This window comes from Burkholderia cepacia GG4, assembly GCF_000292915.1.
In the GTDB taxonomy this organism is placed as follows: domain Bacteria; phylum Pseudomonadota; class Gammaproteobacteria; order Burkholderiales; family Burkholderiaceae; genus Burkholderia; species Burkholderia cepacia_D.
The window spans coordinates 1,255,970-1,312,576 of record NC_018513.1 but is presented as its reverse complement, the minus strand read 5'-3'; the positions used below and the strand labels follow the sequence as shown (position 1 = coordinate 1,312,576).

The 56,607-nt window shown below is 63.3% G+C and carries 51 protein-coding genes, 3 tRNA genes and 3 rRNA genes (1 of these 57 running past the window's edge); 14 read left to right on the top strand and 43 right to left on the bottom strand.

Annotated features, from left to right (window positions below; all coding sequences use genetic code 11):
- Together GEM_RS05985 and uvrB are read right to left on the bottom strand one after the other, a co-directional pair.
- Window positions 1-366, bottom strand: the 5' portion of a protein-coding gene (locus GEM_RS05985; RefSeq protein ID WP_014896539.1) for an iron transporter. 186 nt of this gene lie to the left of the window's left edge; 366 of the gene's 552 nt are visible here — the first part of the coding sequence; it begins with the start codon at window positions 364-366; the stop codon falls past the left edge of the window.
- Window positions 367-583: 217 nt separating this feature from the next.
- Window positions 584-2,674 (bottom strand): excinuclease ABC subunit UvrB, encoded by a 2,091-nt coding sequence (gene uvrB / locus GEM_RS05980; RefSeq protein ID WP_014896538.1) that lies wholly within the window; start codon window positions 2,672-2,674, stop codon window positions 584-586.
- Between the two features lie 250 nt (window positions 2,675-2,924).
- Between uvrB and GEM_RS05975 the strand changes: the two genes are divergently transcribed.
- The gene (locus GEM_RS05975; RefSeq protein ID WP_014896537.1) at window positions 2,925-4,124 is read left to right on the top strand and encodes an amino acid aminotransferase; all 1,200 of its coding nucleotides are present in this window, start codon (window positions 2,925-2,927) and stop codon (window positions 4,122-4,124) included.
- A 147-nt stretch (window positions 4,125-4,271) separates the two neighbouring features.
- On the opposite strand, the gene GEM_RS05970 is transcribed toward GEM_RS05975, so the two are convergent.
- Window positions 4,272-5,060: a 3-hydroxybutyrate dehydrogenase gene (locus GEM_RS05970; RefSeq protein WP_014896536.1), complete on the bottom strand. Its 789-nt coding sequence runs from the start codon at window positions 5,058-5,060 to the stop codon at window positions 4,272-4,274.
- A gap of 164 nt (window positions 5,061-5,224) precedes the next feature.
- On the opposite strand from GEM_RS05970, the gene GEM_RS05965 reads away from it, so the two are divergent.
- Together GEM_RS05965 and GEM_RS05960 are read left to right on the top strand one after the other, a co-directional pair.
- A complete protein-coding gene (locus tag GEM_RS05965; protein ID WP_014896535.1) occupies window positions 5,225-6,196 on the top strand; it encodes a potassium channel beta subunit family protein in 972 nt (323 codons plus the stop codon).
- Between the two features lie 110 nt (window positions 6,197-6,306).
- Window positions 6,307-7,152 carry a 23S rRNA (adenine(2030)-N(6))-methyltransferase RlmJ gene (locus GEM_RS05960; protein ID WP_014896534.1) on the top strand — a complete coding sequence of 282 codons (846 nt, stop codon included), beginning with the start codon at window positions 6,307-6,309 and terminating at the stop codon, window positions 7,150-7,152.
- Window positions 7,153-7,167: 15 nt separating this feature from the next.
- On the opposite strand, the gene GEM_RS05955 is transcribed toward GEM_RS05960, so the two are convergent.
- The 8 genes from GEM_RS05955 to GEM_RS05925 all read right to left on the bottom strand — a co-directional run bounded on the left by GEM_RS05955 (window position 7,168) and on the right by GEM_RS05925 (window position 13,950).
- Window positions 7,168-7,536, bottom strand: coding sequence for a hypothetical protein (locus tag GEM_RS05955; protein ID WP_014896533.1), 369 nt, complete (start codon window positions 7,534-7,536; stop codon window positions 7,168-7,170).
- Window positions 7,537-7,649: 113 nt separating this feature from the next.
- Window positions 7,650-7,796 carry a DUF3563 family protein gene (locus tag GEM_RS29575; protein ID WP_014896532.1) on the bottom strand — a complete coding sequence of 49 codons (147 nt, stop codon included), beginning with the start codon at window positions 7,794-7,796 and terminating at the stop codon, window positions 7,650-7,652.
- 216 nt (window positions 7,797-8,012) lie between these two features.
- Window positions 8,013-8,417 (bottom strand): Cu(I)-responsive transcriptional regulator, encoded by a 405-nt coding sequence (cueR, locus tag GEM_RS05950; RefSeq protein ID WP_014896531.1) that lies wholly within the window; start codon window positions 8,415-8,417, stop codon window positions 8,013-8,015.
- 312 nt (window positions 8,418-8,729) lie between these two features.
- Window positions 8,730-8,842 (bottom strand): 5S ribosomal RNA (gene rrf, locus GEM_RS05945).
- A gap of 154 nt (window positions 8,843-8,996) precedes the next feature.
- Window positions 8,997-11,876, bottom strand: a 23S ribosomal RNA gene (locus GEM_RS05940).
- Between the two features lie 283 nt (window positions 11,877-12,159).
- A tRNA-Ala gene (locus GEM_RS05935) sits at window positions 12,160-12,235 on the bottom strand.
- Window positions 12,236-12,277: 42 nt separating this feature from the next.
- Window positions 12,278-12,354: transfer RNA gene (locus GEM_RS05930), tRNA-Ile, on the bottom strand.
- Window positions 12,355-12,417: 63 nt separating this feature from the next.
- Window positions 12,418-13,950, bottom strand: a 16S ribosomal RNA gene (locus GEM_RS05925).
- Together the 16S, 23S and 5S rRNA genes with 2 tRNA genes alongside form the textbook arrangement of a ribosomal RNA operon.
- A 564-nt stretch (window positions 13,951-14,514) precedes the next feature.
- Between GEM_RS05925 and GEM_RS05920 the strand changes: the two genes are divergently transcribed.
- From GEM_RS05920 to GEM_RS05905, 4 genes are all read left to right on the top strand, one after another.
- Window positions 14,515-15,732 (top strand): DUF2863 family protein, encoded by a 1,218-nt coding sequence (locus GEM_RS05920; RefSeq protein WP_041490459.1) that lies wholly within the window; start codon window positions 14,515-14,517, stop codon window positions 15,730-15,732.
- Between the two features lie 209 nt (window positions 15,733-15,941).
- Entirely contained in the window at window positions 15,942-16,778 is an 837-nt protein-coding gene (locus GEM_RS05915; protein ID WP_014896529.1) for a response regulator transcription factor, read from the top strand.
- 75 nt (window positions 16,779-16,853) lie between these two features.
- Entirely contained in the window at window positions 16,854-17,528 is a 675-nt protein-coding gene (locus GEM_RS05910) for an energy-coupling factor ABC transporter permease (RefSeq protein ID WP_014896528.1), read from the top strand.
- Window positions 17,529-17,666: 138 nt separating this feature from the next.
- Window positions 17,667-18,317, top strand: coding sequence for a BspC domain-containing protein (locus GEM_RS05905; RefSeq protein ID WP_014896527.1), 651 nt, complete (start codon window positions 17,667-17,669; stop codon window positions 18,315-18,317).
- 83 nt (window positions 18,318-18,400) lie between these two features.
- On the opposite strand, the gene GEM_RS05900 is transcribed toward GEM_RS05905, so the two are convergent.
- Together GEM_RS05900 and yaaA are read right to left on the bottom strand one after the other, a co-directional pair.
- Window positions 18,401-19,555, bottom strand: a complete 1,155-nt coding sequence (locus GEM_RS05900) for a M14 family metallopeptidase (RefSeq protein WP_014896526.1) — start codon at window positions 19,553-19,555, stop codon at window positions 18,401-18,403.
- Between the two features lie 88 nt (window positions 19,556-19,643).
- Window positions 19,644-20,426 (bottom strand): peroxide stress protein YaaA, encoded by a 783-nt coding sequence (yaaA, locus tag GEM_RS05895; RefSeq protein ID WP_014896525.1) that lies wholly within the window; start codon window positions 20,424-20,426, stop codon window positions 19,644-19,646.
- Between the two features lie 57 nt (window positions 20,427-20,483).
- Here yaaA and GEM_RS05890 point away from each other — a divergent pair, with 57 nt between their 5' ends.
- Complete coding sequence (locus tag GEM_RS05890; RefSeq protein WP_014896524.1) at window positions 20,484-20,981, top strand: putative toxin-antitoxin system toxin component, PIN family; 498 nt, start codon at window positions 20,484-20,486, stop codon at window positions 20,979-20,981.
- Between the two features lie 33 nt (window positions 20,982-21,014).
- Window positions 21,015-22,187, top strand: coding sequence for a pyridoxal phosphate-dependent aminotransferase (locus GEM_RS05885; protein ID WP_041490458.1), 1,173 nt, complete (start codon window positions 21,015-21,017; stop codon window positions 22,185-22,187).
- A 69-nt stretch (window positions 22,188-22,256) separates the two neighbouring features.
- Here the strand turns inward: GEM_RS05885 and GEM_RS05880 are convergent, their stop codons facing one another.
- Entirely contained in the window at window positions 22,257-22,913 is a 657-nt protein-coding gene (locus GEM_RS05880) for a glutathione S-transferase (RefSeq protein WP_014896522.1), read from the bottom strand.
- Between the two features lie 211 nt (window positions 22,914-23,124).
- Here GEM_RS05880 and GEM_RS05875 point away from each other — a divergent pair, with 211 nt between their 5' ends.
- Entirely contained in the window at window positions 23,125-23,916 is a 792-nt protein-coding gene (locus tag GEM_RS05875; protein WP_014896521.1) for an oxepin-CoA hydrolase, alternative type, read from the top strand.
- 174 nt (window positions 23,917-24,090) lie between these two features.
- The gene (locus GEM_RS05870) at window positions 24,091-24,783 is read left to right on the top strand and encodes a glutathione binding-like protein (RefSeq protein ID WP_014896520.1); all 693 of its coding nucleotides are present in this window, start codon (window positions 24,091-24,093) and stop codon (window positions 24,781-24,783) included.
- Window positions 24,784-24,834: 51 nt separating this feature from the next.
- Here the strand turns inward: GEM_RS05870 and GEM_RS05865 are convergent, their stop codons facing one another.
- The 28 genes from GEM_RS05865 to GEM_RS05730 all read right to left on the bottom strand — a co-directional run bounded on the left by GEM_RS05865 (window position 24,835) and on the right by GEM_RS05730 (window position 51,522).
- Window positions 24,835-25,311, bottom strand: a complete 477-nt coding sequence (locus GEM_RS05865) for a MaoC family dehydratase (RefSeq protein ID WP_014896519.1) — start codon at window positions 25,309-25,311, stop codon at window positions 24,835-24,837.
- The gene (locus tag GEM_RS05860) at window positions 25,308-25,769 is read right to left on the bottom strand and encodes a MaoC family dehydratase (RefSeq protein ID WP_041490620.1); all 462 of its coding nucleotides are present in this window, start codon (window positions 25,767-25,769) and stop codon (window positions 25,308-25,310) included. The genes GEM_RS05865 and GEM_RS05860 overlap by 4 nt, the downstream gene beginning before the upstream one ends.
- 32 nt (window positions 25,770-25,801) lie before the next feature.
- On the bottom strand, window positions 25,802-26,935 hold the full coding sequence (locus GEM_RS05855; protein ID WP_014896517.1) for an acyl-CoA dehydrogenase family protein: 1,134 nt from the start codon (window positions 26,933-26,935) through the stop codon (window positions 25,802-25,804).
- Between the two features lie 19 nt (window positions 26,936-26,954).
- Complete coding sequence (locus tag GEM_RS05850; RefSeq protein ID WP_014896516.1) at window positions 26,955-28,151, bottom strand: acyl-CoA dehydrogenase family protein; 1,197 nt, start codon at window positions 28,149-28,151, stop codon at window positions 26,955-26,957.
- A 54-nt stretch (window positions 28,152-28,205) separates the two neighbouring features.
- Window positions 28,206-28,628 (bottom strand): DUF1178 family protein, encoded by a 423-nt coding sequence (locus GEM_RS05845; RefSeq protein ID WP_014896515.1) that lies wholly within the window; start codon window positions 28,626-28,628, stop codon window positions 28,206-28,208.
- A 135-nt stretch (window positions 28,629-28,763) separates the two neighbouring features.
- Window positions 28,764-29,354, bottom strand: a complete 591-nt coding sequence (locus tag GEM_RS05840) for an NUDIX domain-containing protein (RefSeq protein ID WP_014896514.1) — start codon at window positions 29,352-29,354, stop codon at window positions 28,764-28,766.
- 36 nt (window positions 29,355-29,390) lie between these two features.
- Entirely contained in the window at window positions 29,391-29,687 is a 297-nt protein-coding gene (locus tag GEM_RS05835) for a DUF2818 family protein (RefSeq protein WP_014896513.1), read from the bottom strand.
- Window positions 29,687-31,141 (bottom strand): NADH-quinone oxidoreductase subunit NuoN, encoded by a 1,455-nt coding sequence (nuoN, locus tag GEM_RS05830; RefSeq protein ID WP_187293244.1) that lies wholly within the window; start codon window positions 31,139-31,141, stop codon window positions 29,687-29,689. The genes GEM_RS05835 and nuoN overlap by 1 nt, the downstream gene beginning before the upstream one ends.
- Before the next feature lie 36 nt (window positions 31,142-31,177).
- The gene (locus tag GEM_RS05825; protein ID WP_014896511.1) at window positions 31,178-32,668 is read right to left on the bottom strand and encodes an NADH-quinone oxidoreductase subunit M; all 1,491 of its coding nucleotides are present in this window, start codon (window positions 32,666-32,668) and stop codon (window positions 31,178-31,180) included.
- Window positions 32,669-32,684: 16 nt separating this feature from the next.
- Complete coding sequence (gene nuoL / locus GEM_RS05820) at window positions 32,685-34,739, bottom strand: NADH-quinone oxidoreductase subunit L (RefSeq protein WP_014896510.1); 2,055 nt, start codon at window positions 34,737-34,739, stop codon at window positions 32,685-32,687.
- A 17-nt stretch (window positions 34,740-34,756) separates the two neighbouring features.
- Window positions 34,757-35,062 carry an NADH-quinone oxidoreductase subunit NuoK gene (gene nuoK / locus GEM_RS05815; protein WP_004185739.1) on the bottom strand — a complete coding sequence of 102 codons (306 nt, stop codon included), beginning with the start codon at window positions 35,060-35,062 and terminating at the stop codon, window positions 34,757-34,759.
- An 18-nt stretch (window positions 35,063-35,080) separates the two neighbouring features.
- Window positions 35,081-35,731, bottom strand: a complete 651-nt coding sequence (locus GEM_RS05810) for an NADH-quinone oxidoreductase subunit J (RefSeq protein WP_014896509.1) — start codon at window positions 35,729-35,731, stop codon at window positions 35,081-35,083.
- 114 nt (window positions 35,732-35,845) lie between these two features.
- Complete coding sequence (gene nuoI / locus GEM_RS05805; protein WP_014896508.1) at window positions 35,846-36,334, bottom strand: NADH-quinone oxidoreductase subunit NuoI; 489 nt, start codon at window positions 36,332-36,334, stop codon at window positions 35,846-35,848.
- 15 nt (window positions 36,335-36,349) lie between these two features.
- The gene (gene nuoH / locus GEM_RS05800; RefSeq protein WP_014896507.1) at window positions 36,350-37,417 is read right to left on the bottom strand and encodes an NADH-quinone oxidoreductase subunit NuoH; all 1,068 of its coding nucleotides are present in this window, start codon (window positions 37,415-37,417) and stop codon (window positions 36,350-36,352) included.
- The gene (gene nuoG / locus GEM_RS05795; RefSeq protein ID WP_014896506.1) at window positions 37,418-39,748 is read right to left on the bottom strand and encodes an NADH-quinone oxidoreductase subunit NuoG; all 2,331 of its coding nucleotides are present in this window, start codon (window positions 39,746-39,748) and stop codon (window positions 37,418-37,420) included. It lies immediately after the preceding gene.
- 85 nt (window positions 39,749-39,833) lie between these two features.
- Complete coding sequence (gene nuoF, locus GEM_RS05790) at window positions 39,834-41,144, bottom strand: NADH-quinone oxidoreductase subunit NuoF (protein WP_014896505.1); 1,311 nt, start codon at window positions 41,142-41,144, stop codon at window positions 39,834-39,836.
- Window positions 41,141-41,626, bottom strand: coding sequence for an NADH-quinone oxidoreductase subunit NuoE (nuoE, locus tag GEM_RS05785; protein ID WP_006756903.1), 486 nt, complete (start codon window positions 41,624-41,626; stop codon window positions 41,141-41,143). The genes nuoF and nuoE overlap by 4 nt, the downstream gene beginning before the upstream one ends.
- A gap of 168 nt (window positions 41,627-41,794) precedes the next feature.
- Complete coding sequence (locus GEM_RS05780; protein ID WP_014896504.1) at window positions 41,795-43,048, bottom strand: NADH-quinone oxidoreductase subunit D; 1,254 nt, start codon at window positions 43,046-43,048, stop codon at window positions 41,795-41,797.
- Between the two features lie 9 nt (window positions 43,049-43,057).
- Window positions 43,058-43,660, bottom strand: a complete 603-nt coding sequence (locus tag GEM_RS05775) for an NADH-quinone oxidoreductase subunit C (RefSeq protein ID WP_014896503.1) — start codon at window positions 43,658-43,660, stop codon at window positions 43,058-43,060.
- Between the two features lie 21 nt (window positions 43,661-43,681).
- Entirely contained in the window at window positions 43,682-44,161 is a 480-nt protein-coding gene (locus GEM_RS05770; RefSeq protein WP_006398799.1) for a NuoB/complex I 20 kDa subunit family protein, read from the bottom strand.
- Window positions 44,162-44,223: 62 nt separating this feature from the next.
- Window positions 44,224-44,583 (bottom strand): NADH-quinone oxidoreductase subunit A, encoded by a 360-nt coding sequence (locus tag GEM_RS05765; RefSeq protein WP_010091191.1) that lies wholly within the window; start codon window positions 44,581-44,583, stop codon window positions 44,224-44,226.
- 154 nt (window positions 44,584-44,737) lie between these two features.
- Window positions 44,738-44,822, bottom strand: a tRNA-Leu gene (locus tag GEM_RS05760).
- A 111-nt stretch (window positions 44,823-44,933) separates the two neighbouring features.
- Window positions 44,934-45,311: a preprotein translocase subunit SecG gene (gene secG / locus GEM_RS05755; RefSeq protein WP_014896502.1), complete on the bottom strand. Its 378-nt coding sequence runs from the start codon at window positions 45,309-45,311 to the stop codon at window positions 44,934-44,936.
- Window positions 45,312-45,383: 72 nt separating this feature from the next.
- Window positions 45,384-46,139: a triose-phosphate isomerase gene (gene tpiA, locus GEM_RS05750; RefSeq protein ID WP_014896501.1), complete on the bottom strand. Its 756-nt coding sequence runs from the start codon at window positions 46,137-46,139 to the stop codon at window positions 45,384-45,386.
- 129 nt (window positions 46,140-46,268) lie between these two features.
- Window positions 46,269-47,288 (bottom strand): NAD(P)H-quinone oxidoreductase, encoded by a 1,020-nt coding sequence (locus GEM_RS05745; RefSeq protein ID WP_014896500.1) that lies wholly within the window; start codon window positions 47,286-47,288, stop codon window positions 46,269-46,271.
- A 145-nt stretch (window positions 47,289-47,433) separates the two neighbouring features.
- Window positions 47,434-49,581, bottom strand: a complete 2,148-nt coding sequence (gene pnp, locus GEM_RS05740; RefSeq protein WP_014896499.1) for a polyribonucleotide nucleotidyltransferase — start codon at window positions 49,579-49,581, stop codon at window positions 47,434-47,436.
- A gap of 291 nt (window positions 49,582-49,872) precedes the next feature.
- Window positions 49,873-50,142 (bottom strand): 30S ribosomal protein S15, encoded by a 270-nt coding sequence (rpsO, locus tag GEM_RS05735; protein ID WP_014896498.1) that lies wholly within the window; start codon window positions 50,140-50,142, stop codon window positions 49,873-49,875.
- Between the two features lie 120 nt (window positions 50,143-50,262).
- Window positions 50,263-51,522, bottom strand: coding sequence for a branched-chain amino acid ABC transporter substrate-binding protein (locus GEM_RS05730; protein WP_014896497.1), 1,260 nt, complete (start codon window positions 51,520-51,522; stop codon window positions 50,263-50,265).
- Between the two features lie 190 nt (window positions 51,523-51,712).
- Between GEM_RS05730 and GEM_RS05725 the strand changes: the two genes are divergently transcribed.
- The 3 genes from GEM_RS05725 (at window position 51,713) to GEM_RS05715 (ending at window position 54,840) form a co-directional block, all read left to right on the top strand.
- Window positions 51,713-52,225 (top strand): hypothetical protein, encoded by a 513-nt coding sequence (locus GEM_RS05725; protein WP_014896496.1) that lies wholly within the window; start codon window positions 51,713-51,715, stop codon window positions 52,223-52,225.
- Window positions 52,226-52,608: 383 nt separating this feature from the next.
- Window positions 52,609-53,250 (top strand): carbonic anhydrase, encoded by a 642-nt coding sequence (locus GEM_RS05720; protein WP_014896495.1) that lies wholly within the window; start codon window positions 52,609-52,611, stop codon window positions 53,248-53,250.
- Between the two features lie 39 nt (window positions 53,251-53,289).
- Window positions 53,290-54,840, top strand: a complete 1,551-nt coding sequence (locus GEM_RS05715) for a SulP family inorganic anion transporter (RefSeq protein WP_014896494.1) — start codon at window positions 53,290-53,292, stop codon at window positions 54,838-54,840.
- Between the two features lie 71 nt (window positions 54,841-54,911).
- Here the strand turns inward: GEM_RS05715 and GEM_RS05710 are convergent, their stop codons facing one another.
- The gene (locus GEM_RS05710) at window positions 54,912-56,456 is read right to left on the bottom strand and encodes a 2-isopropylmalate synthase (RefSeq protein WP_014896493.1); all 1,545 of its coding nucleotides are present in this window, start codon (window positions 56,454-56,456) and stop codon (window positions 54,912-54,914) included.
- Between the last annotated feature and the right edge of the window lie 151 nt (window positions 56,457-56,607).

The window sequence follows — 56,607 nt, the reverse complement described above, 5'->3', positions numbered from 1 at the left end:
GTCGCCATAGTGCGGGCCGTCGCTCGCGACCATGCCCATCAGGTCGCCTTCAGCCTTCCACTTCGTGTCGCCCTGCTTCGTCAGCTTGTACGTGACCTGCAGGTACGGCATCCAGTCGCCTTCCGCGAAACCTGTCGGGTTGTTCTTGACCGCGTGGATGTCGGCCTCGAGGTGGATGTCGGAATCCGACGCCTTGCGCATCATCCCTTCCGGATCCATCGTGATCGGCTGCAGGTAGACCGCGCCGATTTCCATGCCACCCTGGATCTGCTGCTTGCCGATCGGATATTCGGCAGCCGAGACCGACATCGCGGCAAACGCCGCCGCTACCGCAACCGACGTGCGGATGAACGAAGAACCCAACATGGACACTCCTTGTTATTTATCTGACTAATCGCGCGCCACCCGTCAGGAACGCGCTGAAAACACTAACGCAACGAATAACGCTAATGCGAACAATTCTCAATACTTGCGGAGTTTAGCACCGAACCGGCTCCGGAACAAACGAGACACCGTGTAAACCCCTGATCCGACAAGGCTTACAACGGTGTTACATGATGATTTCAGTGACGTTTGGAAAGATTTACCGGCCGCCGGTGATGTGGTCGCCCACATTCGCACCGAACACGCGCTCGCGCAGCAGTGCAAGCTGGTCGCGAGTGGCCGCGGCCTTCTCGAACTCGAGGTTCTTCGCGTAATCGGCCATCTGCTTTTCGAGGCGCTTGATTTCCTTCGCGATTTGCTTTTCCGACATGTCCTCGAACTTCGCGCGCTGTTGCGCTTCCTTCAGCTCCGCGCGCGCCTCATCGGCGTTGTAGACGCCATCGATGATGTCCTTGATGCGCTTCACGACACCGCGCGGCGTAATGCCCATCTTCTCGTTGTGCGCGATCTGCTTCGCGCGGCGCCGCTCGGTTTCGCCGATCGCGCGCTTCATCGACTCGGTCATGTTGTCGGCATACAGAATCGCCTTGCCGTTCACGTTCCGCGCGGCGCGACCGATCGTCTGGATCAGCGAGCGCTCGGCGCGCAGGAAGCCTTCCTTGTCCGCGTCCAGAATCGCGACCAGCGACACTTCGGGGATGTCGAGACCTTCCCGCAGCAGGTTGATCCCGACCAGCACGTCGAACGTGCCGAGCCGCAGGTCGCGGATGATTTCGACCCGCTCCACCGTGTCGATGTCGCTGTGCAGGTAGCGCACCTTGACGCCATGGTCGGCCAGGAACTCGGTGAGCTGCTCGGCCATCCGTTTCGTCAGCACGGTGATCAGCACGCGTTCGCCGGCGTTCACGCGCGCATTGATCTCGGACAGCACGTCGTCGACCTGCGAGCTTGCCGGACGCACTTCGATTTCCGGATCGACGAGCCCCGTCGGCCGCACCACCTGCTCGGCGACCTGCCCCGTCACGCGCTGCTCGTAGTCGGCCGGCGTCGCCGACACGAACACCACCTGGCGCATCTTGCGCTCGAACTCCGGGAACTTGAGCGGCCGGTTGTCGAGCGCCGACGGCAGCCGGAAGCCATAGTTGACGAGGTTTTCCTTGCGCGCGCGGTCGCCGTTGTACATCCCGTTCAACTGGCCGATCAGCACGTGCGATTCGTCGAGCAGCATCAGCGCGTCGGGCGGCAGGTAGTCGACGAGGGTCGGCGGCGGCTCGCCGGGGGCGGCGCCCGAGAAATGCCGCGAGTAGTTCTCGATGCCCTTGCAGAAGCCGAGCTCCTGGAGCATCTCGAGATCGAAGCGCGTGCGCTGTTCGAGGCGCTGCGCCTCGACGAGCTTGCCGTCGCTGTAGAAGAACTCGAGGCGCTCGCGCAACTCGTCCTTGATCGTCTCGACCGCGCGCATCACGGTGTCGCGCGGCGTCACGTAGTGCGACGACGGATACACGGTGAAGCGCGGGATCTTCTGCCGCACGCGCCCGGTCAGCGGGTCGAACAGCTGCAGCGTCTCGACCTCGTCGTCGAACAGCTCGATGCGCACGGCCAACTCAGCGTGCTCGGCAGGGAAGATGTCGATCGTGTCGCCGCGCACGCGGAACGTGCCGCGCTGGAAGTCCTGTTCGTTGCGCGAGTACTGCATCGCGATCAACCGCGCGATCACGTCGCGCTGGCCAAGCTTGTCGCCGGTGCGCAGCGTCAGGATCATCTGGTGGTATTCGGACGGGTTGCCGATACCGTAGATCGCCGACACGGTCGCGACGATCACCACGTCGCGGCGCTCCATCAGGCTCTTGGTCGCCGACAGCCGCATCTGCTCGATGTGCTCGTTGATCGAGGAGTCCTTCTCGATGAACAGGTCGCGCTGCGGCACGTACGCTTCAGGCTGGTAATAGTCGTAGTACGAGACGAAGTACTCGACCGCGTTGCGCGGGAAGAACTCGCGGAACTCCGCGTAGAGCTGCGCCGCCAGCGTCTTGTTGGGCGCGAACACGATCGCCGGGCGGCCGAGCCGCGCGATCGTGTTGGCCATCGTGAAGGTCTTGCCCGAACCGGTCACGCCGAGCAGCGTCTGGAAGGCGAGGCCGTCGCCGACGCCTTCGACGAGCGTGTCGATCGCGGTCGGCTGGTCGCCTGCGGGCGGATACGGTTGGTACAGCTGGAACGGTGACCCTTCGAAGGTCACGAATTTCGATTCGTCGAGCGCGTCGCCGACTTCGGCGTGATGTTCGGACATGGAGTGCGGCCGGAGCGAGGGCAAAAAAACTATTCTAGCGCTTCACGGCGTTGCGAACCGCTGACGGCTCCTGACGCGCGAGCGCCGCCCGAAATCGCGATTCGCCGCGCAATCACAGCCCCCGCCAGCGTGAATTCGCTACAATATCAGGCTGCTGTGCTTTCCGGCGCCGTGCCTGTTGGCGCGCGGTCCGCTGCGCCCGCCCCGCCGGCTGAAAGCCTGACCCTCTTTTCACTACTGCCGAATCATCATGTCGCTCTTCTCCGCTGTCCAGCTTGCTCCCCGCGACCCGATCCTGGGCCTGAACGAAGCCTTCAACGCCGATGCGCGTCCGACCAAGGTCAACCTCGGCGTCGGCGTGTACACGAACGAAGAAGGCAAGATTCCGCTGCTGCGCGCGGTTCGCGAAGCGGAGAAGGTGCGTGTCGACGCCGGCCTGCCGCGCGGCTACCTGCCGATCGACGGGATCGCCGCCTACGATGCGGCCGTGCAGAAGCTGCTGCTCGGCAACGATTCGCCGCTGATCGCCGCGGGCCGCGTGGTTACGGCGCAAGCGCTGGGCGGCACGGGCGCGCTGAAGATCGGCGCGGATTTCCTGCGCACCGTGAACCCGAACGCGAAGGTCGCGATCAGCGACCCGAGCTGGGAAAACCACCGCGCGCTGTTCGAAGCCGCCGGCTTCGAAGTCGTCGCCTACCCGTACTACGACGCCGCCACCAACGGCGTGAACTTCGAAGGCATGCTGTCGGCGCTGAACAGCTATGCGGCAGGCACGATCGTCGTGCTGCACGCGTGCTGCCACAACCCGACCGGCGTGGACCTGACCGAAGCGCAATGGCAGCAGGTCGTCGACGTCGTCAAGGCGCGCAACCTCGTGCCGTTCCTCGACATCGCCTACCAGGGCTTCGGCGAGAACATCGAGGCCGATGCCGCGGCCGTGCGTCTGTTTGCCGCGGCCGACCTGAATGCATTCGTGTCGTCGTCGTTCTCGAAGTCGTTCTCGCTGTACGGCGAGCGCGTCGGCGCGCTGTCGATCATCACGTCGAGCAAGGACGAAGCAACGCGCGTGCTGTCGCAACTGAAGCGCGTGATCCGTACGAACTACTCGAACCCGCCGACCCATGGCGGCGCCGTCGTCGCGGCCGTGCTCGCGTCGCCGGAACTGCACGCTTCGTGGGTGCAGGAACTCGGCGAAATGCGCGACCGTATCCGCGCGATGCGCAACGGCCTCGTCGAGCGCCTGAAGGCTAGCGGCGTCGATCGCGACTTCAGCTTCATCAACGCGCAGCGCGGGATGTTCTCGTATTCGGGCCTGACCTCGGCGCAAGTCGATCGCCTGCGCGAAGAGTTCGGCATCTATGCAGTCGGCACGGGCCGGATCTGCGTTGCAGCACTGAACACGCGCAACCTCGACGTGGTCGCCAATGCAGTCGCGGCGGTCCTGAAGTAAGTCGGCGTCAGCGGGCGGCAGCCGTCACCGGCCCGCCCTGCCGAAACAAAAACGCGCTCCCCGGAGCGCGTTTTTTTATGCCGTTCTGCTTGCAGGCGACGTCTCCGCACGGACAGCGCGCATCGCGGCCGCCCGTGCCGGAAGCCGTTACTGCATGAACCAGCCGTGGCTGACGACGAACGACTGGCCGGTGAGCGCGGCGCTCGGGAATGCCGACAGGAACAGCACCGTCTGCGCGACGTCCTGCACCGTCGTGAACACGCCGTCGACCGTATTGCCGAGCATCACCTTCTTCACCACTTCCTCTTCGCTGATGCCGAGTTCCTTCGCCTGCTCCGGAATCTGCTTGTCGACCAGCGGCGTGCGCACGAAGCCCGGACACACGACGTGCGAGCGCACGTTGTGCTTCGCGCCTTCCTTCGCCAACACGCGGGCCAGGCCGAGCAGCCCGTGCTTGGCCGTCACGTACGCCGACTTCAGCGGCGACGCTTCGTGCGAGTGCACCGAACCCATGTAGATCACGACGCCGCCGCGATCGTCCTTGTACATGTGCTTGAGCGCGGCCTTGGTCGTCAGGAACGCGCCGTCGACGTGGATCGCCTGCATCTTCTTCCAGTCGGAGAACGCGTAGTTCTCGATCGGGTTGACGATCTGGATGCCCGCGTTCGACACGAGGATGTCGACCGAGCCGAACGCCTCGGCCACCTTGTCGATGCCGCTGTTCACGGCTTCCTCGTTGGTCACGTCCATCGCGACGCCGATCGCCTTGCCGCCTGCCTTGTTGATCTCGTCGGCAACCGCATTCGCGCCGTCCTGGTTCAGGTCGGCGATCGCGACGGCCGCGCCCGCCTTGGCGAGCTCGAGTGCGATTTCCTTGCCGATGCCGCTTGCGGCGCCCGTGACGACTGCGGTCTTGCCGCTCAGATCTGCTGCCATGTCCGTCTCCTTTGTTTATCGGATCGAAAAAGCGCGCCCCGCTGCATCCGCTTTCGTCACGCGGATCGTGCAGGCGGGCCAGCCGCTATTGTGCACGATTGGCCCCGCCGTCCGCGCGCAAAACGTCTAAGCTTAAGGTCGGTTCCGAGTCGCGGGAGGTTTCCATGCAGTATCGACGACTAGGCCGCTCCGGCCTGCAGATCAGCGAGCTCTCGCTCGGCTCGTGGGTCACGTACGGCAATCAGGTCGACCAGCGGGTCGCACGCGAATGCCTCGCCGCGGCCCGCGACGCGGGCGTCAATTTCTTCGACAACGCCGAGGTCTATGCGGGCGGCAAATCCGAGGAAATCATGGGCCAGGCGCTCAAGTCGCTCGGCTGGCCGCGCGTCAGCTACCTCGTGTCCACGAAGTTCTTCTGGGGTCTTGCGGAAGCGCCGAACCAGTACCACACGCTGAACCGGAAATATCTGCTGAACGCGATCGACGGCTCGTTGCGCCGGCTTCAGCTCGACTATGTCGACCTCGTCTACTGCCACCGCCCCGATCCGAACACGCCGATCGAGGAAACCGTCTGGGCAATGAGCGACATGATCGTGCGCGGCAAGGCGCTGTACTGGGGCACGTCCGAATGGAGTGCCGACGAGATCCGCGCCGCATGCGAAACCGCCGAGCGGCATCATCTGCACAAGCCGGTCGTCGAGCAGCCGCAGTACAACCTGTTCCACCGTACCCGGGTCGAACAGGAATATGCGCGGCTCTACGACGACTACGGGCTGGGCCTGACGACCTGGAGCCCGCTGGCGTCGGGCCTGCTCACCGGTAAGTACCGCAACGGCGTACCGCCGGGCAGCCGTGCGCAACTGCAGGGCTACGACTGGCTCCGCGACCGGCTGACGGATCCAGCCAGCAACGATGTCGTCGAGCAGCTCGGCGAGATCGCGGCCGAACTCGGCTGCAGCACGGGACAGCTCGCGATCGCGTGGGTGCTCGCGAATCCGCACGTGAGTTCGGTCATTACCGGTGCGTCGCGGATCGAGCAGATCGGCGACAACATGCGCGCACTCGACGTCGCCGCCAGGCTGACACCGGAAGTCAAGCAACGCATCGAGGAGGCCGTCGGCAACGCATACGAGTAAGGCGACCCGCGGACACTCGCGTACAATACGCGGCCGCATCCGCGCCGGCCCGACAGCCGCGCTTGATCGTCCGTTTTCATCGATTCATCTTTCGTTCCAGGCAGCCAGCCATGCTCAGTTATCGTCACGGTTTTCACGCAGGCAACCACGCGGACGTGCTCAAGCACGCCGTCGTCGTCCAGCTGCTGCGCTACCTGAACAAGAAGGACAAGTCGTACTGGTACATCGATACGCACGCCGGCGCCGGCGTATATTCGCTGCGCGACGGCTATGCCGCCAAGACGTCGGAATTCGACACCGGCATCGGCCCGCTGTGGAACGACAAGAACCTGCCCGAGGCCCTGGGCGATTACATCGACGAAGTCCGCGCACTGAACGACGACGGCGAGCTGCACTACTATCCGGGCTCCCCGTATCTCGCGTGGCGATCGATGCGTGAACAGGACCGCATGCGCCTGTTCGAAATGCACACGACCGAAATCGACGTGCTTCGTCACAACTTCCGCGATGCGGGGCGACGCGCGATGATCTTCGCCGGTGACGGTTTCGAAGGCGTCAAGGCGCTGCTGCCGCCGCCGCCGCGGCGCGCGCTGGTGCTGATCGATCCGTCCTACGAGGACAAGAAGGACTACGCGCGAACCGTGACCTGTGTCACGGAATGTCTGAAGCGTTTCGCGACCGGTTGCTACGCGATCTGGTATCCGCAGGTCGCGCGTGTGGAGTCACAGCGTTTTCCGGAGCAGCTCAAGCGGCTGCAGCCGAACAACTGGCTGCACCTGACGTTGACGGTATCGAATCCGCCTGCAGACGGCCTGGGCCTGTACGGCAGCGGAATGTTCATCCTGAATCCGCCGTACACGCTCGCGCAGAGCATGAATGAAGCGCTGCCCTATCTCGTGGAACGGTTGGGACAGGACAGCGGCGCCCGTTGCCAGATCGAGCAGCGCGGAAACTGAACGGGCGCGCAGCCGTTACGGCTGCGGTCGCGGCGTGGGTTTCGGCTGGTTGGACGGCTGCAGGCCCCAGCCCGGGACATTGATATACGGCGCGACAAACAGCGGGACCGACGAATTCGGCGCCTGCCCGGCCGGCGTTCGCAAGCCTGCCGGTTCGACGATCGGCTCGGACGACAACGGAGCCGTTTGCAGCACCAGGCCACCCTTGCCATCCTGGATTCCACGTTGGGTATCGAGAATCAATGGCTTGGATGAGGTCGCGGCGCCGGCCGCAACGGCGTGGACGAGCACTGCCGCGCCCAGGACGAGACGCGCGCGGGAAACGTGACGCACATCGAGATGCAAGCGCATTGTCGGGTTCTTCCGGTTGAAAAGCAGGTCCATACCATAGCGCCGCACCGACGATTTCGCCAGATCCGACGCACAAAAAACAAAGCCCCGTCAATACGGGGCTTGCTTTTCGCTCGGTGCCACACGGCACCTGACGGGGACTGCGATTACAGCGAGTAGCCGTTCGATTCGAGCGAACGGATGCGGTGCTCGAGCTGGACGACGTCCGACGACGTGGCGAGGTATGCCTCACGGCGCTCACGCTCTGCGGATTCGAACCAGTTGCTCAGCTTTTCGACGATGTAGGCGATCATGATGTTCTCCAAGGAAGGGGGGACCCCTGGCGAATCGAGATTCAGGGATTTCCCGTATAGGGTTATCCCGAATTATAGCGATGCCGCACCAAGATGCTAGTGAAATGCTTGCATGGGAACCATTCCAATTCGGAATGGATTGTGAAGCATTATCGCCAACCCATTGATTTTTATAGAAATTGAATCGAGGCCCATTTCCGGCCTCGAGGGCGCGCACTAATCTGGTTCACTGACCGGGTCAGCGAGACGCGCCAAAATCGGGCATTCTGGCCGCCCGTCACCATGGCAGTGCGCAGCCAGATCGGCCAGCGTGTCGCGCATGTCGCTCAGCTCAGCGATGCGTTTGTCGAGTTCGGCCACGTGTTCGAGGGCGATCGACTTCACTTCGGCACTGGCTCGGGCTCGGTCTTGCCAGAGCATCAGCAGCTTGCGGATATCCTCGACGAGAAATCCGAGCCGCCGCGCCTGGCGGATGAAGCGCAGGATATGGATTTCGTCCGATCCGTAGATCCGGTACCCGGCGTCGCTGCGCTTGCTCGGCGCGAGAAGGCCGACCTGTTCGTAGTACCGGATCATTTTCGCGCTGACTCCGGATTCGCGCGACGCGTCGCCGATATTCATTCCCGCCCTCTCTCGATCAAGCTATGGTTCAAACTCGAACGTCGACACCGATGCCGCCGCCGATGCTTCGATCGTATCAAATCGCGTCGTTTCGTTCCGGGCCGGGCGCTGGCGACAAGATCGACGGTAGTCCGGATGTATGGGGAACTGTGTGCATTCGGGTACAGGTCGCGGCCAGCTCACCGCCCGCCGATGCCAGCGACCAGTTCACCGCATCAGCACCTCAGCACCTCAGCACCTCAGCACCCCACCATTTCCGGCGCACCAATGCAAAAACCCCCGCCTTTCGGGCGGGGGTTTCTGGCTTAGGGAGCCTGACGATTACCTACTTTCACACGGGAATCCGCACTATCATCGGCGTAGAGTCGTTTCACGGTCCTGTTCGGGATGGGAAGGGGTGGGACCGACTCGCTATGGTCATCAGGCAAAGAGGGTTGTCGCGTTGCTTCGCAACGCGACCAATCTGGGAAGAAGCAGTAATTTTGGTTGTGTGTATCACACACGAGAATCCAACTTGTCGCTTCGGATCCTGCAGCCAGTGCTGTCGCACGGCGCCGATCTACAAGGCAGACTTGTTATAGGATCAAGCCTTACGGGCAATTAGTATCAGTTAGCTGAACGCATTACTGCGCTTACACACCTGACCTATCAACGTCCTGGTCTCGAACGACCCTTCAAGGGGATCTAGTCCCCAGGGATATCTCATCTTAAGGCGAGTTTCCCGCTTAGATGCTTTCAGCGGTTATCTCTTCCGAACATAGCTACCCGGCGATGCCACTGGCGTGACAACCGGTACACCAGAGGTTCGTCCACTCCGGTCCTCTCGTACTAGGAGCAGCCCCCTTCAAATATCCAACGCCCACGGCAGATAGGGACCAAACTGTCTCACGACGTTTTAAACCCAGCTCACGTACCTCTTTAAATGGCGAACAGCCATACCCTTGGGACCGGCTACAGCCCCAGGATGAGATGAGCCGACATCGAGGTGCCAAACACCGCCGTCGATATGAACTCTTGGGCGGTATCAGCCTGTTATCCCCAGAGTACCTTTTATCCGTTGAGCGATGGCCCTTCCATACAGAACCACCGGATCACTATGACCTGCTTTCGCACCTGCTCGACTTGTCGGTCTCGCAGTTAAGCACGCTTATGCCATTGCACTATCAGCACGATTTCCGACCGTACCTAGCGTACCTTCGTACTCCTCCGTTACGCTTTGGGAGGAGACCGCCCCAGTCAAACTGCCTACCATGCACTGTCCCCGACCCGGATCACGGGCCAAGGTTAGAACCTCAAACAAACCAGGGTGGTATTTCAAGGACGGCTCCACCGAAACTAGCGTTCCGGTTTCATAGCCTCCCACCTATCCTACACAGATCGGTTCAAAGTCCAATGCAAAGCTACAGTAAAGGTTCATGGGGTCTTTCCGTCTAGCCGCGGGTAGATTGCATCATCACAAACACTTCAACTTCGCTGAGTCTCGGGAGGAGACAGTGTGGCCATCGTTACGCCATTCGTGCAGGTCGGAACTTACCCGACAAGGAATTTCGCTACCTTAGGACCGTTATAGTTACGGCCGCCGTTTACCGGGACTTCAATCAAGAGCTTGCACCCCATCATTTAATCTTCCGGCACCGGGCAGGCGTCACACCCTATACGTCCACTTTCGTGTTTGCAGAGTGCTGTGTTTTTATTAAACAGTCGCAGCCACCAGTTTATTGCAACCCCTTCACCCTTTGCCCGCAGGGGCATCAAGCTACAAGGGCGTACCTTATCCCGAAGTTACGGTACCAATTTGCCGAGTTCCTTCTCCCGAGTTCTCTCAAGCGCCTTAGAATACTCATCTCGCCCACCTGTGTCGGTTTGCGGTACGGTCATCGTTAGACTGAAGCTTAGAGGCTTTTCTTGGAACCACTTCCAATTGCTTCGCTCCCTAAGGAGCTCGCGCCACACCCTTGAATTACGCACCCGGATTTGCCTAAGTGCCTTCTCCAATGCAGCGACCGGGACTTCCAACACCCGGACAACCTTCCGCGATCCGTCCCCCCATCGCATCTAACAATGGTGCAGGAATATTGACCTGCTTCCCATCAGCTACGCATTTCTGCCTCGCCTTAGGGGCCGACTCACCCTACGCCGATGAACGTTGCGTAGGAAACCTTGGGCTTACGGCGAGGGGGCCTTTCACCCCCTTTATCGCTACTCATGTCAGCATTCGCACTTCCGATACCTCCAGCACGCTTTTCAACGCACCTTCGCAGGCTTACGGAACGCTCTCCTACCATGCGTGCAAAGCACGCATCCGCAGCTTCGGTATATAGCTTAGCCCCGTTACATCTTCCGCGCAGGACGACTCGATCAGTGAGCTATTACGCTTTCTTTAAAGGGTGGCTGCTTCTAAGCCACCTCCTGACTGTTTTAGCCTTCCCACTTCGTTTCCCACTTAGCTATATTTGGGGACCTTAGCTGGCGGTCTGGGTTGTTTCCCTCTTGACACCGGACGTTAGCACCCGATGTCTGTCTCCCGTGATTGCACTCTTCGGTATTCGGAGTTTGCTATGGCGGGGTAATCTGCAATAGACCCCCCAACCATGACAGTGCTCTACCCCGAAGGTGAGACACGAGGCACTACCTAAATAGTTTTCGGAGAGAACCAGCTATTTCCAAGTTTGTTTAGCCTTTCACCCCTATCCACAGCTCATCCCCTAACTTTTCAACGTTAGTGGGTTCGGACCTCCAGTACGTGTTACCGCACCTTCATCCTGGCCATGGATAGATCACTTGGTTTCGGGTCTACGCCCAGCAACTGAACGCCCTATTCGGACTCGCTTTCGCTACGCCTGCCCTATACGGTTAAGCTTGCTACTGAACGTAAGTCGCTGACCCATTATACAAAAGGTACGCCGTCACCCCTTACGAGGCTCCGACTGTTTGTATGCATGCGGTTTCAGGATCTATTTCACTCCCCTCCCGGGGTTCTTTTCGCCTTTCCCTCACGGTACTGGTTCACTATCGGTCGATCACGAGTATTTAGCCTTGGAGGATGGTCCCCCCATCTTCAGACAGGATTTCACGTGTCCCGCCCTACTTGTCGCACACCTAGTTCTTTCATACTGTTTTCGCCTACAGGGCTATCACCTGCTATGGCCGCACTTTCCAGAGCGTTCGGCTAACAATACAAATAAAGAGTGCAAGGCTCATCCCATTTCGCTCGCCACTACTTTGGGAATCTCGGTTGATTTCTTTTCCTGCGGTTACTTAGATGTTTCAGTTCACCGCGTTCGCTTCGCATAGCCTATGTATTCAGCTATGGATACTCCAAAAGGAGTGGGTTTCCCCATTCGGACATCTACGGATCAAAGCTTGTTTGCCAGCTCCCCGTAGCTTTTCGCAGGCTACCGCGTCCTTCATCGCCTGTGATCGCCAAGGCATCCACCACATGCACTTGTTCGCTTGACCCTATAACGAGTCTGTCTCATCGACAGTCGCTACAGGTTGAGTTCTCGCGTTGTGCCGTATTCCAATTGAGTCAAACATAGAGTTCGAATCATCTTGAGATACATCGATACAATCACAACCCGGATAGTTTTCACGTCCATCTCAAGACGCTTCCGCTATCCAAATTACTTACTTCTTCCAGATTGTTAAAGAACGACAGCCGATACATACTTCGTATCACTCTGACTGGCTCAATCGCCAATGACAAATGCTCGACCCAAGTCGAACGCTTGTCATTGAAGATTGGTGGAGGCAGACGGGATCGAACCGACGACCCCCTGCTTGCAAAGCAGGTGCTCTCCCAGCTGAGCTATGCCCCCATGTACAGGTATTCCTCAGGTGTGTACCGCCACACAAGACGGTGGTGGGTCTGGTTGGATTCGAACCAACGACCCCCGCCTTATCAAGACGGTGCTCTAACCGACTGAGCTACAGACCCCTGAGTCTGTCTTTAATTTACAGCCGATAAGCGTGAGCGCTCAATTTTTGCGAGAAGCTCTGGAAAGGAGGTGATCCAGCCGCACCTTCCGATACGGCTACCTTGTTACGACTTCACCCCAGTCATGAATCCTACCGTGGTGACCGTCCTCCTTGCGGTTAGACTAGCCACTTCTGGTAAAACCCACTCCCATGGTGTGACGGGCGGTGTGTACAAGACCCGGGAACGTATTCACCGCGGCATGCTGATCCGCGATTACTAGCGATTCCAGCTTCATGCACTCGAGTTGCAGAGTGCAATCCGGACTACGATCGGTTTTCTGGGATTAGCTCCCCCTCGCGGGTTGGCAACCCTCTGTTCCGACCATTGTATGACGTGTGAAGCCCTACCCATAAGGGCCATGAGGACTTGACGTCATCCCCACCTTCCTCCGGTTTGTCACCGGCAGTCTCCTTAGAGTGCTCTTGCGTAGCAACTAAGGACAAGGGTTGCGCTCGTTGCGGGACTTAACCCAACATCTCACGACACGAGCTGACGACAGCCATGCAGCACCTGTGCGCCGGTTCTCTTTCGAGCACTCCCACCTCTCAGCGGGATTCCGACCATGTCAAGGGTAGGTAAGGTTTTTCGCGTTGCATCGAATTAATCCACATCATCCACCGCTTGTGCGGGTCCCCGTCAATTCCTTTGAGTTTTAATCTTGCGACCGTACTCCCCAGGCGGTCAACTTCACGCGTTAGCTACGTTACTAAGGAAATGAATCCCCAACAACTAGTTGACATCGTTTAGGGCGTGGACTACCAGGGTATCTAATCCTGTTTGCTCCCCACGCTTTCGTGCATGAGCGTCAGTATTGGCCCAGGGGGCTGCCTTCGCCATCGGTATTCCTCCACATCTCTACGCATTTCACTGCTACACGTGGAATTCTACCCCCCTCTGCCATACTCTAGCCTGCCAGTCACCAATGCAGTTCCCAGGTTGAGCCCGGGGATTTCACATCGGTCTTAGCAAACCGCCTGCGCACGCTTTACGCCCAGTAATTCCGATTAACGCTTGCACCCTACGTATTACCGCGGCTGCTGGCACGTAGTTAGCCGGTGCTTATTCTTCCGGTACCGTCATCCCCCGACTGTATTAGAGCCAAGGATTTCTTTCCGGACAAAAGTGCTTTACAACCCGAAGGCCTTCTTCACACACGCGGCATTGCTGGATCAGGCTTTCGCCCATTGTCCAAAATTCCCCACTGCTGCCTCCCGTAGGAGTCTGGGCCGTGTCTCAGTCCCAGTGTGGCTGGTCGTCCTCTCAGACCAGCTACTGATCGTCGCCTTGGTAGGCCTTTACCCCACCAACTAGCTAATCAGCCATCGGCCAACCCTATAGCGCGAGGCCCGAAGGTCCCCCGCTTTCATCCGTAGATCGTATGCGGTATTAATCCGGCTTTCGCCGGGCTATCCCCCACTACAGGACATGTTCCGATGTATTACTCACCCGTTCGCCACTCGCCACCAGGTGCAAGCACCCGTGCTGCCGTTCGACTTGCATGTGTAAGGCATGCCGCCAGCGTTCAATCTGAGCCAGGATCAAACTCTTCAGTTTAAACCTGTTACTGTTTTCGGTTCGGTTAAGAACCGGTCGCTCACTCAAAGCTGACAGGAATATGAATTGCTTCATAAACCTGACTTACTTTAGTGTGAGACTCTTGATACTTTCGCTATCTGATCCGAAGATCAGCTCGCTTCCATCAAGCGCCCACACTTATCGGCTGTTAATTTTTAAAGAGCATTTCTGCGAGGAACTTCGTGTTTCTCAGCAGCGCTGCGTTTTCAGCAGCAGAGAAGCGAGATTATGAACCGTCTTTTTCAACTCGTCAACAACTTTTTTAACTACTTCGTTGCGACGGTTGGGGTTCAACTTCGTGTGCGCCTAGGCCTCTACAACAACCCCGACAGCACCGCTTCCCTTCCCTCCCGCGCTGCGTTTCCGTTAGCGCGAAAGAGGCGTGATTCTATGCAGTAGCTGGCGATCGCGCAAGGGGTTTGATGCATTATTTTTCACGCCCCGCGATTCGACCTTCCGGCCATGCCCGAGCACGAGACCGCTTATGGTGCAAAGAACGGACTAGAATGTGAGGTTCTTCGCCTCTTTCTATACGTATTTAATATGCGCCAGCGAATCGCCAAACGCCTCCCCCCCGACGCCGACAAACTGGTCGGCCTGTCGCTTGCGCTCTTCGCGTCGGGCAGCCGCATCGAGGATCGCTTCTGGGAAGCGAAGCTCGATGCGCTGCTCGCCAAGATCGTTCGCAACGGCAACCAGACCACGCTCGACGCCGCACTCGACCATCTCCAGCAGAATCACCCCGATGCGTACGGTGCGCTCGCCGACATGGCCGAGACGCACAGCGAGTCGATGGTGATCGAGCACGACGGCCAGCCGTACGACGCGCTGCTGGTCGCCGTCCCCGTTCTTGCGTGGACGCGCTACATGATTCCGTCGGGACCGTTGAAGGGCGACGTGGCCGATGCGCTGCGCACGCACCTGCAAGCACACGTGCTCGCAACCGGCACGCTCGTCGGGCTCGCCCCGTTCCTGTACAGCATCGACCAGTTGCCGCGGCACCACGTCGAGACCTACCGGCTCGCCCAGCAACTCGCGCATGCGGCAATCGGCCAGCACGCAGCCAAGCTCAGCTTCGGCGACCTGCCCGAAACCTCGCCGATCCTCGCTGACCCGCGCTTCCTGCTCGCCGTCGTGGCAGCCCCTGCCGGCGCACCGTTGTTCCGCTGGCAGGAAGAAGAGCACGGCAACCGGATCGAGCGCGGCCAGTGTCTCGAGCAATGGACGGCCCAGGGCGGCCCGAACCTGTCGGTCGCACTCCCCGGCTGCGAGTTCGAATGCCTGCTTCCGGACGCGTACTATTCGGCTTGCCGGGATGCGGACGAACGCATCCGACCGCACACGGTCCGAACGGCCATCCGTTATCTTTTCGACACACTTGGTGCGGCACCGCAGGAACTGCGCGCCGTGGTCGCCGGCTTCGGCGAACGTCGGATCGACGAGTATCGCGTCGGCTTCACTCGACGCGCCAGCAACGACGTGATCTATGGCGTCGTGTGGCCGCTCTACGGCCGCGAGAACGGCGACGTGGCGAGCGACAACGCGACGCTCGAAGGCGAAGCACCGATCGAAGGACCGCTCGAGGAAATCGTGAGCCTGCTGAAGGAATGCGGTGTAACCGACGTCCGGCGGCACGCAGGCCGCTTCGAACCCGAGTACTGCGACGACTGCGGCGTGCCGCTCTATGCGGATCCGCTCGGCGAAATCGTCCATGCGGAAATGCCGGAAGACGCGTCCCCCGCCCAGCCGCACTTTCACTGATCGGCACCGCAGGCCCGCATGGCCTGCCCACCCGAAGCCGCTCCCGGTTCCAGCCGGAGCGGCTTTTTTTTCGTCCGTATTCCCATCCCTCCAAATTTCAGACTTTTCCTAAGCCTTTCAGCCAAGCAGACATCGTGTAAGGTCTTTGTCATCATCGGACCCAAGGCATGCCGACGGCAGCTCAATGACTCACCTTACGGAGGTTGAATATGCGGTTCCTGGTGCTGAACTCAGACGCCGAACGGCGTGACGGGCTGAAGGCCCTGCTGCGGCAGATCGACCGTCACGCCAGCATCAACGATGCGCCCGATAGTTTCCAGGCGCGCCGGCTGCTGCGCACCCAGCGTTTCGACCTCGTCGCGATCGACTGGCTGGACGTCGGCCGGCTCAGCGAGCTTCAGGCGCTCTGCAGCGCCTGCTCGCCGACACCCGCCGCGGTACTGATCGACGAATCCACGCCGGAAGGCATCCAGCGCTTCTTCAACTATGGCGTCGCCGGCGTGATCCCGCACTCCACGCGGCCGCACCTGATCGTGCGGGCGCTCGAAATGGTTCTGCTGGGCGGGCACTACATCCCGCCGATTGCGCTCAGCCTGCTTCCCTCCGCCGCCGCGGCACGCCACGACACCCATTTCCAGACGCTCGCCGGATCGCTGCCGCGCCGCCCGCCAAGCGGCCTGCTGTCGCCGAGACAGGCGCAGATCATGCGGTTCGTCCATATGGGCAGCACCAACAAGATGATCGCGCGTACGCTCGGCATCAGCGAGGGCACGGTGAAGATCCACCTCGCCAGCATCTTCCAGCAGCTCGGCGCGGCAAACCGCGCCGCCGCCGTCGCGATCTACAACGGCTGGCTGTCGCCCCATCTCGAGGTATTGCTGGCGAATCGCGATCGCGCACGCAAACCGGCCATCGGCGAACGCGGCCCGGTTCCGCTGCGCACGCAACGGAACGAACGGGCGTACCCGTTGCCTGGGACAAATACCGGTACCCAGGACTTGCCGCTCGCGGCCGAACCGCCAGCGCGGTTTCGGCGCGAGCGCTAATCGGACAGTATCGATATTGCGACGGTCGGCATGTGCGGATTCCCACCTTTGATGCTCAACGAGTAATATGGACGCATGGGTTTTCTTTTCACACCGCTTCCGCTCTGGGTTGGCGTCGGTGGCTGGATCGCCGCCTTGGCGCTGCTCGCGCTCGCGCTCTGGAATCGTCCGTTCGTCCGCCTGCAGGACGCAACGCTCCAGCACGTGTGGCTCGCGCTCGTCACCGCGATTACGGTGCTCTGGGCCTCGAACGCATGGCTCGAGGACGGCATCGTCATGCATCTGCTCGGCGCGACGCTGCTCGTCACGCTGTTCGACTGGACGCTTGCACTGATCGCGATGGGCGCCGTCACGGCCGTCGCCGCGATCGTCTTCGATGCGCCGTGGCAGGGCATCGGCCTCACCTATCTGATCTACGGCGCGCTTCCGGTCGCTGTGTCGGCGTTGCTGCAGCGCGCGGCGCTCGCATGGCTGCCGCATAACCTCGCGTCGTTCATTACCGGCCAGGGATTCCTGTCGCCGGCCATCTCGATCGTCGCGGTCGCCGCGGCCGCGGGTGGCGTCCAGCTCGCGCTCGCGGACGGCGTGCCGGTCGTGATTCCTGCCGGCTATCTGCTGAACACTGCGCTGCTGGCGCTTGGGGAAGCGTGGTTCACCGGCATGGCTACCGCGCTCATCGCCGTCTATCGCCCTGCGTGGGTCACGACGTTCGACGTTCGACGCTACCGTCTCGGCGGCCCGCGCGCCTGAAAGTCCTTCCGTCCCGGTGCGATCGGCGCACGCGGCGATCCGTTTCCACAGCGCAGGAGAGCGCGGCACCTACTGCCGCGCAACTTTTTTACGCTAAGATTGAACTCCTGCTCTTCATCGGGCATCTATACGAGCCCGATGCCTCATTTGCTCCTCACCAATAACCAGATGGACAGCTCTCCTGCCTCGCTCCGGATTTTCCGGGCGCTCGGCAAGCTGGCGGCCTGTGTCGCAGGCCTGTCGCTTGCGCTTCCGGCACCGGTATTCGCCGACCTCCTCGACCAGCGCTCCGAACTGATCAACAAATTCGTCAACGAGATGCACGCCGATCCGATCGTCGCCGATTGTGCGGCGCACGGCAGCTTCATCGCCAGCACGTCGTCGGCCTTCGACCGCGTCGACTTCGCGCCGAACGCGTTCGAAAGCGGCAACGCCACGATCACGCCGTGGAACGACTCGTTCGATCAGGGCAAACAGCGCGTGAAAGTCGACAACATCGTCACCGTGGATGGCCTCGGTATCCACAGCAACGGCAGCGACCCGACGCCGCTGAAATTCCGCTGCGGCTATGTCGGCCAGCAAATGCTTGCGTTCAGCTGGAACGATCCGGTTGCGCCGCTGAAGCCGCGCGTCGAGCGCCCCTCGTCGTCGACGAAGAAGTTCTCGGGCAAATCGCACCGCGGCAAGGTCAAGGCCAAGGCCTCGGGCCGCACCGGCAAGAAAGCCGTCGCGACCAAAAAATCAGGCGGCCAGAAGAAAGCCGTGAAGAAGACGGCGAAGAAGTCCTGATACGACGAAGCACCAACGACAGAAACAAAATAGCCGGCGCATCGGATGATGCACCGGCTTTTTTCATATCGTCGACAGTGCGCTTACGCGAATGCCTCGGCGTGCACCAGGATCGCCGCCAGCATCGCCGCGCCGAGCGCCGCGCTACGCTCGCCGTTCCAGCCGACCCGCTCGTCGGGCAGGTTCGCGTTGTCCTTGAACGGCATCTCGAGCGTCAGCGACAGGCAGCCGAACTGATGGCCGATGTATTTCGACGCGAGCTTGAGCGCGTCCTCCTTGTACTTGCTCGCCGCATAGCCGTGCTCGGTCTGGAAATCCGGGCTCGCGACCTTGAACGCTTCGATGAACGCGGTCTGCTCCTTGCCTTGCTGCTCGGTGAAGCTCGGCAGCATCTCCGAACCGGCAACGAACACGTACGGCAGATCCTCGTCGCCGTGAATGTCGAAGAACATGTCGCAGCCGATCGCATGGATCGCATCACGCACGGCCAGCACTTCGGGGCTGCGCTCGGCATCGGGCTCCATCCACTCGCGATTCAGGTTCGCGCCCGCCGCATTGGTACGCAGGTTGCCGTGCACGCTGCCGTCCGGATTCATGTTCGGGACGATGTAGAACGTCGCGTGGTCGTACAGCTTGCGCGCCACCGGATCGCCCGCCCAGTCGCCCCATCCGGCCAGCCGCTTGACGAGCCCTTCGATGAACCACTCGGCCATGGTTTCGCCGGGGTGCTGGCGCGCGATGATCCACACCTTCTTCTTCGGCGCGCCGTCGACCTCCGGCGTACCGAGCGTCAGCAACGACATCGGACGGCCTTCGACCGTGCGGCCGAGTTCGACGACGCTTGCCTGCGGCAATTGCTGGACCGCGCCGAGAAACGCCGCGTGACGCTCTTCGGAATACGGCTCGAAATACGCGTAGTAGATACTGTCGAACTCGGGCGTATGGTCGATGGTCATCGTCTTGCCGTCGAATGTCGTCGGCACGCGGAACCAGTCGACCCGGTCGTAGCTCGCGACCGCGCTGTAGTTGCGCCAGCCCGACGGATACGCGCATTCGGCCGCATTTTCGAACGACATCACGCAGCGCTCGCCGCGCGCGCCCGTCAAGCGGTAGTAGAACCATTGCGCGAATTCCGAGCGGCTGTCGCCGCGTACGCGCAACCGGATCGCGTCCGGGCTTTCGCACGACACGACGTCGATCGCGCCCGCGTCGAAATTGCTGGTGATCGAAAGGGTCATCTGTCTCTCCTCCTGCGACCGGAACGGGCGGTTTGCCGCGTGTCCGGCCTCATGCATGCGCCGGCTGTCTCGTGAACGGCCGGCATGGTCACTCGCCGATTCGCCGGCGATATACGTAAGTCGAATCGTTCGACGCAGAGGCATCGAACGCGTAGTCTTCCACCGCAAAATCCTTTAGCGCCGCCGGTTCGGCGATGCGATTCTCGACGATATAGCGCGCCATCAGGCCACGTGCGCGCTTCGCGTGGAAGCTGATGATCTTGTAGCGGCCGCCCTTCCAGTCCTCGAACACCGGCGTGATGACGGGCGCGGCCAGCAGCTTCGGCTTGACCGACTTGAAGTACTCGGTCGACGCGCAGTTGACCAGCACGCGCGCCGCACCGCTGCGCGTCTCGAGCTGCTCGTTCAGTGCCCGAGTGATCCGGTCGCCCCAGAACGCGTACAGATCCTTGCCACGCGCGTTCGCGAACCGGGTCCCCATCTCGAGCCGGTACGGTTGCAGCAGGTCGAGCGGACGCAGCAGCCCGTACAGGCCCGACAGTACGCGCACGTGCTGCTGCGCATAGTCGAGATCGGCGGCCGACAGCGATTTCGCGTCGAACCCTTCGTACACGTCGCCATTGAACGCGAGCACCGCCTGCTTCGCATTGTCCTGCGTGAAACTCGGCGACCAGTCCGCGTAGCGCTGGAAGTTCAAGCGCGCGAGCGGGTCGGAAATGTCCATCAGCGTCGCGATGTCCTGCGGCGACAGCTTGCGCAGGCCGTCGATCAATTCCGATGCGTCGTCGACGAATGCAGGCTTCGTGTAAGACGGGACGTGGGCGGGCGTATCGTAGTCGAGGGATTTGGCTGGGGAGAGAACGATTATCATAGAGGCTCGCTGGCACGCCGTGCCTTGCGGTCAGACGAAAACCACCGATTGTAACGAATGACCAGCTCCCTCGCCCCGCATGCCGCACATCGCGTCGTGCTCGACTCGAACGTCTGGATCGACATACTCGTATTCGACGACCCCGCCACCCGCCCGATCCGGGCTGCGCTCGAACGTGGCACGCTCGCCGCCGTGATTGACGGCCGCTGCCTGAACGAACTCGAGCTCGTGCTCGACTACCCGCAGTTCCAGGCGCGCGCAATCGACAAGGCCGAAGCGCTCGCGACCGTCGCCCGCCTGACGAGCCTCGTCGAGCCGCCACCCGTCGACGCCGACGCACTGCCGCTGCCGAAGTGCAAGGACCGCGACGATCAGAAGTTTCTCGAGCTCGCGCGCGCCGCGCAGGCCGAATGGCTCGTGTCGAAGGACCGCGCGCTGCTCAAGCTCGCGAAGCGCACCGCACGCGACTTCGGCTTCCGGATCGCGCAGCCCGCGCCGTTTACCGAAGCCTGCGCGCTCGATGCCGCGTCGGCCACCACCACCACGCCGGCCTGACGGGCCCGGCGCCACCCGCTTGCGACCGTATCGATGAACGCTCCTTCCGACATGCCTATGACTCCCGTTTTCCCCTCGCGCCTGCCGAACGTCGGCACGACGATCTTCACGGTCATGAGTGCCCTCGCCGCCGAGAAAGGCGCAGTGAACCTCGGCCAAGGCTTCCCGGATTTCGACTGCGACCCGCGCATCCTCGACGCGGTCTCGACCGCGATGCGCAACGGTCACAACCAGTATCCGCCGATGGCCGGCGTCGCACCGCTGCGCGACGCGATCGCCGACAAGATTGTGCAGGTGTACGGCCGGCGCTACGATCCGGCCACCGAGATCACGGTCACGGCCGGCGCGACGCAGGCACTGCTGACGGCGATCCTGTGCGCGGTGCATCCGGGCGATGAAGTGATCGTCGTCGAACCGACCTACGACAGCTATCTGCCGTCGATCGAACTCGCCGGCGGCAAGCCGGTGTTCGTCACGCTGGAAGCGCCCGACTATGCGATCCCGTTCGATCGGCTCGCTGCCGCGATCACGCCGAAGACGCGGATGATCATGATCAACACACCGCACAACCCGACCGGCACGGTGTGGCGCGAGGCCGACATGCGCAAGCTCGAGGAGATCGTGCGAGGCACCAACGTGCTGATCCTGTCGGATGAAGTGTACGAACACATGGTCTACGATGGCGCGCGGCACGAGAGCGTCGCACGCTACCCGGAACTGGCCGCGCGCAGCTTCATCGTGTCGAGCTTCGGGAAGACCTACCATGTGACGGGCTGGAAGGTCGGCTATGTCGCGGCGCCGGCCGCACTGACCGCGGAGTTCCGCAAGGTCCATCAGTTCAACGTGTTCACGGTGAACACGCCGATGCAGATCGGGCTCGCCGACTACCTGCGCGATCCGACCCCGTACCGGACGCTGCCCGACTTCTACCAGAAGAAGCGCGACTTCTTCCGCGCCGGCCTCGAACGCACGCGCTTCAAGCTGCTGCCGTGCCCGGGCACGTACTTCCAGTGCGTCGACTATTCGGCGATCAGCGACCTGCCCGAAGCAGAATTCTCGAAGTGGCTCACGTCGGAGATCGGCGTGGCGGCAATTCCGGTGTCGGCGTTCTATCACGAACCGCACGAATCGGGCGTCGTGCGCTTCTGCTTCGCGAAGCAGGAAGGCACGCTCGCGTCCGCACTCGAACGGCTCGCGCGCCTGTAAGTCCGGGCCAGTCCGGGCCAGTCCGGCACCGGCAGCCGGGCGCTGCCCGGTGCCGCGCCCAGGTCGCGCTTACGAACGCGCGGCGCTCGTTGCCTCGACGTAGGCCTTGCGATCGGCCGCCACGCGCTGCGCGGCCGGCCGCTCGCCGACCAGCTTCACGTGCGCCTTCCAGTCGATGCCCGCGTCGAGCAGGAAATCGCGGCCGAAGATGGCCTTCGTCGCCATCCCGATCACCGGCAGATGGATCGCTGCGGCAATGTCCGCAAGACTGAATGTGTCACCGAGCACGTAGGGCGAGAACTGCGCCATCCGCTTGAACGCATCGATCGCACGCGGCAGGCGCTTCTCGACATGCGCCTTCATCCCGTCGCTGACCTTGCCGCCGAAAAACGCTTCCGTATAGACCTCGCGCGCGGTCCATTCGAGATACAGCTCGAGCGTCTCGACGAGTTCGCGCACCTTCGCGGCCGCAAACGGCCCGGCCGGGAAAATGGCCTTGTCGGGATAACGCGCCGCCAGATACTCGATGATCACCTGCGACTCGAACAGCGCGCCCTCTTCCGTCTTCACGAACGGAATCTTGCCGAGCGGCGAATCGGCGAGCAGTGCCGGATCGCTGATCGGCAAGCTGCATGCCGATTCCTCGAACGGGATGTCATGTTCGAGCAGGACGAACTTCACCTTGTTGTAGTAGTTGGACAACGGAATACCGCACAGCTGTAGCATCGGAGTCTCCTTCGTTGCTGAAACGCGGCCGCGGTGACGCCGGCCGCATCGGGATGCGTCGCGCTGAAAAGCACGTTCGTGCTAGTCTAAAGCAGTTTCACGTCCGTCATGACAACAATACATCCGCTGCGGCAGCACCCTCACGGGTATGCGCACGACCCCGCGTAACATGCGGCGCCGCAGCCTCGCCATCCGATGGAGACACCCTCGCATGAGTGCTGAACTGCTGGCCTCGCGTCCGCCCGAGAGCGAATCGACGCTCCTCCTCACGCTGTCCAATCCCGGCGCGCGCAACGCGCTGCATCCCGACATGTATGCGGCCGGCGTCGAAGCGCTCGCCACCGCCGAGCGCGATCCCGCGATTCGCGCCGTCGTGCTCACGGGGGCCGATCGTTTCTTTTGCGCGGGCGGCAACCTGAACCGGCTGCTCGACAACCGCTCGAAGGATCCGTCCTACCAGGCCGACAGCATCGATCAGCTCGGCGCGTGGATCTCGGCGATTCGCGCAGCGACGAAGCCCGTGATCGCGGCAGTCGAAGGTGCGGCGGCCGGCGCGGGCTTCTCGCTCGCGCTCGCGTGCGACCTGATCGTTGCCGCGCACGACGCGAAGTTCGTGATGTCGTACGCACGCGTCGGCCTCACGCCCGACGGCGGCGGCTCGTGGTTCCTCGCGCGCGCGCTGCCGCGTGCGCTCGCCGCCGAAATCCTGTTCGAGGGCAAGCCGGTTGCGGCCGAACGCCTGCATACGCTCGGCGTGGTCAATCGGCTCGCCGTGCCCGGTGCCGCACTGTCCGACGCGCTCGCGTGGGCCGACTCGCTTGCCGGCATCTCGCCGAACGCGCTCACGCGCATCAAGTCGCTGCTCGACGATGCGACCGCGCAGCCGCTCGATGCGCATCTCGGCACCGAGCGCGATCACTTCGTCGCGTCGCTGCATCACGCGGACGCGTATGAAGGCATTACCGCGTTTCTCGACAAGCGCCAACCACACTACAGGCGCTAACCGCACGCGCTTCCGCGGTTCAAGCGGCCTCGACGTCGCCACGTCGACACGCACGCGCAGGCGCGCGACCGCACGGTGCCGCCGCCTGCAGCCCCCATCGATCCATGCTCTAATGACCGCCTGTCGCGGCGCCCTGTCGGCGCCGTTTTCGCGCATGCAACGAAGGAGTTGACGATGATCGACGTCTACAGCTGGGCGACCCCGAACGGCCACAAGGTACACATCATGCTCGAGGAAACGGGCCTCGCGTATCGTGTGCATCCGGTCGATATCGGTGCCGGCGACCAGTTCAAGCCCGAATTCCTGAAGATCAGCCCGAACAACAAGATCCCCGCGATCGTCGATCCCGACGGCCCCGGCGGCAAGCCGATCTCGCTGTTCGAATCGGGCGCGATCCTCATCTACCTCGCCGAAAAGACCGGCAAGTTCCTGCCGACCGATCCGGCCGCGCGCTACGCGACGCTCGAATGGCTGATGTTCCAGATGGGCGGCGTCGGACCGATGCTCGGGCAGGCACATCACTTCCGCCTGTATGCGCCGGAGAAGATTGAATATGCGGTCAATCGCTACACGAACGAAGCGAAGCGCCTGTACAACGTGATGGAAAAGCGCCTCGGCGAATCGGAGTATCTCGCGGGCGACGCATACACGATCGCGGACATTGCGACGTTCCCGTGGACGCGCTCGTGGCAGAACCAGGGCGTCGTGCTCGACGAACTGCCGAACGTGAAACGCTGGCACGAGGCGATCGCCGCGCGGCCGGCCGTGCAACGCGGAGTCGAAGTGCTCGCTTCGTTGCGCAAGCCACTGCAGGACGACAAGGCACGCGAGATGTTGTTCGGCGCGACGCAATACGCGAAGCACTGAAGCAACACGCGAGACCCGGCGCAACGGCATCCGTGAATGCCGTTGCGTGCTTCAGAAGTAGTGCAGCGTGATGAATTCCGCCGCACAGACAAGCAGCGGCGCGTCGGGACGCTCGACCTGCATCGACACCGACCACGTCACCTGCACACCGCCCTGCGCGACCTCGGCGGTTTCCTTCACCGCGAACAGCGCGCGCACGCGCGCGCCGACCGGCACCGGCTTCAGGAACCGCACGCGGTTCAGTCCGTAGTTCACGCCCATCTTCTGCTCGAAGCGCATCGCATCGGTCATCAGCGCGGGAATCAGCGACAGCGTCAGGAATCCGTGTGCGATCGGGCCGCCGAACGGCGACTCGCGCCGCGCGCGTTCGGGATCGACGTGAATCCACTGGTGATCACCGGTCGCGTCGGCAAAACCGTCGACCCGACGCTGGTCGATCTCAACCCAACCGCTCGCGAGCGGTTCCGCACCGACCCGCGCATCCAACGCTTGCGTCGACGCGATCAGCGGCAATGTCACGTCCGTCATGCACCGGCTCCGTGCGGATGACGCAGCCCGAAGATCACCTTGGTATGCACGGTGATCACCGTCTCGCCGGCGCCGTTGATGCCGATCCATTCCGTCGACACGATGCCGCGATCGGGCTTGCTCGCCGACACGCGTTTGTCGTGGACCTTCTGGTGCATCGTGATCGTGTCGCCGGCACGCACGGGCTTGAGCCAGCGGATCGAGTCGATACCGGGCGAGCCCATGCTGGTCGAATCCGGTCCGAGCTTCTTGATGAGCAGGCTCATGAACACGGAACACGTATGCCAGCCGCTCGCGACCAATCCGCCGAACGGCGATGCCTTGCCGGCCTCCTCGTCGAGGTGGAACGGCTGCGGATCGTAGCGTTGCGCGAACGCCTTGATGTCGTCGGGCTCGAACGTGTAACGGCCGATTTCGGTGGTACTGCCGACCACCAGATCTTCATAACTGGTACCCACTGTGTCTCCTATGGCGCGCTCGCGCGTCGCCGTCATGCTACGTCGGCCTGCGCGAAATCCGGCAGTGCCGCGATGCGCGCAAGGTGATGATCGGTGTCGCCGAGCGTCGTCTCGATGATCGACAGCCGCTTGAACAGGTGCGCGGCGGCAACCTCGTTGGTTACGCCCATGCCGCCGTGCAGTTGCACTGCCTGCTGGCCGACGAAGCGTGCAGCCGCGCCCACCCGTGCCTTGGCGGCCGAAACCGCCTTGCGCCGCGCATCGGCATCGCCGCCCGCGTAGCGCACCGCCGCGAGGTACGTCAGCGAACGCGCCTGCTCGGCGTGAATCAGCATGTCGACCATCCGGTGCTGCAGCGCCTGGAAACGCGCGATCGGTACGCCGAACTGTTCGCGCGTCTTCGTGTACTCGACCGTCGCGCGGTTCAGTTCGTCGAGTGCGCCGACCGCTTCCGCGCAGAGCAGGAAGGTGGCGTAATCGGCAATCTGCTCGAGCGCGGCCGCGTCGCGTGCACCACCCGTCAACGGTCGCGCAGGCGTTTCATGCAACTCGATCGTCGCGGCGCGCTGGCCGTCGATCGTCCGATAATCGACGACCTTCGCCCCCGCCGCAGCGCGCTCGACGACGAACAGGCCGATGCCGCCGCCGTCGACGCGCGCGGGCACGATCCACGCATCCGCTTGCGCGCCGTGCTGCACGACCGACTTGGTGCCGGTCAGCCGGTAGGCGCCGCCCTGTTCGCGCGCTTGCGTATCGAGTTCGTACAGGTCGTAGCGCGCCCGCGGTTCATGGAACGCAACCGCCAGGCGCTTCTGCCCCTGCGCGACCGCTTCCAGCAGTGCGGCATCGTCACCCGTGCCGGCCCCGGCGACACGCAGCGCCTCGATGCCGACCGCCGTCGCCCAGTACGGCTCGACCACGAGTGCGCGACCGAGCTCCTGCATCACGACGAGCATGTCGACCGGGCCGCCGCCGAAGCCGGCCTGTGCGTCAGGCACCGGCAGCGCGGTCAGACCCAGTTCCGCGAACGCGCTCCATTGCGCGTCCGACACGCCCGCGTCGCTGCGCACGATGGCCTGGCGCGCGTCGAAACCGTATTGCTCGCCGAGATAACGGCGCAGCGCATCGGCAAACTGCTGCTGTTCATCGGTAAAGCTGAAATCCATGGTTGTCTCCGTTCCCTGATCACAGCCCGAGAATCATCTGCGCGATGATGTTCTTCTGAATCTCGTTCGAACCGCCGTAGATCGACGTCTTCCGATAATTGAAGTAGTACGCGGCGAGCGGCGCCGCATCGTCGTCGCCCGCGATGCTGTGTTCGCGTTCGCCGTCGAGAAACGGTACGTCGAACGGCGCGGCAAGCGGGCCGATCGCCTCGAACATCAGCTCGGTGAGCGCCTGCTGCACCTCGGTGCCCTTGATCTTCAGCATCGACGCCTCGGGGCCCGGCCCCTTGCCGCTCGTCTCGCGGCTCACGACGCGCAGCACCGTCACCTCGAGCGCCATCAGCTCGACTTCGAGCGCCGCGACCTTCGCGGCAAACACGGGATCGGCGAGCAACGGCTTGCCGTTCTTGCGCTGGTTCGACGCCACGCGCTTCAGGAACGCGAGCTCGCGCTTCGACGCGCCGACGCGCGCAATGCCGGTGCGCTCGTGACCCAGCAGGTATTTCGCGTAAGTCCATCCGCGGTTTTCGTCGCCGACGAGATTCTCGACGGGCACCTTCACGTCCTCGAAGAACACCTCGTTGACCTCGTGGTCCTCGTCGAGCGTGACGATCGGGCGCACCGTGATGCCGGGCGTGTTCATGTCGATCAGCAGGAACGAGATACCCTCCTGCTTCTTCGCCGCCGGATCGGTGCGCACCAGACAGAACATCATGTCGGCGTACTGGCCGAGCGTCGTCCACGTCTTCTGGCCGTTGACGACATAGTGATCGCCGTGGCGCTCGGCGCGCGTGCGCAGCGACGCGAGATCCGATCCGGAGCCCGGCTCCGAGTAGCCCTGGCACCACCAGTCGGTGCCGTCGAGAATGCGCGGCAGATAGTGGCGCTTCTGCGCTTCGCTGCCGTATTTCATCAGCACCGGCGCGACCATCGATACGCCGAACGGCAGCACGGTCGGCGCGCCGATGCGCGCGCACTCCTCATCCCAGATGTGCCGCTGCGTCGCGTTCCAGTCCGGACCGCCGTATTCGGCCGGCCATGCGGGCGCGGACCAGCCGCGCTGGCCGAGAATCCGGTGCCAGCTCGCGAAATCCTCGCGATCGAGTCGTTTGTGATCGAGTACTTTGGCGCGCAGTGCGCGAGGCAGGTTGGCCTCGAGCCAGGCGCGGATGTCGGCGCGGAATGCGTCGTCGGCGGGGGAATAATCCAGATCCATGCGCAGTGTCTCCTGTCCGCAGCCGTCCAGCCCGGCAAGGACACACTGCTTACGTCATTGCAGCGGTTCTTTCAGCGCGGCAGGAATCGGCAGCGGCATCACGTCGATGCCTTCTTCGACCAAGGATTGCGCATCCTCCGGCGTCGTGACGCCACGAATGCTGCGTGCCGGCGCCTCGTTGTAATGGATGCGCCGCGCTTCCTCGGCGAAGCGCTCGCCCACGTTCTCGGTCTTCTCCAGCACCTCGCGCAACGCGCGCATCACCTGCGCCTGCAGCGCACGCGGATCGGCCGGCTGCGCCTGCGTCGAGCCCGACAGGTTCAGGCGCGGCGCCGACGGCATCCGGTTGATCTCGGTCGTCCCGCACACCGGACATTCGACCAGCTTGCGGGACAACTGCGCTTCGAACTCATCGGCGGAAGCGAACCAGCCTTCGAACCGATGACCGTGCGGGCACTGTAAATCGAGGACCTTCATGCTGAATCAGGGCGTGTGACGAGTGTAGCGCAAAAAGCGCTTTTGTGAACGATCGTGCTAAATCAGGATTGCGCGCCGGATTGCGGCCGCGTCACCGGATTGTAACGCGGCGCCCCACCCGCCGCTGACGCGCAGTCAGGCCGTCTGGACCGGACCGAGCGGCCAGGTGCCGGACAGTACCTTCTCAAGCCACATCGTGCCGATGATCGTCTTCACGTCGGTGATCTGGCCCGTGCGCACCCATTCCTGCAGGTCGGCTTGCGTCGCCGTGAAGGTCTCGAGGAATTCGCCTTCGTCGAGCTTGCGCTCGCCGGCCGTCAGCCCGCGGGCGAGATACAGGTCGATGAATTCGGTCGAGTAGGAAATGATCGGGTGAATCCGGGCCAGGAACACGTATTCACGTGCCGTGTAGCCGGTTTCCTCGCGCAGCTCACGCGCCGCGCAGGCGAGCGCGCCTTCGTTCGGGTCGAGCTTGCCGGCCGGGAATTCGGCCATGACCTTGCCGATGGGATAGCGGTACTGGCTTTCCATCAGCACGCGGCCGTCGTCGAACAGCGGGATCACCATCACCGCGCCCGGGTGCTGCACGTATTCGCGCGTGGCCTGCTTGCCGTCCGGCAAACGAACGGTATCGCGCTTGAGCTTGAGGAACGAGCCTTCGAAAATCGCCTCGCTCTCGAGGCAGGTTTCGGTCAGTGCGGCGTCGTGATTGGGTAGTTCGGCCATCGGCGGCTCCGGAATTGAGCGTGACGGCCGAAGCCGTCAACGTCGTTTGACGAGATACTGGAACGTGAAGCCGGGAAACGCGAACACGACAAAGAGACTGAACGTGATCGCGTAAAACTGCCAGCCCTGTTCGAAACGGTTGCCGGCGCGCGACTCGAGCCAGAAGCCGAGCGCGCCGACGACGAAATACAGCACGATCAGCTCGCCGATCCGAACCCACCCGCTCTTCTTCGTCGCACCGAACGGCACGACGGCGAAGAGGCGTTGGTTCAGGAACGGCAGGTTGGCGCACACGAGCGCCAACAGCACGATGAACCAGCCGGCTGCCGACATTACAGCGGCAGCGTGTGACGGATCGCCTGCAGGCAGGCCGTCAGCAGCGGGCTCGGGATCAGGCCGAGCACGACGACCGCGAGGCCGTTCAGCACGAGGATCGTGCGCTTGCAGAAATCGCCGGTGATGGGCGCCGTGTCCTGCGGTGCATCGAAGTACATCAGCTTGACGATGCGCAGGTAGTAGAACGCGCCGAACAGCGACGTGATCACGGCCAGCACGGCCAGCCACGTGAGGCCCGCGTTGACGGTCGCCTCGAGCACCGCGAGCTTCGCGTAGAAGCCGACGGTCGGCGGGATACCGGCCAGCGAGAACATCATGACCATCATCACGAACGCGAACACCGGGCTGCGCTTGTTGAGGCCCTTGAAGTCGTCGATCGTTTCCGCTTCGAAATCGCGGCGTGCGAGCAGCATCACCACGCCGAACGAGCCGAGCGTCGTGATCAGGTAGACGATCGCGTAGAACATCGCGGAGCTGTAGGCGTTCGCCGGTGCCGTCGCGTCGCCCTTCACGATGCCTGCGAGCAGGCCAAGCAGCACGAAGCCCATGTTCGAGATCGCCGAGTACGCGAGCATCCGCTTGATGTTGCGCTGGACGATACCGGTGATGTTGCCGACGATCAGCGACAGCGCGGCGAGGATCACGAGCGCGGTCTGCCAGTTCTGTGCGAGCGGCAGCAGGCCCATCACCAGGAAGCGCAGGCCCCAGGCGAACGCGGCAACCTTCGGACCGCCGCCGACGAACAGCGTCATCGCAGTCGGTGCGCCCTGGTAGACGTCCGGCACCCACATGTGGAACGGTACGGCACCGAGCTTGAACGCGATACCGGCGACGATGAAGATCACGCCGAACATCAGCACGGCTGCGTCGGTGGTACCGCCGACTGCCTTGTACACCTCGCCGAGCTCGAGCGAGCCGGTCGCGCCGTAGAGCATCGAGATGCCGTACAGCACGAAGCCCGATGCGAGCGCGCCCAGCACGTAGTACTTCATCGCGGCTTCGCTCGACTGCGGAGCATCCGGGCGCAGCGCGATGATCGCGTACAGCGACAGCGACATCAGTTCGAGACCGAGGTACAGCGTCAGGAAGTTGTTGCCCGACACCATCACCAGCTGACCGAGCAGCGAGAACATGCCCAGCAGGAACACGTCGCCGCGGAACATCTCGCGGTCTTCGAGGTACTTGCGCGAATAAACGAGCGAGACGGCGAAGCCGATCGACACGACGGCCTTCATCATGCTCGCGAACGAGTCGACGACGACCATCCGCGAGAAGAAGTAGTACTGCTGCGGATCCAGCGCCTGCACGGCGAACCACACGCCGGCGACGACCGACGAAACCACCGCGATCAGATAGGTCAGGCGGCGGCCGCCGGCACCGGTAAAGGTGTCATTCAGCCATGCGACGACGATGGCGACCATCACCAGCGCGTCAGGCAACAGGACATTCATAGGAGCGTTCATGATCTTGAGTTCCTCCGCTCGCGATTACTGGGCCAGCGGCAGCTTCGACTGCGCGACATGGGAGAGGAGGTTTTCCACGGAAACGTGCATCACGTCGGTGAAAGGCTTCGGATACAGGCCCATCAGCATCGTGAACGCGGCGAGCACGGCCAGCATCACGAATTCGCGACGGCCGATGTCCGTCAGCTTGGCAACGTGATCGTTCGCAACCGCGCCGAAGTACACGCGCTTGTACATCCACAGCGTGTAGGCAGCGCCGAGGATCAGCGTGAATGCCGCGCCGAACGCGATCCAGAAGTTGTACTGGACGGCCGCGAGAATCACCATGAACTCGCCGACGAAACCCGAGGTACCCGGCAGGCCGCAGTTGGCCATCGAGAACAGCATCGCGAATGCCGCGAACTTCGGCATCACGTTGACGACACCGCCGTAATCGGCGATCTGGCGCGAGTGCAGGCGGTCATACAGCACGCCGATGCACAGGAACATCGCGCCCGACACGAAGCCGTGCGAGATCATCTGGATGATCGCGCCTTCGACGCCGAGCTGGTTGAAGATGAAGAAGCCGAGCGTGACGAAGCCCATGTGCGCGATCGACGAATACGCGACCAGCTTCTTCATGTCGGACTGCACCATCGCGACGAGGCCGATGTAGATCACCGCGATCAGCGACAGCGTGATCACGACCGGTGCCAGGAAGTGGCTTGCGTCAGGCGTGATCGGCATCGAGAAGCGCAGGAAACCGTACGCGCCGAGCTTCAGCATGATCGCCGCCAGCACGACCGAGCCGCCCGTCGGCGCTTCCACGTGCGCGTCCGGCAGCCAGGTGTGCACCGGCCACATCGGCACCTTCACCGCAAACGCGAGGAAGAACGCTATGAACAGCAGGATCTGCGGCGTCATCGCGATCTTGGCGTTCTGCCACGTCGCGAGGTCGAACGAATGCGTCTGCGTGTACAGGTAGATCAGCGCGACCAGCATCAGCAGCGAGCCGGCCAGCGTGTACAGGAAGAACTTGAATGCCGCATACACGCGGTTCGGGCCGCCCCACACGCCGATGATGATGTACATCGGGATCAGGGTCGCTTCGAAGAACACGTAGAACAGCAGGCCGTCGGCCGCCGAGAACACGCCGATCATGATCCCGGACAGGATCAGGAAGGCCGCGAGGTACTGCGCGACGTTCTCGGTGATCACTTCCCAAGCGGAGATCACGACGATCACCGTGATCAGCGCAGTCAGCACGACGAACCACATCGAGATGCCGTCGACGCCGAGGTGATACGCGATGTCGAAGCGTTCGATCCAGGTCGACTTCTCGACGAACTGCAGCGCGGCCGTGCTCGAGTCGAAGCCCGTGATCAGCGGGATCGTGACCGCGAGACCGAGCAGCGAACCGATCAGCGCGACCCAGCGGGCCGTCCCCGGATTTTTGTCGTTACCTACCGCGAGCACGAGGAGGCCGAAAACGATCGGCAGCCAGATCGCGGTACTGAGAATCGGAAAAGCGTGCATTAAGTTGTCCCCCGCCTTATTTGCCGCCGAGCGTTACAAACAGGGTCAGGAGCCCCAGCATGCCGATGATCATGGCGAACGCGTAGTGATAGATGTAACCGGATTGGAGGAAGCGGATCACGCTGGCGAACCAGCCGATGAACCGGGCGCTGCCGTTGACGAGGCCGTCGATCACGACGACGTCACCTTCCTTCCACAGGCCGCGGCCGATCGCCACCGAACCACGGGCGAACACCACTTCGTTGATCTTGTCCATGTAGTACTTGTTGTCCAGCAGCGTGTAGATCGGACCGAACGCGCGGCGGATCGACGCCGGCAGCTCCGGACGCTTCAGGTACAGGAACCAGGCGACGACAACACCGGCGAGCGCCAGCCAGACCGGCAGGCCCGACACCGAGTGCAGGCCCATGCCGACCCAGCCGTGGAACTCTTCGGCCATCTCGGCCAGCGCCGGATGGTTTTCGCCGATGAAGATCACCTTGTCGAATGCGACGCCGTGCTGGAAGAAGTCGCCGAACAGCATCGGGCCGACCGCGATCGCACCGATGATCACCGACGGGATCGCCAGCAGGACCAGCGGCACCCACACGACCCACGGGGTCTCGTGCGGCTCGTGCGCGTGGTCGTCATGACCGTGGCCATGGCCGTGGTCGTCGTGGCCGTGCGCGGCCGCCATGCCCATCGGCGATTCCGGATGCTTCGGCTTGCGGAAGCGCTCTTCGCCGTGGAACACCAGGAAGTACATGCGGAACGAATACAGCGCCGTGACGAACACGCTCGCGACGACCGCGAAGTACGCGAAGCCCGAACCCGGCAGGTGCGACAGCTTCACCGCGTCGATGATCGAGTCCTTCGAGTAGAAGCCCGAGAAGAACGGCGTACCGATCAGCGCGAGCGAACCGACGAGCGACGTGATCCACGTGATCGGCATGTACTTGCGCAGGCCGCCCATGTTGCGGATGTCCTGGTCGTGGTGCATGCCCATGATCACCGAGCCGGCGCCGAGGAACAGCAGCGCCTTGAAGAACGCGTGCGTCATCAGGTGGAACAACGCGACCGGGTACGCGGACACGCCGAGCGCGACCGTCATGTAGCCGAGCTGCGACAGCGTCGAGTAGGCGACCACCCGCTTGATGTCGTTCTGGATGATGCCGAGGAAGCCCATGAACAGCGCCGTGATCGCGCCGATCACCGTGACGAACGACAGCGCGGTGTCCGACAGCTCGAACAGCGGCGACATGCGCGACACCATGAAGATGCCGGCCGTCACCATCGTCGCCGCGTGAATCAGCGCCGAGATCGGGGTCGGGCCTTCCATCGAGTCAGGCAGCCACACGTGCAGCGGGAACTGCGCCGACTTGCCCATCGCGCCGATGAACAGGCAGATACAGGCAACGGTCAGCAGGCCCCAGTCGGTGCCCGGGAAGTGCAGGCTCGCGAGCTCGGCACGCTTCGCGAACACTTCGCCGTAGTTCATCGAACCCGCGAACGCGAGCAGCAGGCCGATGCCCAGCAGGAAGCCGAAGTCGCCCACGCGGTTCACGAGGAACGCCTTCATGTTCGCGTAGATCGCGCTCTCACGCGTGAAGTAGAAGCCGATCAGCAGGTACGACACCAGACCCACCGCTTCCCAGCCGAAGAACAGCTGCAGGAAGTTGTTGCTCATCACGAGCATCAGCATCGAGAACGTGAACAGCGAGATGTACGAGAAGAAGCGCTGGTAGCCGTCTTCTTCCGCCATGTAGCCGATCGTGTAGATGTGCACCATCAGCGAGACGAAGGTCACGACGACCATCATCATCGCGGTCAGCGAATCGACGAGGAAGCCGACTTCGAGTTTCAGCGAGCCGACGTTCATCCATTCATAGACGGTCGCGTTGAAGCTTGCGCCGCCCATCACGTCGAAGAAGACTTTCGCCGACAGGAGGAACGCGATCATTACGCCGAGGATCGTGATCCGGTGTGCGCCCTTGCGCCCGACTGCGTTCCCGAACAGCCCCGCAATCAGCGAGCCGGCCAGCGGAGCGAGCGGAATCGCCAGCAGCAGGTTTTCATTGAGTGTCGTTGACATAACAGCGTTGCCTGAAATTAACCTTTGAGCTGATCGAGATCCTCGACATTGATCGTGTCGAGCTTACGGAACAGGGTCACCAGAATCGCGAGACCGATCGCGGCTTCCGCTGCGGCGACAGTCAGCACGAAGAACACGAAGATCTGGCCGTGCACGTCGCCGAGGTAGTGCGAGAACGCGACGAAGTTGGTGTTCACCGCCAGCAGCATCAATTCGATCGCCATCAGGATGATGATGATGTTGCGGCGGTTCAGGAAGATCCCGACGATCGCGATCGCAAAGAGGATCGCGCCGAGCACGAGGTAGTGAGCAAGAGTCAGCATGATTTTCTTTTCCTCCGCTTAGCCGTTGGTGCTCGAACCGGCTTCGCTCTGCGCCGTTTCCGGCTGCGGCTTTTCCGCTTCCATCTTCACGAGGCGCACGCGGTCGTCGCGACGCACCTTGACCTGATCCGACACGCGCTGGCGCTTGCTGTCCTTGCCCTTGCGCTCGGTCAGCCCGATCGCGGCGATGATCGCGACCAGCAGCACCAGGCCGGCGATTTCAAACGCGAAGATGTAGTCGGTGTAGATCACCTTGCCGATCAGTCGCGTATTCGACCAGTCGGCCATCGCGCCCGTCGCCATGGCGTGCACCGTGTGCGTGTCGCCGTAGCCGCGCCACAGGATCAGCGCGGTCTCGACCACGATGATCGCGCCGACCACCGTTGCCATCGGTACGAAGCGCTTGAAGTCGCGGCGCAGGTAATCGATGTTGATGTCCAGCATCATCACGACGAACAGGAACAGCACCATCACGGCGCCCACGTACACCAGCACCAGCAGGATCGCGAGGAACTCCGCTTCCAGCAGCATCCAGATCGCGGCGGCGTTGAAGAACGCCAGCACAAGGAAAAGCGCAGACGCCACCGGGTTGCGCGAAGTGATCACCTTCAGCCCTGATACCACCAGGAGCAGCGCGAAGATGTAGAACAGTACGGTCGTGAATTCCATGATTACCGGTTCATCGTTAGGCCATAGTCAGGCGCGGCTTGCGGGACGCTCTCGCGTGCCGCACCCGTCGCGGCGGCTCGGCCCGTTCATGCCGGGCCGGCACTGCAAACACAATCAACGATACGGCGCGTCGGCAGCCTTCGCCGCAGCGATGTCCTTCTCGTAGCGATCGCCCACCGCGAGCAGCATTTCCTTCGTGAAATACAGGTCGCCGCGCTTTTCGCCGTGGTACTCGAGAATCTGCGTCTCGACGATCGAATCGACCGGGCAGCTCTCTTCGCAGAAACCGCAGAAGATGCACTTCGTCAGGTCGATGTCGTAGCGCGTCGTGCGGCGCGTGTTGTCCGCGCGCGTTTCCGATTCGATCGTGATCGCCATTGCGGGGCACACGGCCTCGCAGAGCTTGCACGCGATGCAGCGCTCTTCGCCGTTCTCGTAGCGGCGCAGCGCATGCAGCCCGCGGAAACGCGGCGAAATCGGGGTCTTCTCTTCCGGGAACTGCACGGTGACCTTGCGCTTGAACGTGTAACGACCGGTCAGCGCGAGCCCCTTCAGCAGTTCCGTCAGGAAGAAGGTCTTAAAGAAGTGTTGGATTGCCGTCATGATTTCGTCCGATCTTTACTTCACCCAGATGTTGAGCGGCGACATCATCCAGAAGCCGACCACGACCACCCAGATCACCGTGACGGGCAGGAACACCTTCCAGCCCAGACGCATGATCTGGTCGTAACGGTAGCGCGGGAACGTTGCGCGAACCCAGATGAACACCGACAGCAGCGCGAACACCTTCAGCACCAGCCAGAAGATGCCCGGAATGAACGACAGGAATTCGAACGGTGCATCCCAGCCGCCGAGGAACAGCGTTGCAGCGAGCGCCGAGATCACGATCATGTTGATGTACTCGGCGAGGAAGAACAGCGCGAACGCCATGCCCGAGTAATCGATCATGTGGCCCGCGACGATCTCCGACTCCCCTTCCACCACGTCGAACGGGTGACGGTTCGTTTCGGCGATGCCCGAGATGAAGTAGACGACGAACGCCGGCAGGAGCGGCAGCCAGTTCCACGACAGGAAGTTCACGCCGTGGCCGGCGAAGAAGCCATGCTGCTGCGAATTGACGATTTCCGACATGTTCAGGCTGCCGGCCGTCATCAGCACGAGCACCAGCGCAAAGCCCATCGAGATTTCGTACGAGACCATCTGCGCCGCGGCACGCATCGCACCGAGGAATGCGTACTTCGAGTTCGACGCCCAGCCCGCGAGGATCACCGCATACACGCCGATCGACGAGATCGCCATCGCGTACAGCAGGCCCGCGTTGATGTTCGCGAGCACGGCCTTGGCCTGGAACGGAATCACCGCCCACACGGCGAACGCCGGCACGACGGTCATGACCGGCGCGATCAGGTACAGCCAGCGGCTGGCGGCGCTCGGCTGAATCACTTCTTTCAGCAGCAGCTTCAGCACGTCGGCAATCGGCTGCAACAGGCCGCCGGGGCCGACGCGGTTCGGGCCGAGACGTACGTGCATCCAGCCGATCAGCTTGCGTTCCCACAGAATCAGGTACGCGACGCACAGCAGGATGACGACGGAGACGACGAGGATGCGAACGATTGCCCACACCGTCGGCCACGCGACGCCGAGAAGCTGGGCGCCGCCCGCGTTGATCGTATCGAACAAGCTCATTTACGCCTTCTCCACCACCAGTTCACCGGACAGGCTGCCGAGCGCTGCGCCGGCAGGCGTTGCCGCCGACACGCGAACGACCGTCTCCGCAAGATTCGCGTCGCGCACGGCCGGCAACTGCACCGCACGCTCGCCCTGGCGCACGCGCACCGCGTCGCCTTCCTTCAAGCCCAGCTTGTCGAACAGCGCGGCCGGCAGGGCTGCGGCGTTCGCCACCTTCGCGGCAGCCGTCAGGTGCAGCGAATCTGCACGGCGCACGAGTGCGTCGGCATGATAGATCGGCACGTCGGCGAGGCGCTCGAAGCCGCCGTTCGCGGCATTCGCCGCGACGCGTGCCGGCGCGACCGACGCCTGGTTCGACAGGCGGCTCGCGACGCCTGCGTCGCCGAGCGCCGCGAGGCGCACTTCTTCGGACGTCTCGTATTCGAAGTTCGGCAGGCCCAGCAGGCTGCCGAGCACGCGCAGCACCTTCCACGCCGGACGCGTGTCGCCGAGCGGACGCACGACGCCGTTGAAGCTCTGCACCGAGCCTTCCGCGTTCACGTACGTGCCAGCCGTTTCCGTGAACGGAGCGATCGGCAGCAGCACGTCGGCGTAATCGAGGCCGTGCTTGAACGGCGACATCACGACGACCATTTCGGCCTGGTTCAGCGCGGCAAGCGCCTGCGCCGGATCGGCCGTGTCGAATTCCGGCTCGACGTTCAGCAGCACGTAGCCCTTGCGCGGCTGCGCGAACGCTTCGCGTGCGTTCAGGCCGCCTTCGCCCGGCAGTGCGCCGACGACGTGCGCGCCGACCGTGTTCGCCGCTTCCGTCAGGAAGCCGAACGTGGCGCCGGTGTTCTCGGCGATCCACTGTGCAACGGCGTGCAGCTTCGCGAATTCCGGATGACGGACGGCCACGTTGCCGAGCAGCACCGCGCGGCGCTCGCCATTCGCGAGCGACTGTGCGACAGCCTGCGCAGCCGGCGATGCCGTAACACCCGCGAGCGTATCGGGCAGCGCGACGCCGCGCAGTTGCGCGACGGCTGCGGCGACGCCAGCCAGTTCGTCGAGCCATGCCGACGGCGCGGCGACGATGCGCTTCGCGGTCGGGATCAGCGAGTCGTCAGCGGTCGCGTGCAGGAAGTGCAGCTTCGCACCGTTCTTCGCAGCCTGACGCAGGCGTGCGGCGAACAGCGGATGGTCGCGGCGCAGGAACGAACCGACGACGAACGCGGCATCCACGTTCGACAGGTCGGCGATCGGCATGCCGAGCCACGGCGCGCCCTGGACCGGTGCCGAGAAATCTTGCTGACGCAGACGGAAGTCGACGTTCGGCGTCTTCAGTTCGTTGGCCAGCTGCTTCACGAGGAACAGCTCTTCAGCCGTGCTGTGCGCGCTCGCGAGCATCGCCAGCGCGTTCGCGCCGTGATCCGCCGCGATACCCTTCAGGCCCTTCGCGACATACTCGAGCGCGGTCTGCCAGTCGGTTTCGATCCACTGGCCGCCCTGCTTCAGCATCGGCTTCGTCAGGCGCTCTTCGCTGTTCAGGCCTTCGTACGAGAAACGATCCTTGTCCGAGATCCAGCATTCGTTGATCGCTTCGTTCTCGAACGGCAACACGCGCATCACGCGGTTGTTCTTCACCTGCACGACGAGGTTCGCGCCGACGGAATCGTGCGGGCTCACCGACTTGCGGCGCGACAGTTCCCACGTACGGGCGCTGTAGCGGAACGGCTTGCTGGTCAGCGCGCCGACCGGGCACAGGTCGATCATGTTGCCCGACAGTTCGGAGTCGACCGTCTTGCCGACGAACGTCGTGATTTCCGAGTGCTCGCCGCGGCCCAGCATGCCGAGCTCCATCACGCCGGCGACTTCCTGGCCGAAGCGGACGCAGCGCGTGCAGTGGATGCAGCGCGACATTTCTTCCATCGAAATCAGCGGGCCCACGTTCTTGTGGAACACCACGCGCTTCTCTTCCGAGTAGCGCGACGACGACTTGCCGTAGCCGACCGCCAGATCCTGCAGCTGGCATTCACCGCCCTGATCGCAGATCGGGCAGTCGAGCGGGTGGTTGATGAGGAGGAATTCCATCACCGACTGCTGCGCCTTCACGGCCTTGTCGGACTGCGTGTGCACGATCATGCCGGCCGACACGGGCGTCGCGCAGGCAGGTACGGCCTTCGGCATCTTCTCGACTTCGACGAGACACATCCGGCAGTTGGCCGCAACCGACAGTTTCTTGTGATAGCAGAAGTGAGGAATGTACGTATCCGCCTTGTGCGCAGCCTGGATCACCATGCTGCCTTCGGGCACCTCGACCTTCTTGCCGTCTATTTCAAGTTCAACCATGATGGTGAATGGTCCTTAACCTATTTCCGCCCGTTCGCGCCTTCGCCCGACCGTGCGCTCAAATTCCGCAACCGGGTGCTTCGCTTCAGGCTGCCGCCGCGTGCGCGTGGCCGCCGACCATGCAATGCTTGTGCTCGACGTGGTACGCGAATTCGTCCCAGTAATGCTTGAGCATCCCGCGTACCGGCATCGCCGCCGCATCGCCGAGCGCGCAGATCGTGCGGCCCATGATGTTCTCGGCAACCGAATTCAGCAGGTCCAGATCTTCCTGGCGGCCTTCGCCATGCTCGATACGATTCACGACGCGATACAGCCAGCCGGTGCCTTCGCGGCACGGCGTGCACTGGCCGCACGATTCCTCGTAGTAGAAGTACGACAGGCGCAGCAGCGAACGCACCATGCAGCGCGTCTCGTCCATCACGATCACCGCGCCGGAGCCGAGCATCGAGCCCGCCTTCGCGATCGAGTCGTAATCGAGATCGGTCTGCATCATGATGTCGCCCGGGATCACCGGCGCCGACGAGCCGCCCGGAATCACGGCCTTGATCTTCCTGCCGCCGCGCATCCCGCCGGCGAGCTCCATCAGCGTCGCGAACGGCGTGCCGAGCGGCACTTCATAGTTGCCCGGACGCTCGACGTCGCCCGACACCGAGAAAATCTTCGTGCCGCCGTTGTTCGGCTTGCCGATCTCGAGGTAATTCTGCGGCCCGATGGTCAGCAGGAACGGCACCGCGGCGAACGTCTCGGTGTTGTTGATCGTGGTCGGCTTGCCGTACACGCCGAAGCTCGCCGGGAACGGCGGCTTGAAGCGCGGCTGGCCCTTCTTGCCTTCGAGCGACTCGAGCAGCGCCGTTTCCTCGCCGCAGATGTACGCGCCGTAACCGTGGTGCGCGTGCAGCTGGAACGAGAATTCCGAGCCCATGATGTTGTCGCCGAGGAAACCGGCAGCGCGCGCTTCATCGAGCGCCGCCTCGAAGCGTCGATACACTTCGAAGATTTCGCCGTGGATGTAGTTGTAGCCGACGGTGATGCCCATCGCGTACGCGCCGATGGCCATGCCTTCGATCAGCGCATGCGGGTTCCAGCGCAGGATGTCGCGATCCTTGAACGTGCCCGGCTCGCCTTCGTCCGAGTTGCAGACGAGGTACTTCTGCCCCGGGAACTGACGCGGCATGAAGCTCCACTTCAGGCCGGTCGGGAAGCCCGCACCGCCACGGCCACGCAGGCCCGACGCCTTCACGTCGGCGATCACCTGCTCGGGCGGAATCTTCTCTTCGAGAATGCGGCGCAGCTGCTTGTAGCCGCCGCGCGCGACGTAATCTTCGAGATGCCAGTTCTCGCCGTTCAGACCGGCGAGGATCAGCGGTTTGATGTGACGGTCGTGGAGGGACGTCATTTCGAAAGTTCCTCAAGCAGCTGGTCGATCTTCTCGCGGCTCATGAAGCTGCACATTCTGTGGTTGTTCACCAGCAGCACCGGCGCATCGCCGCACGAGCCCATGCATTCGCCTTCCTTCAGCGTGAACTTGCCGTCGGGCGTGGTCTCGCCGAAGCCGATGCCCAGCTTCTGTTTCAGGTAGTCGGCCGTCGCCTCGGCGCCGCCGTGCGGACCCAGCTGGCACGGGAGGTTCGTGCAGAGCGTGATCTTGTGCTTGCCGACCGGGTTGAGCTCGTACATCGTGTAGAACGTCGCGACTTCCTGCACGGCAACGGCCGGCATGCCGAGATAGTCCGCGACGAACTGCATCAGTTCGGGCGACAGCCAGCCGTGCTCTTCCTGAGCGACGGCCAACGCCGACATCACGGCGGACTGTTTCTGATCGGCGGGATACTTCGTCAACGCTCGATCGATTTCCTTCAGGCCTTCAGCTGAGATCATTTTCAGACACGACTCTTTCAATTCCTACCGAACGAACAACCTGCCGCACTGCAGTGCATGGACGGCAGACCTGGCGCTCACTGTTGACAGCTTACGAAGCCGCGCCGGTTCAGCGCGCATCGCGTGTGACTTACTGCTCGCCGCCCGCTCGCGCAGGCGGCGCAACCATTAGCGATCGATCTCGCCGAACACGATGTCCTGCGTACCGATGATCGTGACGGCGTCGGCGATCATGTGACCGCGCGCCATTTCGTCGAGCGACGCCAGGTGCGCGAAGCCCGGAGCGCGAATCTTGAGGCGATACGGCTTGTTGGCACCGTCCGACACGAGGTAGATGCCGAATTCGCCCTTCGGATGCTCGACCGCTGCGTACGCTTCGCCTTCCGGCACGTGAAAACCTTCGGTGAAGAGCTTGAAGTGGTGAATCAAGTCTTCCATGTTGGTCTTCATGCCGACGCGCGACGGCGGCGCAACCTTGTGATTGTCGGTCATCACGGGGCCCGGATTCTTGCGGAGCCACTCAATACACTGTTTCGCGATGCGGATCGACTGGCGCATTTCTTCGACGCGCACCAGATAGCGGTCGTAGCAATCGCCGTTCACGCCGACCGGCACATCGAAATCCATGCGATCGTACACTTCGTACGGCTGCTTCTTGCGCAGATCCCATGCGATACCCGAGCCGCGCAGCATCGGGCCCGTCAGGCCCATCTGCAGCGCACGTTCCGGGCTGACGACGCCGATCCCGACCAGACGCTGCTTCCAGATCCGGTTGTCGGTCAGCAGCGTTTCGTATTCGTCGACGCACTTCGGGAAACGCGTGAAGAAGTCGTCGATGAAGTCGAGCACCGAGCCGCTGCGCGATTCGTTCATCTTCGCGAGCGCCTTCTCGTTGCGAATCTTCGACGCCTTGTATTGCGGCATTGCGTCAGGCAGGTCGCGATAGACGCCGCCCGGGCGGTAGTACGCCGCGTGCATCCGGGCACCGGACACCGCTTCGTACACGTCCATCAGGTCTTCGCGTTCGCGGAATGCATACAGGAACACGGCCATCGCGCCGACGTCGAGTGCGTGCGCGCCGATCCACATCAGGTGGTTCAGCACGCGCGTGATCTCGTCGAACAGCACGCGGATGTACTGCGCGCGCTCCGGCACGTCGATGCCGAGCAGACGCTCGATCGCGAGCACGTAGCCGTGCTCGTTGACCATCATCGACACGTAGTCGAGACGGTCCATGTACGGCACGGACTGGATGAAGGTCTTGCTTTCCGCGAGCTTTTCAGTCGCGCGATGCAGCAGGCCGATGTGCGGATCGGCGCGCTGGATGACTTCGCCGTCGAGCTCGAGCACCAGGCGCAGCACGCCGTGCGCTGCCGGGTGCTGCGGACCGAAGTTGAGGGTGTAGTTCTTGATTTCTGCCATGACGCCCCCTTAATGTTTCAGACCGCCATAGCGATCCTCGCGGATCACGCGCGGCGTGATTTCGCGCGGCTCGATCGTCACCGGCTGGTAGACGACCCGCTTCTCTTCCGGGTCGTAACGCATTTCGACATAGCCCGACACCGGGAAGTCCTTGCGGAACGGATGACCGATGAAGCCGTAGTCGGTGAGGATGCGGCGCAGGTCGGGGTGCCCCTCGAACACGAGGCCGTACAGATCGAACGCTTCGCGCTCGTACCAGTTTGCGGAGGTCCAGATATCGACGACCGATGCCACGATCGGCAGATCGTCGTCCGGCGCGAACACGCGCAGGCGCAGGCGCCAGTTGTTCGTGACCGACAGCAGCTGCGACACGGCCGCGAAACGCGGGCCGTCATAGGCGCCGTCGCCGTAGGTCTGGTAGTCGACGCCGCAGAGGTCGATCAGCTGCTCGAAACGGAGCTTCGGATCGTCGCGCAGCATCGTTGCGACTTCGAGGTAATCGCTCGCCTTCACGACGAGCGTCAGTTCACCGATCGCTTCGGTGAGGCTCACCACGCGCGCGCCGAGCGCGGCTTCGAGGTTTGCCTTGAGGGTCTCGATTTTGCTTGCCATATTGAGGGGACGCTCGGGGCTTTATTGACGGGCGATGGTATTGGTGCGGCGGATCTTCGCCTGAAGCTGGATCACGCCGTAGACCAGCGCCTCGGCCGTGGGCGGACAGCCCGGCACGTAGACGTCGACCGGCACGATCCGGTCGCAGCCGCGGACCACCGAGTACGAGTAGTGGTAGTAACCGCCGCCGTTCGCGCACGACCCCATCGAGATCACCCAACGCGGCTCGGCCATCTGGTCATACACACGGCGCAGTGCGGGCGCCATCTTGTTGCACAGCGTGCCGGCAACGATCATCACGTCCGACTGACGCGGACTCGGACGGAACACCACGCCAAACCGGTCCAGGTCGTAACGGGCCGCGCCCGCATGCATCATCTCGACGGCGCAACACGCGAGCCCGAACGTCATCGGCCACAGCGAGCCGGTACGCGTCCAGTTGATCAGCTTGTCAGCCGTCGTGGTGACAAACCCTTCCTTCAAGACCCCTTCGATACTCATTTGCTTTCCACTCCAGACGAGCGGCCCAGCGTGGCCGCCCATGCAAACCGGCGATTAACCCATCACTCCCAGTCGAGCCCGCCTTTCTTCCAGATATAGGCAAAGCCCAGCAGGAATTCGAGCAGAAAAATCATCATTGCGATGAAACCCGGCCAGCCGATGTCCCGGAGCGCGACGCCCCACGGAAACAGGAATGCGGTTTCGAGATCGAAGATGATGAACAGGATGGCGACGAGGTAGTACCGGACGTCGAATTTCATCCGGGCGTCTTCAAAGGCTTCGAAGCCGCACTCGTACGGTGCGTTCTTCTCGACGTCCGGCCTGTTGGGACCAAGGAGCTTGCCGATGCTGACCAGCGCTATACCTAAACCAGTGCCCACGAGGAGGAACAACAAGACGGGGTAATAGGCTGCGAGGTTCAAGGCAATCCTCTATCGGTTGGTTCTGAGCGTCCGGAGAATACCACTTCCGGCGGAAGGAATCATTTCGGAGTGCGTGCGATCCCAAGACAATCGCAAGGCACACCCCAGAAATGAAAAATGCCAGCCACTAGAAGCGGCTGGCATTGAGTAACTTTGGTGCCGACGGCGAGACTCGAACTCGCACAGCTTTCGCCACTACCCCCTCAAGATAGCGTGTCTACCAATTTCACCACGTCGGCACTGCATGCAACTCGGGTTGTGCTACTTGTTTCCCGCGAATCGCTTCAAGAATTAAATTCTAACCTGACTTCCAGAATTGTTCAACGCACAAACGCAAAAATTTTAACTTTTTATTTCGGGACGTCCTGGCCCGGCGCACTCGCAGCCGAACCCGCGGCAGCGGATGCCGCAACCGCCGGTGCCGATGCTGCCGGCGCCGATGCCGGCGCGGTCGCTGCCGCGCCCAGCACGCCTGCCGACGGCGTCGACTTGTACGAACCGAGGTACGTCAGCGCGAGCGTCGTGACGAAGAAGATCGTCGCGAGAACGCCCGTCGTGCGCGACAGGAAGTTCGCCGAGCCCGTCGCACCGAACAGGCTGCCCGACGCGCCGCTGCCGAACGCAGCGCCCATGTCGGCACCCTTGCCGTGCTGCAGCAGCACGAGACCAATCACACCGAGTGCAGACAGCACCTGCACCACAATAATCAGCGTCTTGAATAACAGCATCACACCCACCCGATTGGATCAGGCGACCGGACCGACCGGCCGCCATCATGGTTCAATTCGATTCCGGACCGCTCAACGTGCGGCCCGGCAGATCGCCAGGAAATCTTCCGCCTTCAACGACGCACCGCCGATCAGGCCGCCGTCGATGTCCGGCTGCGCAAACAGCTCTTCCGCGTTGTCCGGCTTCACGCTGCCGCCATACAGCACGGACACGTCCGCCGCGCCCTTCGCCACGAGACGCGCACGCAGGAACGCGTGCACATCCTGCGCCTGCGCCGACGTCGCGCTCTTGCCCGTGCCGATCGCCCAGACCGGCTCGTACGCGACGACGATGCGTGCCGCCTCGTCAGCCGTCAGCACGGCCAGCACGGCGTCGAGCTGCGCACCGACCACCTGCTCGGTCGCACCCGCTTCGCGCTCGTCGAGCGTCTCGCCGACGCACACGACGGGCGTGAGGCCGGCCGCGAGCGCGCGCTGCGTCTTCGCGGCGACCGTCTCGTTGCGTTCGCCGTGATATGCGCGACGCTCCGAGTGACCGACGATCGTATAGTGCGCGCCGAATTCCGCAACCATCGCAGCCGCGACTTCGCCGGTGAACGCGCCCTGCTCGTGCGCGGACACGTCCTGCGCACCGAACGCGACACGGCCGCCGCCAAGCTGCGCCTGAACCTGCGCGAGATACGGGAACGGCACGCACACGCCGATCGACGTTTCAGCCGCCACCGCGCCCGCGCCCTGCACCACTTCGTTCAGCAACGCCTGGTTGCCGGCCAGCCGGCCGTGCATCTTCCAGTTGCCGATCACTCGCTTTGTTCGTTGTTTCGACATCGTGTCTGTCTCGTCATCGACGTACCGGAGACCGGCCGTCAGGTTGGATCTGGCGAAGCAAACCCGCGATTTTACTGCGCACGGCTTGAACCGGTCAAACCGCGCATGTCAAGCCCGCCGCGCGGGCTGTCACGCGTTCGTGCCCCAATCGAGCACGATCTTGCCGATGTGCTCGCCGCTTTCCATCAGCGCATGCGCCTGCGCGGCCTCGCCGGCCGGCAGCACGCGGTAGATGACCGGCTTGATGCGGCCGTCGGCGATGAGCGGCCACACGCGCGCCTTCAGCTGCGCCGCGATGCGCGCCTTGAACTCGACCGGACGCGGGCGCAGCGTCGAGCCGGTCACCGTCAGCCGACGGCGCAGGATTTCATTCAGGTTGACTTCGGCCTTCGCGCCGCCGAGCAGCGCGATCAGCACGAGGCGGCCGCCATCCGCGAGCGCGGACAGTTCGCGCGGCACGTACGAACCCGCGACCATGTCGAGGATCACGTCGACGCCGCGATCGTGCGTCAGCGACTTGACGACCTCGACGAAGTCCTCGGTCTTGTAATTGATCGCACGCTCGGCACCGAGCGCCTCGCATGCGCGGCACTTGTCGGCATTCCCGGCCGTCGCGAACACGCGAAAGCCGAGCGCATGCGCGATCTGGATCGCCGTCACGCCGATCCCGCTCGAGCCGCCCTGCACGAGCAGCGTTTCCTGCTCGCCGCCCTCGCCCGCGCCGAGCAGCGCACGGTCGAACACGTTGCTCCACACCGTGAAGAACGTTTCGGGCAGCGATGCGGCTTCGATGTCGGTCAGCCCGTCCGGCACCGGCAGGCATTGGGGTAGCGGCGCGACCGCATACTCGGCATAGCCGCCGCCCGCGAGCAGCGCACAAACGCGATCGCCGAGCTTCAGGCCGAACGGGTTCAGCGCGGCATCCGACAAATCGCCGCCGACGATCTCGCCCGCGACCTCGAGGCCCGGCAGGTCCGACGCACCCGGCGGCGGCGCATACGCGCCCTTGCGCTGGAATACGTCCGGCCGGTTCACGCCGGAAGCCGTCACCTTGATCAGCACTTCGCCGCGCTTCGGTTCGGGGCGCGGACGCTCCGCGAGCTTCAGCACGTCGGGGGCGCCGAATTCGGTGATTTCGATGGCTTTCATGGTGGTCGCTCCAGGATCGGAATCGGATGGTGCACCCGTGCGCGCGGCACGGGCGCCTCGCCGGCGCTGCTGCGCCGCACAACGATGCTACAGAAAAAACGGCCGGCGCGCTTTCGCACTGCCGGCCGTTGTCACGCCTGTCCGCTTACTGCTGCGGCGGCGTATCCGACTGCGACGCCGCCGCTGCTTCGTTCAGCAGCGCCTTCGCCGACAGACGCACGCGACCCTTCTCGTCCGTCTGGATCACCTTGACCTTGACCTGCTGGCCTTCCTTCAGGTAGTCGTTGATGTCCTTCACGCGCTCGTTGACGATTTCCGAGATGTGCAGCAGGCCGTCCTTGCCCGGCAGCAGGTTCACGATCGCGCCGAAATCGAGCAGCTTGAGCACCGTGCCTTCGTACACCTGACCGACTTCGATCTCGGCCGTGATTTGCTCGATGCGCTTCTTCGCTTCGGCCATGCCTTCGCTGTTCGTGCTCGCGATCGTCACGACGCCGTCATCCGAGATGTCGATGGTCGTGCCGGTTTCTTCCGTCAGCGCGCGGATCACCGAACCGCCCTTGCCGATCACGTCGCGGATCTTTTCCGGGTTGATCTTGATCGTGATCATGCGCGGCGCGAATTCCGACAGCTGGGTGTTCGCACCCGAGACCGCCGAGGTCATCTTGCCGAGGATGTGCATGCGGCCTTCCTTCGCTTGCGCGAGCGCGACCTGCATGATTTCCTTCGTGATGCCCTGGATCTTGATGTCCATCTGCAGCGCCGTCACGCCTTGCTCCGTGCCGGCCACCTTGAAGTCCATGTCGCCGAGGTGATCTTCGTCGCCGAGGATGTCGGTCAGCACCGCGAACTTGTTGCCTTCGAGGATCAGGCCCATCGCGATACCCGCGACGTGCGCCTTCATCGGCACGCCGGCGTCCATCAGCGCGAGGCAGCCGCCGCACACCGATGCCATCGACGACGAACCGTTCGATTCGGTGATTTCCGACACGACGCGGATCGAGTAGCCGAATTCGTCGGCGCTCGGCAGGCACTTGACCAGTGCGCGCTTCGCGAGACGGCCGTGACCGATTTCACGACGCTTCGGCGAGCCGACGCGGCCCGTTTCGCCGGTCGCGAACGGGGGCATGTTGTAGTGGAGCATGAAGCGCTCGCGGTACTCGCCTTCGAGCGCGTCGATGATCTGCTCGTCACCCTTCGTGCCGAGCGTCGCGACGACGAGCGCCTGCGTTTCGCCACGCGTGAACAGCGCCGAACCGTGGGTGCGCGGCAGCACGCCGGTGCGGATCTCGATCGGACGCACGGTGCGCGTGTCGCGACCGTCGATGCGCGGCTCGCCGTTCAGGATCTGCGAACGGACGATCTTCGCTTCGATGTCGAACAGGACGTTGCCGACGGTGGCCTTGTCGGCCGCGACCGTGCCGGCCGCCAGCGCGTCTTCCTCGAGCTTCGCCGAGGTCGCCGAGTAGACTTCCTTCAGCTTCGTCGAACGAGCTTGCTTGTCGCGCAGCTGGTAAGCGGCGAGCAGGTCGCCCTGCGCCAGTTCCGTCACGCGTGCGATCAGCGCCTCGTTCTTCGGTGCCGGCTGCCAGTCCCACTCCGGCTTGCCGCCTTCGCGCACGAGTTCGTGGATCGCGTCGATCGCCGTCTGCATCTGCTCGTGGCCGAACACGACCGCGCCGAGCATCACGTCTTCCGGCAACTGATCGGCTTCCGATTCGACCATCAGCACCGCGCGTTCCGTACCGGCGACGACGAGGTCGAGGCTCGACGCCTTGATCTGGTCACGCGTCGGGTTCAGCACGTAGGCGTTGTCGATGTACGCGACGCGCGCGGCACCGACCGGACCGTTGAACGGCAGGCCCGACACGGCGAGCGCAGCCGATGCGCCGATCAGCGCGGGGATGTCCGCCGGGATTTCCGGGTTCACGGACAGCACGTGGATCACGACCTGCACTTCGTTGTAGAAGCCTTCCGGGAACAGCGGGCGCAGCGGACGGTCGATCAGGCGCGACGTCAGCGTCTCGTGTTCCGACGGACGGCCTTCGCGACGGAAGAAGCCGCCCGGGATCTTGCCGGCCGAGTAGGTCTTTTCGAGGTAGTCGACGGTCAGCGGGAAGAAATCCTGGCCCGGCTTGGCCGACTTCGCACCGACGACGGTTGCCAGCACGACGGTGTCTTCCACGTCGACGATCACGGCACCGCTCGCCTGGCGGGCGACTTCACCGGTTTCGAGGCGCACCTTGTGCTGGCCCCACTGGAATTCCTTCACGACCTTGTTGAACATGGACATGGTTGCTCCTTTGAATTCAATCATTTCATTCACCGCCCGGGCCATCCCGCGCGGCGGCGTCCCGACCGAATCACCCGGAGCAAGGTGTGTTTTTTATGCCATTCCAGCGCGGCACTCGTCGAGCGACGCGCTGGAATGACACAAATCCCGACCCCGGTATCAGCCGTTCCGGCAGCCCGGCACCCGCGTGCCGGACAACCTGCGGTGCGCGTGACGCTACGCACCGCGCAAAAACAAAATGCCTGTATCAGCGGACTGACACAGGCATCTTGCTGGCGGCAATCGCCTCGATTACTTACGCAGACCCAGCTTCTCGATCAGCGCGCGGTAACGGTCAGCATCCTTGCCCTTGAGGTAGTCGAGCAGCTTGCGGCGGCGGCTCACCATGCGCAGCAGGCCGCGGCGGCTGTGGTGATCCTTCGCGTGGGACTTGAAGTGACCCGTCAGTTCGACGATACGCGCGGTCAGCAGTGCGACCTGGACTTCGGGCGAACCCGTGTCGTTGGTAGCGCGGGCGAACTGAGCAACGACTTCCGACTTCTTGATATCTGCAACAGACATGTGATTTCCTTGATTTTCCTACTTGCTAACTGAACACGCGGACACGGAAGAATGGCCGTGCCGTGACTTACAACCGGCGGGCATTGTAACACAACTGTACGCCGTTCCTACCGCTGCCTGTCACGGGCGCGTCATCGAACACGTCGACGGCATCTGCGTGCGCTGCGCAGGCACCGCGAGGACCGTCCGGAAGCCGTAGCCCGAGCCCTCGTTGTCGAAGCGCACGCCCGGCGTGCCGGCCTTGTCCATTTCCATGACATAAAGGGGCTGGATCAACTGATGGTCCTGCGCGCGCATGGTCGACGCGTGGAAGCCGTCGTCGAACGACAGCCCCTCCAGCGCGCGCGCCACCGCGACGGGGTCGGCCGAGCCGGCCCGACTCATCGCGGCCGCGAGCATCTCGATCATCAGGCTCATGCGTCGCACCGGATAGTCGTCCTGGGCCGCCGGGAAACGGGTCCGGAACGCGCGATAGAACGCGTCCGACTTCGCGCTGCCCGCGTTCGGATGCCAGTCCGCGACGGCCACCACCCGCCCGACGCCCGCGTCACCGAGCGCTGCCGGCGCACCGAGGCTGTTGCCGTAGAACGTATAGAACTTCGTGTTCAGCCCCTGCTCGCGCGCCGCCTTCACGAGCAGCGTGAGGTCGTTGCCCCAGTTGCCGGTCACGACGGCGTCCGCGCCGCTCGCCCGGATCTTCGCGATGTACGGCGAGAAATCCTTGATCCGGCCGATCGGATGAAATTCGTCGCCGGCGATCGTCACGTCGGGGCGCCGCTCGGCCAGCGCCTGCCGCGCCAGCGCGCTGACGTCGTGGCCGAAGCTGTAGTCCTGGTTCAGCAAGTAGACCTTGCGCAGCGCGCGGTCGCGCGCCATCACGTCCGCCAGCGCGGCCATCCGCATCCCCGCGTGCGCGTCGAAACGGAAATGCCAGAAGCTGCAGCGTGCGCCGGTCAGTGCCGGATCGTCGGCCGAATAGTTGAGGAACAGCATCCGGCTGTCGGGATTGCGGGCGTTCAGCTTGTCGAGCGCCGCGACGAGCGCAGCCGCGACCGCCGAGCTGTTGCCCTGTGCGACGAAACCGATGTGCCGGTCCGCCGCCGCGCGCAACTGCACGAGCGCCTCTTCCGGGCTGCCCTTGCTGTCGAGGACCACGAGTTCGAGCGGATGCGCGCCGTCGCGCAGCTTCACGCCGCCCGCCGCGTTGACCTGCTCGACGCCGAAGCGCAGGTTGCGCTCCACGGCCGCGCCCGCGTTCGCGAACGGGCCCGACATCCCTTCGATCAGCGCGATCCGCACCGGCTCGCTTGCCGCGAACGCGGATGACACCAGCATCCACCCCGCGCTCAACGCGAGCGCGCACCGTTTCCACAGCTGCATCGGCTACCTGCCCTTCAATCTGTCCGAGAAGCGCGGATCATAGGCCGCCGGCCCTGCCGCCCGCAAGCACGGCGCAAAACCACACCCCGACGGGCCCTGGCCGGTGATCCGCACCGATTTTTTCGGTGTGATGCGCCGCCGCGCGCCGTCCGTGATACAACTGAACCGTTAGCGAGTTCAGGAGAATCTCATGCGCATTCGCATTCCCGTGCGCCTGCCGGTGCTGGTCGCCTGCGCGGCGGCACTGCTCGCCGGTTGTGCGCAACCATGGCAGCAATACCAGGCCGGCCAGGACGAGTCGGCGATCGTCGCGCGCATGGGCCCGCCGCGCGAGATCTACGACCTGCCCGGTGGCGGCAAGCGCCTGATGTGGCCGACCCAGCCGATGGGCGAGACCACCGTCGCGGCCGACGTCGACGCAGCCCACCGGATCGTCAACGTGCGCCAGGTGCTGCAGCCGAGCGAGTTCTATCGCGCGGAAATCGGCAAGTGGACCAAGACCGACGTGCTCGTCAATTTCGGCCGCCCGGTCGAGACGTCCTACTTCCCGCTGATGAAGCGCGAGGTGTGGACCTACCGCTATCTCGAAGACAACGTCTGGTACATGATGTACAGCTTCTACTTCGATCCGCAGGGCATCCTGCGCATCACGCAGAAAACGCCGGACCCGCTGCACGATCCCGACCGCCGCAACCTGTTCTGATCGATTGCACGATTTCCGCGCAATTTCGCAATGGCCATTCACGAATGATTGCGTGAATGGCCATTTCATTTTTTCCGTCATATTCGATTAATCCGGAAATTCAGCCGGCAATCCTTTCCGATCGACCACGCACGGGAGGCCATCGCGCAGAGCCCCGTGCCATGCGGCCCTTAGCGGGAAACAAGCATGCTCGATGCATATCATGCGTTGCCTTGGTGCATGCGATGCACCGCGCCCGATCGAGTTGAAACAATTTGTATCAGTGGCACAGGGCGCTAGGGCATACCCCTAATATCAGTCGAAATCCAACCTTTCAATTTAGAAAGAATGTTGTTGTGCCATTTCGATTGATCTTCGTTTGTCCTTATTTCAAAGGAGTCCTCATGAACCGCCCCAAGAGCATGCTGGTTGCCAACATCGCCTGGGCCCGCGAGACGCGCGAACACACGCCTGGCTTCTTCGACGCGCTCGCGCGCGGCCAGAACCCGCGCGTGCTGTGGATCGGCTGCGCCGACAGTCGCGTGCCGGCCGAAACCATCACGCACAGCGTGCCCGGCGAGTTGTTCGTCCATCGCAACATCGCGAACCTGTTCCATCCCGACGATGACAATTCCGCGAGCGTGCTCGAGTACGCCGTGCGCGTGCTCGGGGTCGACCACGTGATCGTGTGCGGCCACTACGGATGCGGCGGCGTGCGTGCATCGCTGCTGCCGCCGCCGGCCGACCTGCCGCACGTCGCGCGCCGCATCGCGCCGCTCTGCGCGCTCGCGCGGCGCCATCGCGACACGCTCGACGGGCTCGACGACACGGCCGCAGCCGACCGCCTCGCCGAGCTGAACGTGCTCGAACAGGTGCGGCTGCTGCGTGCATCGCCGATCGTGCATGGCCGGCAGCGTCCGCCGCTCGTGCACGGCTGGATCTTCTCGCTCGCCGACGGCCGCCTGAAGGAGCTCGATTCGGGCTACCCGGCAACGCCGGCCGAAGTCGAACCGGAGCATGCCGCCACGGCCGCCGCACTCGGCTGACCCGCGCCCTCCCCCTACGCCAATGAAATCGCCCCAACCATGAAACTGAACGAGCGCCTGTCCACCCTGCCGCGCGACATCGTCGCCGGCATCGTCGTTTTCCTCGTCGCGCTGCCGCTGTGTCTCGGCATCGCCAATGCATCGGGCGTCGAGCCGTTCGCCGGGCTCGTGTCCGGCATCGTCGGCGGCATCATCGTCGCGCTGCTGAGCGGCTCGTCGCTGTCGGTCAGCGGGCCGGCCGCCGGCCTCGTCGTGATCGTCGTCGAAGGCATCGCGCAACTCGGCAGCTTCTCCGCGTTCCTGCTCGCGGTGCTGCTGTCCGGCGTGCTGCAGTTCGGCTTCGGCATGCTGCGCGCCGGCCGCTTCGCCGCCTACGTGCCGTCGCCCGTCATCAAGGGCATGCTCGCCGCGATCGGCCTGCTGCTGATCGTGAAACAGATTCCGTTCGCATTCGGCATCGGCGGGCCGGCCGCGCAATCGTTTGCATCATGGCCGGGTTTGCCGACTGCGTGGGCTGCCACGGCCATCGCGCTCGTCTCGCTCGCGCTGCTGAGCGCCTGGGACACGCCGGCGCTGAAGCGCTTCGCATGGGTGCGCGCGGTGCCTGCGCCGCTGGCGGTCGTCGTGTTCGGTATCGGCGCGACGCTCGTGCTCGGTGCTGTCGTGCCGTCGGTCGCGCCGGGCGCCGCGCATCGCGTCACGCTGCCCGAGCTCGAATCGTTCGCAGCACTCGCGGCATCGCTCAAGCATGCGGAGCTCGGCCCGAACTTCGCGCAGCTCGTCAATCCGGACGTGTGGCGCGTCGCGATCACGCTCGCGGTCGTCGCGAGCCTCGAGACGCTGCTCAGCCTCGAAGCGGTCGAACAGATCGATCCGAAGCGTCGGCCGACCCAGCCGGACCGCGAACTGAAGGCCCAGGGCGTCGGCAATCTCGTCGCGGGCGCGGTCGGCGGGCTGCCGATCACGTCGGTGATCGTACGCAGTTCGGTCAACGTGAACGCGGGTGCGCAAAGCAGGATGTCGGCCATCGTGCACGGGATCCTGCTGCTCGCCAGCGTGTTCGCGCTCACCGGGCTGATCAACCTGATCCCGCTCGCGAGCCTCGCAGCGATCCTGATCCACACCGGCTTCAAGCTCGCGAAACCGGCCCTGTTCCGCTCGGTGCTGAAGCAGGGCCCGGCTGCGTTCGTGCCGTTCGCCGCGACGATCGCGGGCGTGCTGGCGGTCGACCTGCTGTTCGGCATCGCGCTCGGCCTGGCGTGCAGCGTGCTGGCGGTCGCGGTGGCGAACCTGAAGAGCCCCGTCACGCTCGCGCAGCACGACGACCACTTCCTGCTGTCGTTCCGCAAGGACGTGTCGTTCCTCGGCAAGGTGCAGGTCAAGCATCACCTGCGGCACATTCCGGACCGCGCGGCCGTGATCATCGACGCGACGCGCGCCGACTACATCGATCACGACGTGCTCGAACTGCTCGACGCGTTCGTCGCCGATGCGCCGCGGCGCGGGATCGCGGTCGAATTCCGTCGCCGCAGCCCGGCGCCGCGCCCGGCCGCGCGCCGCTGGCTGTTCCGTGCGCCGGCCGCAGAATGAGCGGCGCATGAAAAAACGCCCCGGGCGGCACCAGGCCGCACGGGGCGTTTCGAGCGCTCGACGCGCGGCGCTTATGAGCGCTGCGGGTTGAGCTTGTCGTCCTTCGAGTGCAGCTTGTTCAGCGCGGCGATGTACGCCTTCGCGGAAGCCGCGACGATGTCCGGATCGGTGCCGACGCCGTTGACGATCCGCCCGCTCTTCGACAGCCGGACGGTCACTTCGCCCTGCGCCTGGGTGCCGGTCGTGATCGCGTTCACCGAGTACAGCAGCAGTTCCGAACCGCTGCCGACTTCGCTCTCGATCGCGTTGAACGTCGCATCGACCGGGCCGTTGCCGCGCGCCTCGCCGGTCACTTCCTTGCCCTCGACGCCGAATACTACCTTGGCCTGCGGCTGCTCGCCGGTTTCCGAGTGCTGCGACAGCGACACGAACTTGAAGTGTTCCTGCTCGTGCGCGAACGCCGACTCTTCGGAGACGATCGCGATGATGTCTTCGTCGAAGATCTCGGACTTGCGGTCGGCCAAGTCCTTGAAGCGCATGAACGCGGCGTTCAGTTCGGCTTCGCTGTCGAGCGACACGCCGAGCTCCTGCAGGCGCTGCTTGAACGCGTTGCGGCCCGACAACTTGCCGAGCACGATCTTGTTCGCGGTCCAGCCCACATCTTCCGCGCGCATGATCTCGTAGGTGTCGCGCGCCTTCAGCACGCCGTCCTGGTGGATGCCCGACGCGTGCGCGAAGGCGTTCGCGCCGACCACGGCCTTGTTCGGCTGGACGACGAAACCGGTGATCTGCGACACGAGCTTCGACGTCGGCACGATCTGCGTCGTGTCGATGCCTACGTCGAGGCCGAAGTAGTCCTTGCGGGTCTTCACGGCCATCACGATTTCTTCGAGCGACGTATTGCCCGCGCGCTCGCCGAGACCGTTGATCGTGCACTCGACCTGGCGCGCACCGCCGATCTTCACGCCGGCCAGCGAGTTCGCCACCGCCATCCCGAGGTCGTTGTGGCAATGCACGGAGAAGATCGCCTTGTCCGAGTTCGGAATGCGTTCGCGCAGCGTCTTCACCAGCTGGCCGTAGAGCTCCGGCACGCCGTAGCCGACCGTGTCGGCGATGTTGATCGTCGTCGCACCCTCGGCGATCACGGCTTCCAGCACGCGGCACAGGAAGTCGAGATCCGAGCGGCTGCCGTCTTCCGGCGAGAATTCGACGTTGTCGGTGAACTTGCGCGCGAAGCGCACCGCGAGGCGCGCCTGCTCGAACACCTGGTCCGGCGTCATCCGCAGCTTCTTCTCCATGTGCAGCGGCGACGTCGCGATGAACGTGTGGATCCGCGAGCTGTTGGCCGGCTTCAGCGCGTCGGCTGCGCGCTGGATGTCCTTGTCGTTGGCGCGCGCCAGCGAGCAGATCGTGCTGTCCTTCACGAGACCGGCGATCGTGTGGATCGCGTCGAAGTCGCCGTTCGAGCTGGCCGCGAAACCGGCCTCGATCACGTCGACCTTCATCCGCTCGAGATGCTTCGCGATACGGATTTTCTCTTCCTTCGTCATCGACGCGCCGGGCGATTGTTCGCCGTCACGCAACGTCGTATCGAAAATGATCAGCTTGTCTGTCATGGGGGGCTCCAGGGCTCTTTATACGGAAGTCAAACGTAATGAGATCGCGCCACCGCTGGCGACGCTCAACAACAGACGAGGCTTGACGGAGGGCGAGAACGGTCAGCGCGGCAGGCGCGCCAAAGCTAGCGCGCGTAGCGGCGCACCGGCT

What these genes read in the sequence shown, in the direction of transcription:
- uvrB (WP_014896538.1), bottom strand. Translation starts at nt 2,674, where the DNA reads ATGTCCGAACATCACGCCGAAGTCGGCGACGCGCTCGACGAATCGAAA.
- GEM_RS05975 (WP_014896537.1), top strand. Translation starts at nt 2,925, where the DNA reads ATGTCGCTCTTCTCCGCTGTCCAGCTTGCTCCCCGCGACCCGATCCTG.
- GEM_RS05970 (WP_014896536.1), bottom strand. Translation starts at nt 5,060, where the DNA reads ATGGCAGCAGATCTGAGCGGCAAGACCGCAGTCGTCACGGGCGCCGCA.
- GEM_RS05965 (WP_014896535.1), top strand. Translation starts at nt 5,225, where the DNA reads ATGCAGTATCGACGACTAGGCCGCTCCGGCCTGCAGATCAGCGAGCTC.
- GEM_RS05960 (WP_014896534.1), top strand. Translation starts at nt 6,307, where the DNA reads ATGCTCAGTTATCGTCACGGTTTTCACGCAGGCAACCACGCGGACGTG.
- GEM_RS05955 (WP_014896533.1), bottom strand. Translation starts at nt 7,536, where the DNA reads ATGGACCTGCTTTTCAACCGGAAGAACCCGACAATGCGCTTGCATCTC.
- GEM_RS29575 (WP_014896532.1), bottom strand. Translation starts at nt 7,796, where the DNA reads ATGATCGCCTACATCGTCGAAAAGCTGAGCAACTGGTTCGAATCCGCA.
- cueR (WP_014896531.1), bottom strand. Translation starts at nt 8,417, where the DNA reads ATGAATATCGGCGACGCGTCGCGCGAATCCGGAGTCAGCGCGAAAATG.
- GEM_RS05920 (WP_041490459.1), top strand. Translation starts at nt 14,515, where the DNA reads ATGCGCCAGCGAATCGCCAAACGCCTCCCCCCCGACGCCGACAAACTG.
- GEM_RS05915 (WP_014896529.1), top strand. Translation starts at nt 15,942, where the DNA reads ATGCGGTTCCTGGTGCTGAACTCAGACGCCGAACGGCGTGACGGGCTG.
- GEM_RS05910 (WP_014896528.1), top strand. Translation starts at nt 16,854, where the DNA reads ATGGGTTTTCTTTTCACACCGCTTCCGCTCTGGGTTGGCGTCGGTGGC.
- GEM_RS05905 (WP_014896527.1), top strand. Translation starts at nt 17,667, where the DNA reads ATGCCTCATTTGCTCCTCACCAATAACCAGATGGACAGCTCTCCTGCC.
- GEM_RS05900 (WP_014896526.1), bottom strand. Translation starts at nt 19,555, where the DNA reads ATGACCCTTTCGATCACCAGCAATTTCGACGCGGGCGCGATCGACGTC.
- yaaA (WP_014896525.1), bottom strand. Translation starts at nt 20,426, where the DNA reads ATGATAATCGTTCTCTCCCCAGCCAAATCCCTCGACTACGATACGCCC.
- GEM_RS05890 (WP_014896524.1), top strand. Translation starts at nt 20,484, where the DNA reads ATGACCAGCTCCCTCGCCCCGCATGCCGCACATCGCGTCGTGCTCGAC.
- GEM_RS05885 (WP_041490458.1), top strand. Translation starts at nt 21,015, where the DNA reads ATGAACGCTCCTTCCGACATGCCTATGACTCCCGTTTTCCCCTCGCGC.
- GEM_RS05880 (WP_014896522.1), bottom strand. Translation starts at nt 22,913, where the DNA reads ATGCTACAGCTGTGCGGTATTCCGTTGTCCAACTACTACAACAAGGTG.
- GEM_RS05875 (WP_014896521.1), top strand. Translation starts at nt 23,125, where the DNA reads ATGAGTGCTGAACTGCTGGCCTCGCGTCCGCCCGAGAGCGAATCGACG.
- GEM_RS05870 (WP_014896520.1), top strand. Translation starts at nt 24,091, where the DNA reads ATGATCGACGTCTACAGCTGGGCGACCCCGAACGGCCACAAGGTACAC.
- GEM_RS05865 (WP_014896519.1), bottom strand. Translation starts at nt 25,311, where the DNA reads ATGACGGACGTGACATTGCCGCTGATCGCGTCGACGCAAGCGTTGGAT.
- GEM_RS05855 (WP_014896517.1), bottom strand. Translation starts at nt 26,935, where the DNA reads ATGGATTTCAGCTTTACCGATGAACAGCAGCAGTTTGCCGATGCGCTG.
- GEM_RS05850 (WP_014896516.1), bottom strand. Translation starts at nt 28,151, where the DNA reads ATGGATCTGGATTATTCCCCCGCCGACGACGCATTCCGCGCCGACATC.
- GEM_RS05845 (WP_014896515.1), bottom strand. Translation starts at nt 28,628, where the DNA reads ATGAAGGTCCTCGATTTACAGTGCCCGCACGGTCATCGGTTCGAAGGC.
- GEM_RS05840 (WP_014896514.1), bottom strand. Translation starts at nt 29,354, where the DNA reads ATGGCCGAACTACCCAATCACGACGCCGCACTGACCGAAACCTGCCTC.
- GEM_RS05835 (WP_014896513.1), bottom strand. Translation starts at nt 29,687, where the DNA reads ATGTCGGCAGCCGGCTGGTTCATCGTGCTGTTGGCGCTCGTGTGCGCC.
- nuoN (WP_187293244.1), bottom strand. Translation starts at nt 31,141, where the DNA reads ATGAATGTCCTGTTGCCTGACGCGCTGGTGATGGTCGCCATCGTCGTC.
- GEM_RS05825 (WP_014896511.1), bottom strand. Translation starts at nt 32,668, where the DNA reads ATGCACGCTTTTCCGATTCTCAGTACCGCGATCTGGCTGCCGATCGTT.
- nuoL (WP_014896510.1), bottom strand. Translation starts at nt 34,739, where the DNA reads ATGTCAACGACACTCAATGAAAACCTGCTGCTGGCGATTCCGCTCGCT.
- nuoK (WP_004185739.1), bottom strand. Translation starts at nt 35,062, where the DNA reads ATGCTGACTCTTGCTCACTACCTCGTGCTCGGCGCGATCCTCTTTGCG.
- GEM_RS05810 (WP_014896509.1), bottom strand. Translation starts at nt 35,731, where the DNA reads ATGGAATTCACGACCGTACTGTTCTACATCTTCGCGCTGCTCCTGGTG.
- nuoI (WP_014896508.1), bottom strand. Translation starts at nt 36,334, where the DNA reads ATGACGGCAATCCAACACTTCTTTAAGACCTTCTTCCTGACGGAACTG.
- nuoH (WP_014896507.1), bottom strand. Translation starts at nt 37,417, where the DNA reads ATGAGCTTGTTCGATACGATCAACGCGGGCGGCGCCCAGCTTCTCGGC.
- nuoG (WP_014896506.1), bottom strand. Translation starts at nt 39,748, where the DNA reads ATGGTTGAACTTGAAATAGACGGCAAGAAGGTCGAGGTGCCCGAAGGC.
- nuoF (WP_014896505.1), bottom strand. Translation starts at nt 41,144, where the DNA reads ATGACGTCCCTCCACGACCGTCACATCAAACCGCTGATCCTCGCCGGT.
- nuoE (WP_006756903.1), bottom strand. Translation starts at nt 41,626, where the DNA reads ATGATCTCAGCTGAAGGCCTGAAGGAAATCGATCGAGCGTTGACGAAG.
- GEM_RS05780 (WP_014896504.1), bottom strand. Translation starts at nt 43,048, where the DNA reads ATGGCAGAAATCAAGAACTACACCCTCAACTTCGGTCCGCAGCACCCG.
- GEM_RS05775 (WP_014896503.1), bottom strand. Translation starts at nt 43,660, where the DNA reads ATGGCAAGCAAAATCGAGACCCTCAAGGCAAACCTCGAAGCCGCGCTC.
- GEM_RS05770 (WP_006398799.1), bottom strand. Translation starts at nt 44,161, where the DNA reads ATGAGTATCGAAGGGGTCTTGAAGGAAGGGTTTGTCACCACGACGGCT.
- secG (WP_014896502.1), bottom strand. Translation starts at nt 45,311, where the DNA reads ATGCTGTTATTCAAGACGCTGATTATTGTGGTGCAGGTGCTGTCTGCA.
- tpiA (WP_014896501.1), bottom strand. Translation starts at nt 46,139, where the DNA reads ATGTCGAAACAACGAACAAAGCGAGTGATCGGCAACTGGAAGATGCAC.
- GEM_RS05745 (WP_014896500.1), bottom strand. Translation starts at nt 47,288, where the DNA reads ATGAAAGCCATCGAAATCACCGAATTCGGCGCCCCCGACGTGCTGAAG.
- pnp (WP_014896499.1), bottom strand. Translation starts at nt 49,581, where the DNA reads ATGTCCATGTTCAACAAGGTCGTGAAGGAATTCCAGTGGGGCCAGCAC.
- rpsO (WP_014896498.1), bottom strand. Translation starts at nt 50,142, where the DNA reads ATGTCTGTTGCAGATATCAAGAAGTCGGAAGTCGTTGCTCAGTTCGCC.
- GEM_RS05730 (WP_014896497.1), bottom strand. Translation starts at nt 51,522, where the DNA reads ATGCAGCTGTGGAAACGGTGCGCGCTCGCGTTGAGCGCGGGGTGGATG.
- GEM_RS05725 (WP_014896496.1), top strand. Translation starts at nt 51,713, where the DNA reads ATGCGCATTCGCATTCCCGTGCGCCTGCCGGTGCTGGTCGCCTGCGCG.
- GEM_RS05720 (WP_014896495.1), top strand. Translation starts at nt 52,609, where the DNA reads ATGAACCGCCCCAAGAGCATGCTGGTTGCCAACATCGCCTGGGCCCGC.
- GEM_RS05715 (WP_014896494.1), top strand. Translation starts at nt 53,290, where the DNA reads ATGAAACTGAACGAGCGCCTGTCCACCCTGCCGCGCGACATCGTCGCC.
- GEM_RS05710 (WP_014896493.1), bottom strand. Translation starts at nt 56,456, where the DNA reads ATGACAGACAAGCTGATCATTTTCGATACGACGTTGCGTGACGGCGAA.